Annotated in this window: 60 protein-coding genes and 1 tRNA gene (2 of these 61 only partly in view); 30 read left to right on the top strand and 31 right to left on the bottom strand. The window is 48.9% G+C overall.

Annotated elements, in window-relative coordinates:
• The 5 genes from I2I11_RS03600 to typA all read right to left on the bottom strand — a co-directional run.
• Positions 1–931: the 5' portion of an OmpA family protein gene (locus I2I11_RS03600; RefSeq protein ID WP_196266268.1), read on the bottom strand. Its footprint begins 185 nt before the window's first position; the window shows 931 of its 1,116 coding nt (coding positions 1–931); its start codon is at positions 929–931; its stop codon lies beyond the left edge, outside the window.
• 25 nt (positions 932–956) lie between these two features.
• Positions 957–1,196 carry a hypothetical protein gene (locus I2I11_RS03605; protein WP_196266269.1) on the bottom strand — a complete coding sequence of 80 codons (240 nt, stop codon included), beginning with the start codon at positions 1,194–1,196 and terminating at the stop codon, positions 957–959.
• Positions 1,197–1,314: 118 nt separating this feature from the next.
• Entirely contained in the window at positions 1,315–1,776 is a 462-nt protein-coding gene (locus I2I11_RS03610) for a hypothetical protein (protein WP_196266270.1), read from the bottom strand.
• A gap of 242 nt (positions 1,777–2,018) precedes the next feature.
• Positions 2,019–2,261 carry a hypothetical protein gene (locus I2I11_RS03615; RefSeq protein ID WP_196266271.1) on the bottom strand — a complete coding sequence of 81 codons (243 nt, stop codon included), beginning with the start codon at positions 2,259–2,261 and terminating at the stop codon, positions 2,019–2,021.
• 295 nt (positions 2,262–2,556) lie between these two features.
• A complete protein-coding gene (typA, locus tag I2I11_RS03620) occupies positions 2,557–4,362 on the bottom strand; it encodes a translational GTPase TypA (protein ID WP_196266272.1) in 1,806 nt (601 codons plus the stop codon).
• A 375-nt stretch (positions 4,363–4,737) separates the two neighbouring features.
• Between typA and I2I11_RS03625 the strand changes: the two genes are divergently transcribed.
• Together I2I11_RS03625 and I2I11_RS03630 are read left to right on the top strand one after the other, a co-directional pair.
• Positions 4,738–5,004: a hypothetical protein gene (locus I2I11_RS03625; protein ID WP_230679863.1), complete on the top strand. Its 267-nt coding sequence runs from the start codon at positions 4,738–4,740 to the stop codon at positions 5,002–5,004.
• Between the two features lie 246 nt (positions 5,005–5,250).
• Complete coding sequence (locus I2I11_RS03630; protein WP_196266273.1) at positions 5,251–5,583, top strand: hypothetical protein; 333 nt, start codon at positions 5,251–5,253, stop codon at positions 5,581–5,583.
• Between the two features lie 78 nt (positions 5,584–5,661).
• Here I2I11_RS03630 and I2I11_RS03635 read toward each other — a convergent pair whose 3' ends face one another.
• Entirely contained in the window at positions 5,662–5,886 is a 225-nt protein-coding gene (locus I2I11_RS03635) for a hypothetical protein (RefSeq protein ID WP_196266274.1), read from the bottom strand.
• Positions 5,887–6,114: 228 nt separating this feature from the next.
• Between I2I11_RS03635 and metG the strand changes: the two genes are divergently transcribed.
• Positions 6,115–8,154 (top strand): methionine--tRNA ligase, encoded by a 2,040-nt coding sequence (gene metG / locus I2I11_RS03640; RefSeq protein ID WP_196266275.1) that lies wholly within the window; start codon positions 6,115–6,117, stop codon positions 8,152–8,154.
• Positions 8,155–8,316: 162 nt separating this feature from the next.
• On the opposite strand, the gene I2I11_RS03645 is transcribed toward metG, so the two are convergent.
• From I2I11_RS03645 to purL, 6 genes are all read right to left on the bottom strand, one after another.
• The gene (locus tag I2I11_RS03645; protein ID WP_196266276.1) at positions 8,317–9,573 is read right to left on the bottom strand and encodes an MDR family MFS transporter; all 1,257 of its coding nucleotides are present in this window, start codon (positions 9,571–9,573) and stop codon (positions 8,317–8,319) included.
• An 84-nt stretch (positions 9,574–9,657) separates the two neighbouring features.
• Positions 9,658–10,221 (bottom strand): aminoacyl-tRNA hydrolase, encoded by a 564-nt coding sequence (gene pth / locus I2I11_RS03650; RefSeq protein WP_196266479.1) that lies wholly within the window; start codon positions 10,219–10,221, stop codon positions 9,658–9,660.
• A 219-nt stretch (positions 10,222–10,440) separates the two neighbouring features.
• On the bottom strand, positions 10,441–11,025 hold the full coding sequence (locus I2I11_RS03655) for a 50S ribosomal protein L25/general stress protein Ctc (protein ID WP_196266277.1): 585 nt from the start codon (positions 11,023–11,025) through the stop codon (positions 10,441–10,443).
• A 134-nt stretch (positions 11,026–11,159) separates the two neighbouring features.
• Positions 11,160–12,089: a ribose-phosphate pyrophosphokinase gene (locus I2I11_RS03660; RefSeq protein WP_196266278.1), complete on the bottom strand. Its 930-nt coding sequence runs from the start codon at positions 12,087–12,089 to the stop codon at positions 11,160–11,162.
• A gap of 167 nt (positions 12,090–12,256) precedes the next feature.
• Positions 12,257–12,329: transfer RNA gene (locus tag I2I11_RS03665), tRNA-Gln, on the bottom strand.
• Positions 12,330–12,439: 110 nt separating this feature from the next.
• Positions 12,440–14,683 (bottom strand): phosphoribosylformylglycinamidine synthase subunit PurL, encoded by a 2,244-nt coding sequence (gene purL / locus I2I11_RS03670; RefSeq protein ID WP_196266279.1) that lies wholly within the window; start codon positions 14,681–14,683, stop codon positions 12,440–12,442.
• 264 nt (positions 14,684–14,947) lie between these two features.
• Between purL and I2I11_RS03675 the strand changes: the two genes are divergently transcribed.
• The 4 genes from I2I11_RS03675 to atpC all read left to right on the top strand — a co-directional run bounded on the left by I2I11_RS03675 (position 14,948) and on the right by atpC (position 17,608).
• The gene (locus tag I2I11_RS03675) at positions 14,948–15,178 is read left to right on the top strand and encodes a hypothetical protein (protein WP_196266280.1); all 231 of its coding nucleotides are present in this window, start codon (positions 14,948–14,950) and stop codon (positions 15,176–15,178) included.
• A 68-nt stretch (positions 15,179–15,246) separates the two neighbouring features.
• Entirely contained in the window at positions 15,247–15,474 is a 228-nt protein-coding gene (locus I2I11_RS03680) for a hypothetical protein (protein ID WP_196266281.1), read from the top strand.
• A gap of 285 nt (positions 15,475–15,759) precedes the next feature.
• Positions 15,760–17,265 carry a F0F1 ATP synthase subunit beta gene (atpD, locus tag I2I11_RS03685; protein ID WP_196266282.1) on the top strand — a complete coding sequence of 502 codons (1,506 nt, stop codon included), beginning with the start codon at positions 15,760–15,762 and terminating at the stop codon, positions 17,263–17,265.
• Positions 17,266–17,362: 97 nt separating this feature from the next.
• Positions 17,363–17,608 (top strand): ATP synthase F1 subunit epsilon, encoded by a 246-nt coding sequence (gene atpC / locus I2I11_RS03690; protein ID WP_196266480.1) that lies wholly within the window; start codon positions 17,363–17,365, stop codon positions 17,606–17,608.
• A gap of 182 nt (positions 17,609–17,790) precedes the next feature.
• Here the strand turns inward: atpC and I2I11_RS03695 are convergent, their stop codons facing one another.
• From I2I11_RS03695 to I2I11_RS03705, 3 genes are all read right to left on the bottom strand, one after another.
• Entirely contained in the window at positions 17,791–18,108 is a 318-nt protein-coding gene (locus I2I11_RS03695; protein ID WP_196266283.1) for a nucleotidyltransferase domain-containing protein, read from the bottom strand.
• Positions 18,081–18,485: a HEPN domain-containing protein gene (locus tag I2I11_RS03700; protein WP_196266284.1), complete on the bottom strand. Its 405-nt coding sequence runs from the start codon at positions 18,483–18,485 to the stop codon at positions 18,081–18,083. Before I2I11_RS03700 ends, I2I11_RS03695 begins: the two co-directional genes overlap by 28 nt.
• Positions 18,486–18,618: 133 nt before the next feature.
• Positions 18,619–19,185, bottom strand: a complete 567-nt coding sequence (locus tag I2I11_RS03705) for a hypothetical protein (protein WP_196266285.1) — start codon at positions 19,183–19,185, stop codon at positions 18,619–18,621.
• 303 nt (positions 19,186–19,488) lie between these two features.
• On the opposite strand from I2I11_RS03705, the gene I2I11_RS03710 reads away from it, so the two are divergent.
• Entirely contained in the window at positions 19,489–20,619 is a 1,131-nt protein-coding gene (locus I2I11_RS03710) for a trans-sulfuration enzyme family protein (RefSeq protein ID WP_196266286.1), read from the top strand.
• A gap of 140 nt (positions 20,620–20,759) precedes the next feature.
• On the opposite strand, the gene I2I11_RS03715 is transcribed toward I2I11_RS03710, so the two are convergent.
• Genes I2I11_RS03715 through I2I11_RS03725 form a run of 3 tightly spaced genes read right to left on the bottom strand, consistent with a single transcriptional unit; the run spans position 20,760 to position 23,150 of the window.
• Positions 20,760–21,893 (bottom strand): DegT/DnrJ/EryC1/StrS family aminotransferase, encoded by a 1,134-nt coding sequence (locus I2I11_RS03715; protein WP_196266287.1) that lies wholly within the window; start codon positions 21,891–21,893, stop codon positions 20,760–20,762.
• Positions 21,883–22,539 carry an acetyltransferase gene (locus tag I2I11_RS03720; RefSeq protein ID WP_196266288.1) on the bottom strand — a complete coding sequence of 219 codons (657 nt, stop codon included), beginning with the start codon at positions 22,537–22,539 and terminating at the stop codon, positions 21,883–21,885. Before I2I11_RS03720 ends, I2I11_RS03715 begins: the two co-directional genes overlap by 11 nt.
• On the bottom strand, positions 22,536–23,150 hold the full coding sequence (locus I2I11_RS03725; RefSeq protein ID WP_196266481.1) for a sugar transferase: 615 nt from the start codon (positions 23,148–23,150) through the stop codon (positions 22,536–22,538). The genes I2I11_RS03720 and I2I11_RS03725 overlap by 4 nt, the downstream gene beginning before the upstream one ends.
• A gap of 275 nt (positions 23,151–23,425) precedes the next feature.
• Here I2I11_RS03725 and ispE point away from each other — a divergent pair, with 275 nt between their 5' ends.
• A complete protein-coding gene (ispE, locus tag I2I11_RS03730; protein ID WP_196266289.1) occupies positions 23,426–24,235 on the top strand; it encodes a 4-(cytidine 5'-diphospho)-2-C-methyl-D-erythritol kinase in 810 nt (269 codons plus the stop codon).
• Here the strand turns inward: ispE and I2I11_RS03735 are convergent.
• The 3 genes from I2I11_RS03735 to tgt all read right to left on the bottom strand — a co-directional run bounded on the left by I2I11_RS03735 (position 24,191) and on the right by tgt (position 27,463).
• Positions 24,191–25,132 (bottom strand): DMT family transporter, encoded by a 942-nt coding sequence (locus tag I2I11_RS03735; RefSeq protein ID WP_196266290.1) that lies wholly within the window; start codon positions 25,130–25,132, stop codon positions 24,191–24,193. The two genes, ispE and I2I11_RS03735, sit on opposite strands and share 45 nt — an antisense overlap.
• Before the next feature lie 3 nt (positions 25,133–25,135).
• A complete protein-coding gene (locus tag I2I11_RS03740; protein WP_196266291.1) occupies positions 25,136–26,209 on the bottom strand; it encodes an LptF/LptG family permease in 1,074 nt (357 codons plus the stop codon).
• 123 nt (positions 26,210–26,332) lie between these two features.
• Positions 26,333–27,463 carry a tRNA guanosine(34) transglycosylase Tgt gene (gene tgt / locus I2I11_RS03745; protein WP_196266292.1) on the bottom strand — a complete coding sequence of 377 codons (1,131 nt, stop codon included), beginning with the start codon at positions 27,461–27,463 and terminating at the stop codon, positions 26,333–26,335.
• Between the two features lie 399 nt (positions 27,464–27,862).
• Here tgt and I2I11_RS03750 point away from each other — a divergent pair, with 399 nt between their 5' ends.
• The 4 genes from I2I11_RS03750 (at position 27,863) to rsmG (ending at position 30,642) form a co-directional block, all read left to right on the top strand.
• On the top strand, positions 27,863–28,966 hold the full coding sequence (locus I2I11_RS03750) for a glycosyltransferase (protein ID WP_196266293.1): 1,104 nt from the start codon (positions 27,863–27,865) through the stop codon (positions 28,964–28,966).
• Positions 28,957–29,565 carry an RNA polymerase sigma factor gene (locus I2I11_RS03755; RefSeq protein WP_112303596.1) on the top strand — a complete coding sequence of 203 codons (609 nt, stop codon included), beginning with the start codon at positions 28,957–28,959 and terminating at the stop codon, positions 29,563–29,565. Before I2I11_RS03750 ends, I2I11_RS03755 begins: the two co-directional genes overlap by 10 nt.
• 194 nt (positions 29,566–29,759) lie before the next feature.
• The gene (locus I2I11_RS03760; RefSeq protein WP_230679864.1) at positions 29,760–29,969 is read left to right on the top strand and encodes a hypothetical protein; all 210 of its coding nucleotides are present in this window, start codon (positions 29,760–29,762) and stop codon (positions 29,967–29,969) included.
• A 43-nt stretch (positions 29,970–30,012) separates the two neighbouring features.
• Entirely contained in the window at positions 30,013–30,642 is a 630-nt protein-coding gene (gene rsmG, locus I2I11_RS03765; RefSeq protein ID WP_196266294.1) for a 16S rRNA (guanine(527)-N(7))-methyltransferase RsmG, read from the top strand.
• Between the two features lie 21 nt (positions 30,643–30,663).
• On the opposite strand, the gene I2I11_RS03770 is transcribed toward rsmG, so the two are convergent.
• Positions 30,664–31,620, bottom strand: a complete 957-nt coding sequence (locus tag I2I11_RS03770) for a YheT family hydrolase (protein WP_196266295.1) — start codon at positions 31,618–31,620, stop codon at positions 30,664–30,666.
• Between the two features lie 128 nt (positions 31,621–31,748).
• Here I2I11_RS03770 and I2I11_RS03775 point away from each other — a divergent pair, with 128 nt between their 5' ends.
• A complete protein-coding gene (locus tag I2I11_RS03775) occupies positions 31,749–32,168 on the top strand; it encodes a hypothetical protein (protein WP_196266296.1) in 420 nt (139 codons plus the stop codon).
• Between the two features lie 375 nt (positions 32,169–32,543).
• Complete coding sequence (gene rpsT, locus I2I11_RS03780; protein ID WP_196266297.1) at positions 32,544–32,807, top strand: 30S ribosomal protein S20; 264 nt, start codon at positions 32,544–32,546, stop codon at positions 32,805–32,807.
• A gap of 186 nt (positions 32,808–32,993) precedes the next feature.
• On the opposite strand, the gene pyk is transcribed toward rpsT, so the two are convergent.
• Entirely contained in the window at positions 32,994–34,424 is a 1,431-nt protein-coding gene (gene pyk, locus I2I11_RS03785) for a pyruvate kinase (RefSeq protein WP_196266298.1), read from the bottom strand.
• A gap of 443 nt (positions 34,425–34,867) precedes the next feature.
• On the opposite strand from pyk, the gene I2I11_RS03790 reads away from it, so the two are divergent.
• The 5 genes from I2I11_RS03790 to lgt all read left to right on the top strand — a co-directional run bounded on the left by I2I11_RS03790 (position 34,868) and on the right by lgt (position 40,221).
• Positions 34,868–35,104, top strand: coding sequence for an acyl carrier protein (locus I2I11_RS03790; RefSeq protein WP_196266299.1), 237 nt, complete (start codon positions 34,868–34,870; stop codon positions 35,102–35,104).
• A 66-nt stretch (positions 35,105–35,170) separates the two neighbouring features.
• Entirely contained in the window at positions 35,171–36,424 is a 1,254-nt protein-coding gene (gene fabF, locus I2I11_RS03795; RefSeq protein ID WP_196266300.1) for a beta-ketoacyl-ACP synthase II, read from the top strand.
• Positions 36,424–37,164 (top strand): ribonuclease III, encoded by a 741-nt coding sequence (gene rnc, locus I2I11_RS03800; protein ID WP_196266301.1) that lies wholly within the window; start codon positions 36,424–36,426, stop codon positions 37,162–37,164. Before fabF ends, rnc begins: the two co-directional genes overlap by 1 nt.
• A 177-nt stretch (positions 37,165–37,341) precedes the next feature.
• On the top strand, positions 37,342–39,228 hold the full coding sequence (nadE, locus tag I2I11_RS03805) for an NAD(+) synthase (RefSeq protein WP_196266302.1): 1,887 nt from the start codon (positions 37,342–37,344) through the stop codon (positions 39,226–39,228).
• A 129-nt stretch (positions 39,229–39,357) separates the two neighbouring features.
• Positions 39,358–40,221: a prolipoprotein diacylglyceryl transferase gene (gene lgt / locus I2I11_RS03810; RefSeq protein WP_196266303.1), complete on the top strand. Its 864-nt coding sequence runs from the start codon at positions 39,358–39,360 to the stop codon at positions 40,219–40,221.
• Between the two features lie 220 nt (positions 40,222–40,441).
• Here the strand turns inward: lgt and I2I11_RS03815 are convergent, their stop codons facing one another.
• Positions 40,442–41,305: a hypothetical protein gene (locus I2I11_RS03815; RefSeq protein ID WP_230679865.1), complete on the bottom strand. Its 864-nt coding sequence runs from the start codon at positions 41,303–41,305 to the stop codon at positions 40,442–40,444.
• Positions 41,306–41,449: 144 nt separating this feature from the next.
• On the opposite strand from I2I11_RS03815, the gene I2I11_RS03820 reads away from it, so the two are divergent.
• Complete coding sequence (locus tag I2I11_RS03820; protein ID WP_196266305.1) at positions 41,450–41,845, top strand: VOC family protein; 396 nt, start codon at positions 41,450–41,452, stop codon at positions 41,843–41,845.
• Between the two features lie 125 nt (positions 41,846–41,970).
• On the opposite strand, the gene I2I11_RS03825 is transcribed toward I2I11_RS03820, so the two are convergent.
• Both I2I11_RS03825 and cdd read right to left on the bottom strand, forming a co-directional pair.
• Positions 41,971–42,612, bottom strand: coding sequence for an alpha/beta hydrolase (locus I2I11_RS03825; protein ID WP_196266306.1), 642 nt, complete (start codon positions 42,610–42,612; stop codon positions 41,971–41,973).
• A gap of 136 nt (positions 42,613–42,748) precedes the next feature.
• Positions 42,749–43,231: a cytidine deaminase gene (gene cdd / locus I2I11_RS03830; RefSeq protein WP_196266307.1), complete on the bottom strand. Its 483-nt coding sequence runs from the start codon at positions 43,229–43,231 to the stop codon at positions 42,749–42,751.
• A gap of 128 nt (positions 43,232–43,359) precedes the next feature.
• Here cdd and I2I11_RS03835 point away from each other — a divergent pair, with 128 nt between their 5' ends.
• Positions 43,360–44,706 (top strand): saccharopine dehydrogenase family protein, encoded by a 1,347-nt coding sequence (locus I2I11_RS03835; RefSeq protein WP_196266308.1) that lies wholly within the window; start codon positions 43,360–43,362, stop codon positions 44,704–44,706.
• Between the two features lie 65 nt (positions 44,707–44,771).
• Here I2I11_RS03835 and I2I11_RS03840 read toward each other — a convergent pair whose 3' ends face one another.
• The 5 genes from I2I11_RS03840 to aroQ form a co-directional block, all read right to left on the bottom strand.
• The gene (locus tag I2I11_RS03840) at positions 44,772–45,488 is read right to left on the bottom strand and encodes a tRNA1(Val) (adenine(37)-N6)-methyltransferase (protein WP_196266309.1); all 717 of its coding nucleotides are present in this window, start codon (positions 45,486–45,488) and stop codon (positions 44,772–44,774) included.
• 135 nt (positions 45,489–45,623) lie between these two features.
• Positions 45,624–46,088: a ribonuclease HI gene (gene rnhA / locus I2I11_RS03845; protein ID WP_196266310.1), complete on the bottom strand. Its 465-nt coding sequence runs from the start codon at positions 46,086–46,088 to the stop codon at positions 45,624–45,626.
• Between the two features lie 117 nt (positions 46,089–46,205).
• Complete coding sequence (locus I2I11_RS03850) at positions 46,206–46,766, bottom strand: MarC family protein (RefSeq protein ID WP_196266311.1); 561 nt, start codon at positions 46,764–46,766, stop codon at positions 46,206–46,208.
• Between the two features lie 94 nt (positions 46,767–46,860).
• On the bottom strand, positions 46,861–47,922 hold the full coding sequence (locus tag I2I11_RS03855) for an aminotransferase class V-fold PLP-dependent enzyme (protein ID WP_196266312.1): 1,062 nt from the start codon (positions 47,920–47,922) through the stop codon (positions 46,861–46,863).
• A gap of 170 nt (positions 47,923–48,092) precedes the next feature.
• Positions 48,093–48,548, bottom strand: coding sequence for a type II 3-dehydroquinate dehydratase (aroQ, locus tag I2I11_RS03860; RefSeq protein ID WP_196266313.1), 456 nt, complete (start codon positions 48,546–48,548; stop codon positions 48,093–48,095).
• 175 nt (positions 48,549–48,723) lie between these two features.
• On the opposite strand from aroQ, the gene xerD reads away from it, so the two are divergent.
• The 8 genes from xerD to I2I11_RS03900 form a co-directional block, all read left to right on the top strand.
• Positions 48,724–49,623, top strand: a complete 900-nt coding sequence (gene xerD / locus I2I11_RS03865; protein ID WP_196266314.1) for a site-specific tyrosine recombinase XerD — start codon at positions 48,724–48,726, stop codon at positions 49,621–49,623.
• 158 nt (positions 49,624–49,781) lie between these two features.
• Complete coding sequence (locus tag I2I11_RS03870; RefSeq protein ID WP_196266315.1) at positions 49,782–50,642, top strand: CPBP family intramembrane glutamic endopeptidase; 861 nt, start codon at positions 49,782–49,784, stop codon at positions 50,640–50,642.
• A 78-nt stretch (positions 50,643–50,720) separates the two neighbouring features.
• The gene (locus I2I11_RS03875) at positions 50,721–51,239 is read left to right on the top strand and encodes a hypothetical protein (RefSeq protein ID WP_196266316.1); all 519 of its coding nucleotides are present in this window, start codon (positions 50,721–50,723) and stop codon (positions 51,237–51,239) included.
• Between the two features lie 144 nt (positions 51,240–51,383).
• Positions 51,384–51,548 carry a hypothetical protein gene (locus I2I11_RS03880; RefSeq protein WP_196266317.1) on the top strand — a complete coding sequence of 55 codons (165 nt, stop codon included), beginning with the start codon at positions 51,384–51,386 and terminating at the stop codon, positions 51,546–51,548.
• Between the two features lie 132 nt (positions 51,549–51,680).
• A complete protein-coding gene (locus I2I11_RS21530; protein ID WP_370582917.1) occupies positions 51,681–51,905 on the top strand; it encodes a PIN domain-containing protein in 225 nt (74 codons plus the stop codon).
• A 139-nt stretch (positions 51,906–52,044) separates the two neighbouring features.
• Positions 52,045–53,697, top strand: a complete 1,653-nt coding sequence (locus I2I11_RS03890; protein ID WP_196266318.1) for a beta-N-acetylhexosaminidase — start codon at positions 52,045–52,047, stop codon at positions 53,695–53,697.
• A gap of 395 nt (positions 53,698–54,092) precedes the next feature.
• A complete protein-coding gene (locus tag I2I11_RS03895; protein WP_196266319.1) occupies positions 54,093–55,124 on the top strand; it encodes a quinone-dependent dihydroorotate dehydrogenase in 1,032 nt (343 codons plus the stop codon).
• A 216-nt stretch (positions 55,125–55,340) separates the two neighbouring features.
• Positions 55,341–55,758, top strand: the beginning of a protein-coding gene (locus I2I11_RS03900; RefSeq protein ID WP_196266320.1) for an FtsK/SpoIIIE family DNA translocase. 2,189 nt of this gene lie beyond the right edge of the window; only the first 418 of its 2,607 coding nucleotides appear in the window; its start codon is at positions 55,341–55,343; its stop codon lies beyond the right edge, outside the window.

The raw sequence follows: 55,758 nt of genomic DNA on the forward strand, positions 1-55,758 counted from the left end.
CGCCGTTGCTGTCGGTGTGGCTCTCGATACTGAATTTCAGATTGGGTTGTTCCTGCATCAGCTTTACAATTGCGTTCAGGGTACCCATCGAGGCAGGAAGTACATTGGCATAGTTCGGGATAAACTTAATACCCTGGGTTACAACTTTACCCGATGTTGCGAGCTCATCATCCAGGTGGTTTCCGCCGCCGCTGGCTATAAATACCTGCTTCACCATTGTTTCGGCGTCAGTGCGGTTCTTTACCTGTATTTTCAGGCCGCTTGGTTTTCCTTTTACCTGCGGCATGTCGAGGAGGCAATACTGGTCGAGGTATACTTGCAGGTGACCTTTGTTAAGCGCAATGGCTAGGTGCCGCCACTTTTCTTTTACACCGGCAGCTGCCAGCTCTGCCGATTCGGTGCCTTCTTTTTTGAAATGAACACTGTTGGCTTGTATCACCAGGGGCTCCGAAAAGTCGCCGTTCACTGCCTTTTCATTCTTGCCTGCGTCATCTGTCAGGTAAATCTCGTAGGCCACTTTCGGGTTATCAGTCGCAAAGAACAAGTCCATCTCTATGGTAGACGTTTCGGGGAGCCAGTTTTCGGTGGCCATCATGGGGCTGATGCTTGTACCATTGTCCACCAGTTCCAGCACGTTTTCGCTTCCGTAGGGGGCTACTTCTACCGTTCCGCCGGCCGAGTGCCAGTGCGCCGGAAACTCGCCTTTGTCTTCGCCAATCAGGTTGTCTTCAAACAGCACGCTATCGCCGGGCACAAAATCATACCTGGCCCACGATGCATAAGGTCCCGGGTTGAAGGGGTAAGCCGGCGGCGTAATCGTCGTGCCTGCGGTTACAGGCCAGCCGGCTGCTTTTATGCCGTTGCCGGAATGTGCCTGCGCCGGAAGCACGGCCGATAAGAGCAGGGCAAGATAAATATGGGGTGTATGCATTTAAGAGTGTATGGATTTGGATAAATTACGAAAAGGCCGGTGCCCAAAGTATAAAAGGAAGCAAATAAGATACCAGTACAAGTATAAGCCCGCACAAGGCAGGCATTTCTTTTACCTGATTCAGGGGCAAGTATAAGGCTTTCGTTATCAAGGCTGCAGAAAAGAATCTATAGTTGGCGGCTCGCCGGTAATCAGCAGGCGTATACTTTGATTTCTGTTTAAGGGTTTCGGTTAATGTACAGACGCGCATTCGCTTGAGCATCATGGCCTATACCATCAGGTTATGTCCTGAACCCGCGAATTTATTGCTTTTCAGATATACTTATTTGTTTCGTCTAACGCGCTCATGTTTACCCTGTGCGAGGCTATCAGCCAAAGCTTTTCTATTTTACAAAGTACCTGAACTGTATCGGGTATATGTCCTCATGCAGCAATACCTCTCCTTTAAAAGTGTTCACTCCATGTTTAGGAGCTGATGCTCTATAAATGTATTTCACTCCATACTTCCCTTCTTCCCGCTCAATGACATACGACTTTTCGTTTTCAATACTCACAAAAGTACTCTCACCTTTAATTGGATTTAAATAAATTGTTGCCACGAAAGGAGCTGATAATGATGTCGTATCATTGCTAAAACTGATCGAAAAGTCCTCTTTCCTATAGGTATACTTGAAGACCTCCTTTTTCCTGAAAATTCCGTCCTTACCTTTAGCAAGCTTGTAAAAAATATCTCCATTTAATGGACTGTTCACCAATTTTATAGACTCGCTCACCGTGTCTCTTTTTGTAAATATCAGTTCTCCGTCTTCATCATATGCTTCAACAATAGAGGTGTCGGCAAGCATCTCTTGCCGCAATTCCTCAGATGAACCTTTATAGGATTCTACGTTCCTATGCGATCTAAAAAGATAAAACAAGAGCAGTGACAGTATAGCAACTACTGTAATAGCTATGATTCTTTTTTCATTAACTAATAATTTGGGCTATCGGTGTTGGTGTAGCCGAGGCTTGAAGCGCAGCAAAGGTTAGGGCGGCACTTTGTTGGCAGAAGTTGTTCTTCTTTTTATAAGATTTAATTTTAATGAATTTAAAAAGAACCTTCTATTCTTAATATTAACCACACAACTGCAAGCACGAAAGCCATTCCTATAATGTTGTTTCCTACACCATAAGCTATACTATCGGCAGTTATACCACAATACTTGTTTTTTATAGCCTTGAAACTTTTTGGTTCTCTTCCCTTGACAGTATCAATTACAAAAAGAGTTACCCATTGAACAGAAAGCCCAATGTATCCGAAGAAAATTCCTCCAAAAATTGCTTGAAACATATTTTTATGGGTTCCTATTGTTGCTAGACGCGAACATACAGTTATAGGCACTAAGTATGGATGTGAAGCTGCATATTTTTACCTGTTCTTCCCCTTTTACCATGCTTATACCCACCGTCTGCATAATATAATATTAAGCTAATATAACAGAAATTTACAAATTATGTAGCGGCCGCAGCGCTTTAGACAGAGCAGGCGCTACAAACCGGTTTTTTATACTCCCTGAAGTATGGACCACAAAAAAGCCTGCCACTTTACAGCAGCAGGCTTCCCGTTTATACTTTATACTTCAAACTTACGCTTCGGCTCTGGAGTTGCGGTTGCGCTCGTTCTCGTCGAGGTAGATTTTGCGCATGCGGATGCTCTTGGGTGTTACTTCCAGCAGTTCGTCCTTCTGGATGTATTCCATGGCTTCTTCCAGGGAGAAGTGTTTGGCCGGTGCGATTTTCACGTTGTTATCAGAACCGGAAGCGCGCATGTTGGTCAGCTTCTTGCCTTTCTGAATGTTCACCGTGATGTCGTTCTGGCGGCTGTGCTCCCCGATTACCTGGCCCATGTATACTTCCACGCCCGGATCAACGAAGAAGGCACCTCTGTCCTGCAGTTTGTCGATAGAGTAAGCAGTGCCAGGTCCTGTTTCCATCGAGATGATAGATCCGTTGATGCGGCCTGGTATCGTACCTTTGTATGGCTCGTAACGGCTAAAGCGGTGGTTCATGATGGCCTCACCGGCGGTGGCTGTCAGTACGTTGTTACGCAAACCAATCAGGCCGCGTGCCGGGATATTGAACTCCAGGTGTTGCAGGTCGCCTTTTGGCTCCATAATCGTCAGTTCGCCTTTGCGCTGCGTTACCAGCTCAATTACTTTACCAGCCGTTTCTTCGGGCACATCTACTACCATGTGCTCAATTGGCTCGCAACGAACACCATCAATTTCTTTATAAATTACCTGTGGCTGGCCTACCTGCAGCTCGTATCCTTCGCGGCGCATGGTTTCTATCAGCACCGACAAGTGCAGGATGCCACGGCCAAATACCAGGAACGTATCTTCACGGTCGGTTTCCTGCACACGCAGGGCCAGATTTTTCTCTGTTTCCTTGAACAGGCGATCACGCAGGTGTCGGGATGTCACGAACTTGCCCTCTTTACCGAAGAAAGGAGAGTTGTTGATCGTGAACAACATATTCATGGTTGGCTCGTCGATAGAGATGCGTGCCAGTGGCTCCGGATTCTCAGCATCAGCGATGGTATCGCCAATGTCAAAACCTTCGATACCGGTTACCGCGCAAATTTCGCCGGCTGATACTTCCAGAACGCTCTTTCTGCCAAGGCCTTCAAAAATCTGAAGTTCTGCTATTTTACCTTTTTTGATGGTGCCATCTGCTTTGCACAGGGCTATGGGCATGCCTTCTTTCAGGGTACCACGGTGCACACGGCCGATAGCGATACGACCTACGAAAGAAGAATAATCCAGCGACGTGATCTGCATCTGCGGCGTACCTTCACGGAACGGCGCAGCCGGTATCACATCAATAATAGCATCCAGTAAGGGCGTAATATTATCTGTTGGCTGTGTCCAGTCGGTGCTCATCCAGCCCTGCTTGCTGGAGCCGTACAGGGTTACGAAGTCAAGCTGATCTTCCGAAGCATCCAGGTTAAACATCAGGTCAAATACCTGCTCGTGTACCTCGTCGGGGCGGCAGTTTTCTTTGTCAACCTTGTTCACCACCACAATTGGTTTCAGGCCAAGCTGAATGGCTTTGCCCAGCACAAAACGGGTCTGTGGCATGGCGCCTTCAAAGGCATCCACGAGCAGCAGTACGCCGTCGGCCATTTTCAGTACACGCTCTACTTCACCGCCAAAGTCAGCGTGACCAGGGGTGTCGATGATGTTAATTTTAACGTCTTTGTAGCGCACCGATACGTTTTTGGAAACGATGGTGATACCACGCTCGCGCTCCAGATCGTTGCTGTCCAGAATCAGATCGTCAAAATGCTGGTGTTCTGCGAACAACTTTGAAGCATGGATAATTTTGTCCACGAGCGTCGTCTTGCCGTGGTCAACGTGTGCGATAATCGCAATATTTCGAATGTTTTGCATTGATTTCATTTATCGAGCCGCAAAATTACGAAAAAGGGTTTACATTTTCAGTAGTTCGCTCGAAATAAACAGGTTAGGATTGTAATAAATTTATGCCGCACCGGTAAAAACGAGCGATCAAGAAAAGAAACACCATTGCGCTACACTTTGTTTCATAAAGGGTTAAGTAAACGGATAAGCTATAAAACGGGATGTCCGGTGCTACCGCCTGAACAAAAGTTAGTCCATACCTGCTCGCGGACGTTGCCGGACCAATAGCCACCATTGGCAACTTTAAAGGTGTGTGCCGGGCTGCATCCGGTGATTCTGCCCGGCAGCATTAACAAACCAAACAGCCTGCCCGTATTTTATAGCTATACTTAAACAAATAATACTATGACAGAACTACATTCCGAGGCAGACAATATAGAAAACACCGCACAATGCATTATTGCGGCCTTTAAAGAAATGCAGGTACAGGAAGGCCAGACACTGCACTACCAGCAACTGTATCCATACCTGCAGGAGCGCTATCCCAAGTACAAGGATGTGCAGAAAGAAGCAGAGCATCACCTGGCGAAGGAAGGTTATATCAATCCGGCGCCGGATGGCCTGATGCTGACACAGACAGGCGCTGATTTTGTGTATGGCAAAAATGCCTGATATATCGGAGGCATAAATAAAAAGGGCAGTTGGCTAAATATGGTCAGCTGCCCTTTTTATTTTAGAATGGCTTTAAAAGGATAGTAAGCACCTGTGTGAGGCAAACCAACGTTGCGGTGAAGAAGGGACAGCGGGACGCTGCCGGCACGCGCCTGGCACTGATTTTTGTTTAAGTACACTTTTCTACCGTATACTTAAGTATAGGGCTGCCGGAATAAGGCAGTGAGAATTTAGCAAAGCAGCGACATGAAACCATATAGCAAGTTAAGTATAGCCGCCCTGTTTTTAGTGGGGGCCGTGGGGTGCACATCGCTCTCGGAAGGACAGGTGAGCACAACGGCGCCAAACATGAACCGCCGTGTGCCGTCGCGTGGTGCGGCAGGTATCGGCCTGCGCGAGGGCATGGATGGCAAAGCCAGTGAGATTAACCGGAAACGTAACATTGAGCAATTCGACAAAAACCTGCCCGCCATGACGCCTCCCGCAGTGCGCCCCCACAAACTGCCACATGCACCCGTTGATACTGTTAACCATAAAGTACAGCAGCCGCTCAATACCAAAGTGCCGCCCATAGATTAAGGCAACCGCCGTGCTGCCCGTTTTATGTAGCAGCACGGCGGTTATACTTATTAGAGTGCTTGTCGTCGCGGAAGCGGTTTATTTACTTTCTTCATCAGGTGCGCCTACATCCAGCGGCTCCTCTTCCTTATGCAACTCGTCAGGCTCCAGGTTTACGTATACTTCATGGTCGGGCGGTGTATTTTCTGATTCATGATCCACTTCTTCCGGCGCGGGGTTCCTGGTCACTTTTTCCATGCTGTTGCGCTCGCCCAGGTCGTCGCCATCATCCCGTCTCGTTCTGAAATTATCTTTCTGCCTCATACTTTTAAGTGGTTTTGCCTGGTTTTAGCAAGCAAGGTTTATACTTGTGTTGATTTATACTTGAAAAGTCTTATGTCCTGATACGTACGTCGTGATACGTAATAACCTGTATCGTCTTTCAGGAGATGTTATACTTACGCAAAAGCCCGGCAGGAGTAAACGGCTATTCTGAATTTTGCGGCGGTGCAATCCGTTGGCTATTCGTATATTTGTATTTTAATCTGAGACATGACAACAAATCCTAAACGCTATACTGTTACAGCCGCTTTGCCTTATGCCAACGGGCCCGTGCACATCGGGCACCTGGCGGGTGTATACCTGCCGGCTGATATCTACGTGCGCTACCTGCGCCTGCAGAACCGCGACGTGAAATTTATCTGTGGTTCTGATGAGCATGGCGTGCCCATCACAATCCGCGCCAAAAGAGAGGGCATTACGCCGCAGCAGGCCGTGGACAAGTACCACGAGCTGATAAAGCAGTCTTTCGGTGAGTTTAATATTTCTTTTGATGTGTATGATCGCACTTCCTCTGCCATACACCGCGAAACAGCTTCTGATTTCTTCCTGAAACTCTACAACGACGGCAAGTTTATCGAGCAGACCACGCAGCAATATTATGATGAGGAGGCGCAGCAGTTTCTGGCCGACCGCTACATTACAGGTACCTGCCCCCGGTGCGGCAACGAGAACGCTTACGGCGACCAGTGCGAGAACTGCGGCTCCTCGCTGAACGCCACAGACCTCATCAACCCGAAAAGCACCTTAAGCGGACTGAAGCCGGTACTGCGAGAAACCAAACACTGGTACCTGCCCCTGAACGAGTATGAGCCCTGGCTGCGCGCCTGGATTGTGGAAGGCCACAAAAACGACTGGAAGCCCAACGTGTACGGCCAGTGCAAAAGCTGGATAGACCAGGGCCTGCAGCCGCGCGCCGTTACCCGCGACCTGGACTGGGGCGTACCTGTGCCGCTGCCTAGTGCCGAAGGAAAAGTGCTCTATGTGTGGTTTGATGCGCCCATCGGCTATATCTCGGCTACCAAAGCGCTGACAGACGATTGGGAGAAGTACTGGAAAGACCCGGAAACGAAGCTGGTGCACTTTATCGGCAAAGACAATATTGTGTTCCACTGCATCATCTTCCCAAGTATGCTCAAGGCGCACGGCGATTTTATACTTCCGGAGAATGTACCGGCCAACGAGTTCCTGAACCTGGAGGGCGATAAAATTTCTACATCCCGCAACTGGGCCGTGTGGCTGCACGAATACCTGCAGGATTTTCCGGGCAAAGCAGATGTGCTGCGCTACGCGCTGGCCGCCAACATGCCCGAAACCAAAGACAACGACTTCACCTGGAAGGACTACCAGGCCCGCAACAACAATGAGCTGCTGGCCATACTTGGTAACTTTATCAACCGCGCTGTGGTGCTTACAGAGAAATATTACGAAGGCGAAGTGCCCGCCCGTGGCGAACTGACCGATTACGACAAGGAGGTATTGGGTGTGCTGGAAGGCATGCCGCTGGTGATTGCCGCGCATATTGAGCGCTTTAAGTTTAGAGATGCACTGGGGGAACTGATGAACCTGGCCCGCCTCGGCAACAAGTACCTGGCCGACACTGAGCCCTGGAAATTAATCAAGACGGATGCTGCGCGTGTAAAAACTATCCTGAACATCGCGCTGCAGATTTCCGGTAGCCTGGCTATTCTGATGGAGCCCTTTTTGCCACAATCGGCTGCAAAGCTGCGCGGAATGCTAAGTATGAATCCGGCCATGTGGGCCGATGCCGGTTCCGCTGAACTGCTGCCAGCCGGCCACATTATCGGTAAGCCGGAACTGCTCTTCGGGAAAGTGGAAGACGCCGCCGTAGACGCGCAGGTACAAAAACTGCTCGACACCAAAAAAGCGAACACCATAGCCAGTGCCACGGTAGCGCCCGCCAAAGCTGATATTACCTTTGATGATTTCAGCAAAATGGATATTCGCATCGGAACGATTCTGGAAGCTGAGAAAGTAGCTAAAACCAAAAAGCTCCTCAAACTGAAAATCGACACGGGCCTCGATCAGCGCACGGTAGTGAGCGGCATTGCGGAATTCTTCAGCCCGGAGGAAATTATCGGGCAGCAGGTAAGTATACTCGTGAATTTAGCCCCCCGCGACATCAAAGGCATCACCAGCCAGGGAATGATTCTGATGGCAGAAAACGCCGATGGCTCCCTGGCTTTTGTGCAGCCGGGCAAACCAGTTGCAAATGGGGGAGGAGTGAGTTAAAATTGATGAACCATCTTTGAGATAGTTAAAAGAGACGCAAAATATGGCGTCTCTTTTTTTACCCATGCATAACGCTCACCGGCAGGAACCCGGTTCCTGCCGGTGAGCGTTATGCAGCATTCAAGTCCAATCGATACAAGGAAGGCTGTCTTTTGATAAAATTTATACTTGCACAGGCGCTATACTTTGTTTCTGATGGGCCTCACGCTTTTCCTGTTCTAATTTACCGATTACCCACCTGAAGCCTGCCGCCGTTACCACAGCCATGGCGCCCATCGCCCACCAGAGCGTGGCAAAGCCATAGGCCGCAATGATGGTGGTGCCCAGAAACGGCGCTACCACGTGTGCCGCCGAGTAGGAAATAGTATAAAGGCCCATGTAAGCGCCGCGGTTGCCGGCATCGGAACGTTCTACTGTGAGCGTGGCCATAAACGGCATTGCCAGAATCTCTGCTATACTTAACAGCAGCATCGAAATATAAAGCACGCTCAGGTGGTGCACCAGGTTTAGCAGCATATAAGAGACACCAAGCGTCAGCAGGCCGGCTGCTATCAGTATAGATTTTTTAGCCCGCTCACCAAGCAGGTATACGGTCAGCATTTCTACCAGAAAAACAATCAATCCGTTCAGCGCCATCAGGGTACCGATGCGGCTCTCGGGCAGCAGGTACACCTGCCTGTAGTATAGCGGCAGCGTGGAAAAAAGCTGGAAAAAGATGGTGGCAAAACAGCTGCACAGCACGACAAACAGTATAAAATAGCCGTCGCGGTAAGGAGACCGAAGAGTTATGGCTGACGTGGCAGCATCGGGCTTTTGCCGTATTGGCTGGTGGCCCTGCTGGTTGCGGAAGTATACAAAGAAGAAAATGCCGGCAGCAATGCAGGTAGCGCCATCTGCCACAAAAAGCCAGTGATAAGAGAATGCCGCCAGCACGCCACCAATGGCCGGGCCAACCGAAAACCCGAGGTTTATCGCCATGCGGTTAAGCGAAAAAGCGCGCGTCATGTTCTCGGGTTTGGCATAGTGGGCAATAGAAGCTGAGTTGGCCGGGCGCAGCATGTCGTTTACCAGGCTAAGTATAAATACCCCCGCTGCCAGGTAAGCAAACTGCTCCAAGTTAAGCAGCACAAAGTATAAGCAGCCACCCAGCACCAGGCTCACAAACTGCACCCTGAAATGCCCGATTTTATCGGTAAGCCAGCCACCCAGAAAGGAGCCGCACACAGAACCCATACCATAAATGCTAAGTATAATTCCGGCCTCCCGCAAAGTATAACCCAGCATATCGGTTACATAAATGCTCAGGAAAGGGGTAACCATAGCGCCGCTGCGGTTAATGAGCATCACTACCGACATCATCCAGGCAGGTTTGGAAAGGCCCCCGAAGGCGTTGCGGTAGAGGAGGAATACCTTTTTCATAGCTTCAGCAGAGACGCAGTATTTTGCATCTTATTGTTTATTGGTGCACAAATGTTACGTCTCTGCAGGTTTATACCTTGTTTATTATTTGGTATTAAACTGGTTCATGGTCCGCTCCAGGCCAATGGTGCCGAAAGCAAGCGCCGCTTCAGCTGCTTTTTCGATGAGCGTCTGCAGTTCTATCTGCTCGTCAGGCGTAAACTTGCTGAGTACGTAATCCACCTGCTTGCCTTTGTGAAAGTCGTCGCCAACGCCGAAGCGCAGGCGCGGGTAGTTGTTGTGGCCCAGCGTCTGTTCGATGTGTTTCAGGCCGTTGTGGCCGCCGGCGCTGCCTTTAGACCGGATGCGGATCTTGCCAAACGGAAGTGCCAGGTCGTCGGTAATAACCAGCATTTGCTCGGGCGGCAGCTTTAGGGTATTCAGGTAATGACCAGCTGCTTTGCCGCTCAGGTTCATGTAGGTGGTGGGTTTTACCAGCACATAAGTACGGCCTTTGCTCTTGATTTCCGTTACAAACGCATGGCGGCTTACCTCAAAGTTGCTCTCATACTTGCGGGCCAGGTAGTCCAGCACCATAAAGCCGATGTTGTGGCGGGTATCCGCATATTCGGGACCGATGTTGCCGAGCCCCATAATCAGGTATTTCATACTTGTATCTTCCAGGACCGGAGGCGCTGCAGAAAGCCCCAGCCACTGTTTTATAGTTTTCAGCATTAGTTAAGACTTTAGACGCTAGACGTTAGATTTTTTGATCAGACCAGAAACTACAATCTAGCATCTAATATCTAAAGTATAATGTCTAAAAGTAAAAAATCCTGCCCTGCATGGTGGCAGGACAGGATTTGATAAGTAAAGCAGTGCTTCAGCTTATTTTTTGCCACGGGCTTCTTCCGTTTGTGCGCTCTTAAGGGCACGCGGAATGGTAACAGTTGCTACCGGAGCCAGCGGGTTTGTCAGGATCTCGTAGTTGCCGGGTTTGATTTTGCCAACTTTGATTGACTTACCAAGCTCCAGATCCGAGATATTTACTTCTACATAATCCGGCAGGTTAGCAGGCAAAGCTTTTACTTTCAGCTTGCGCAGCTTTGTAACCAGCTTGCCACCGGCTATTACGCCCGGAGAGTTGCCCACCATTTTTACCGGAATATCCAGTTTCACTTCTTTGCCTTCCTGCAGTTCCAGAAAGTCTACGTGCAGCAGCATTTCGTTTACCGGATGAAATTGTGCATCCTGCAGTACTGCACGGTAATGCGTACCCTCTACGTTCAGGTCTACTTCGTATACTTCCGGCGAATAAATCAGGTCTCTGAACAGGATAGCCGGCGCATAGAAATGCACTTGATGACCGGCGCCATACAATACACCTGGCACAAAAGACTCATTGCGCAGCTCTTTGGACTGCTGTTTACCGAGATTTGCTCTTTTAAACCCTATAATCTCTAAAGTTTTCATAAAATGAATTTGTTAAAATATATCGCTACTAAAGTATAGCCGTTTTTGGTTGATCGTTATTCGTTGCTCGTTTATAGTATTTCGTTTTTCGTTTTAGTGTGTCGTATCCAGCATTCGAAAAACGAGCAACGATATTAAATAAACAGCGAGCTGATCGACTCGTGGGTAACCACGTTGTTGATGGCCCTTGCAAACAGGTCGGCAAAAGACAGCACCTTTATTTTCGGGCTGTCCTGCCTTAGCGGAACTGTGTCTGACACAACAAGTTCTTTCAGCACAGAGTTCTCTATGCGCTCGTAAGCCGGCCCCGACAGCACGGGGTGCGTGGCAATGGCCCGCACCGATTTTGCGCCTTTCTCTGTTAATAGCTCAGCTGCTTTGGTGATAGTACCTGCCGTATCTACCATGTCATCTACCAGCACCACGTCCATGCCTTCCACATCGCCGATTACCTGCATAGAGGCAATTTCGTTGGCGCGCTTGCGGTGCTTGTCGCAAACCACCATTTCAGCGCCGAAGTTCTTGGCAAAAGCCCTTGTCCTGACCACACCGCCTACGTCCGGCGAAGCGAAAATAAGGTCACTGCCCAGGTTAAGGCTGCGCAGATAGGGCACAAAAATAGCTGAGCCATCCAGGTGATCTACCGGAATATCAAAAAAGCCCTGTATCTGGCCGGCGTGCAAATCGCAGGTCATCAGGCGATCGGTGCCTACCGACTGAATGGCATTGGCCACCACTTTAGCGCCTATTGATACGCGCGGCTTGTCTTTCCTATCCTGGCGGGCATAGCCATAGTAAGGCATTACCACAATTACTTTGTGTGCCGAGGCACGCTTGGCGGCATCCACCAGCAGCAGCAACTCCATCAGGTTGTCGGCCGGCGGAAAGGTAGACAGCACAATAAAAACTTCTGCCCCGCGCACCGATTCGTTATAGTGTACGCCAATTTCGCCGTCGCTGAAACGAGAGATGGTCAGGTCGCCCAGCTTGGTGCCATAGGCGGCAGCTATTTTTTCAGCTAAGTACTGCGATTCGGAACCAGAGAATATTTTTACCTGTGGCATAAGGATGCTAAAAGCTAACGGTTGAGGTTTGGATTTAGGTTGCTATGCCTGCAAAGCTACCAAAAAATCGTGTACCCGGCACCACATATTTCTGATTTTAAATCAGTTAGATTGTCTTATATAAACAAAAAAGAACAACCTGCGGATGGCAAGCTGTTCTTTTCAAGTTGTCCGACCAGGGCTCGAACCTGGACTCTTCTGAACCAAAATCAGACGTGTTGCCAGTTACACCATCGGACAAGTTACCTACTAAACTACTGGGTGGAAGCCCCTTCGTTTTTCGGTGATGCAAAGATAGAGAGACGTTTTTAAACTGCAAACAATTGAATAAAATATTTTTGTAACATTAGTTATTCCAAAATCTGCTCCAGCGCCGTGTCATAGTGCTTTTTGGCTACTGAAATACCATGGAAAAGCACTCCGTCGATGTGGCAGTCGTGGCGGGTTACGACACCTAATTTTTTGAAAGTCACCTGTTTATTTTGCAGCGCTTTTTCAAAGGCTTCCTGCTTTCCGGGAGCAACCGAAACGACGATGCGGCTCTGACTCTCGCCAAACAAATACGCATCCTTCCTGTAGTTTTTGTCAGTTTCCACGTCAAAACCCAGCTCGTTCGGCATCGCAGATTCCAGCAGCGTGATGTATAGACCACCATCGGCCACATCGTGGGCCGACTGGATGAGCTTATCTGCAATCAGTTCTTTTACTGCCGCCTGCACATTCAGTTCCGACTCCATGTTAAAGTATGGGGCAGGGGAGAGCTTTACGTTGTGATAAGAATAAAGATACTCTGAAGAGGCGATGTCGTTCTGCGCTTCTCCTAACATATAAATCGCGTCGCCAGCCTGCTGAAAAGCAAGAGTCATCTTGTTGTCTTTTTTCTCCATGATGCCCAGCATACCGATAGTTGGCGTCGGGAACACAGGGCCCTCATCCGAAGACTGGTTGTAGAAGCTCACATTTCCGCCTGTTACGGGTGTTCCCAGGGCTTCGCAGGCCTTTTTCATACCTTTAATAGCGCCCACAAACTGCCAGTATACTTCCGGTACGTAAGGGTTGCCGAAATTGAGGCAGTTGGTGATGGCTACAGGTTCACCGCCGGCGCACACAATGTTGCGGGCAGCCTCGGCTACGGCAATAGCGCAGCCCTGCTCGGGGTCGGCGTGCACGTAGCGGCTGTTGCAATCCACGGTAACAACGATGGATTTGTCGGTGCCTTTTACTTTTACAACAGCGGCATCGGCTGGTGCGTTGGTGCTCATGGTGGCCGTACCTACCATCGAGTCGTACTGGCGGTATACCCAGCGTTTGGAGGCGATGTTGGGGTGCGTGGCCAGAAACTCCGCTACAGCCTGTAAATCTTCAGGCTCCTCTACCTCGTCGATATTAAATTTTTTAGCCTCGGAAAAGTAAGCCGGTTCGCGGTACTCGCGGTGATACACCGGTGCGCCGCCGCCCAGCACCAGGTCATTGGCAGGCACCTCGGCCACCAGTTCGCCATTCTGGTAATAGCGCAGCTGGCCGCCTTCCGTTACCACGCCTATCTGCTCGCAGTATAAATCCCACTTGTCGCAGATATCTTTTATGGTTTGTTCCGCGCCTTTTTTCATCACGATCAGCATGCGCTCCTGGCTCTCTGAAAGCAGGATTTCGAAGGGCACCATGTTGGCCTGGCGCATCGGTACTTTGTCAAGCCAGATGTCCATGCCGTGTTCGCCTTTGGCGCTCATTTCGGAAGTAGAGCACGTAATACCGGCAGCGCCCATGTCCTGGATGCCTATCAAATCGCCGGACTGTATGATTTCCAGTGAAGCCTCTAACAGCAGTTTCTCCTGAAAAGGATCGCCTACCTGCACCGATGGCAAATCGTTTACAGAATCTTCGGTGATGTCTTTAGACGCAAATGCAGCGCCATGTATACCATCCTTGCCTGTAGCAGAACCTACAATAAACACCGGGTTGCCGGCGCCGTAAGAAGTCGCGCTGGCTGTTTGCCCCACTTTTACAATACCTGCCGAAAAAGCATTTACCAGCGGGTTGATATTGTAGCACTCATCAAAGAAAAGCTCGCCACCTACCGTAGGTATACCGAAAGCATTGCCATAGTCGCCGATGCCTTTTACTACGCCTCTTAACAAACGCTGTGTTTTTTCAGAGTGTATATTGCCGAAGCGGAGCGAATTGAGCTGCGCAATGGGGCGGGCGCCCATCGTAAAAATATCGCGGTTTATGCCGCCCACGCCGGTGGCAGCGCCCTGGTAAGGCTCGATGGCTGACGGGTGGTTGTGTGATTCTATCTTAAAGCTGCAGGCATAGCCATCGCCGATATCGACCAAACCGGCATTTTCTTCACCGGCCTCAGCCAAAATACGCGGCGAGGACTTGGGCAGGGTTTTCAGCCAGACGATTGAATTTTTATAGGAGCAGTGCTCTGACCACATCACCGAAAAGATACTAAGTTCGGTGAAGTTAGGTGTGCGCCCCAGAATTTGTTTGATACGCTCGAATTCCTCTTCCAGAAGACCGAGCTTCCGGGCTGTTTCTACGGTAGTATGTTGTTCCACGTTTGTCTGGCTTTTGTAATGGATGAACAAAAGTAAGAATTTATACTTTAAGGTACAGCCGGCGGTGCTGATTTTAGCAAAAGCAGGTATAAGTGGATTTGAATAATTGAAGATGTATAAATTTGAAGATAAGGGACTGCTGTTTCTGTCTTTACTAAAAGGAAAATCGCCGTTTTAATTTATCTTCCTGCTTAATATGGGCATGTTCTGAGAACTTTGCTTCTTTTTATACCTGAAGCCTGACACCTGCCGGCTGTTTATGCGTAAAGAAGTGGCAACACTTTTCTTTTTGCCATGCCAGTAACAACAGTTAACCCCAATGTAGTAACCACCACCTGTGGCCGCCAGTTAGATTTAAGTACCACCACATTGGTGATGGAACGTTCCAACAGCCTGTTCAGCTACAACATTCATAAGTTAGAAACGGGGGAGTACGTAATAGTGGAGAAGTTTTACGCCAATCCCTTTAACAACAGGTATATTCTGCTGAATGATGAGCAGATTGAATTACTCAAGAACTTATAACCCCTAAAGAACAACACTTCGCGTATTCTCTGAAGTATAAATAAGTAAACACCGTAGAGACAGTAGTAATGCGATCTGGTGCGCCCATCCGCAATGTGGAGGATTTGCAATTGACCGGCAAGAGCTGGAATACCACTTCAGCGGAAAACTATATAGGTTTTGATAATATATCTGTTCCATTCAAAGGAATGGTGTGTTTTAAAGCCGCCAATAAAATGAACACGGCGGTGTATGACAGGGAAGTGTGGTTTGTGGTGGATGAGCCCGGCAAATGGACGCTCAGAATTGATATATAAAGTAAGGATATCCGGTGCTTACAAGTATAATGCACGCCTGCGCATCATATAAGTATAGGATAGTAAATGCTGCCGCATAAGGAGTGCGGCTTCACAGGTATAAACGCTTGCTTACCAGATACTCCTGTTGCACCTATAACCAACCAGGTATAATTTTTTCCATTCCGCGCCTCAGATCCGTTAAGGTTAAAAGTTTTTGCAGTGCCGCAAGGTTTTAACGGATTTATACATTAGTTTTGCACCCTGAAATAACTCCGTTACAATAAGATACTATATAAAAAGCAAATGGCGAATATTGGCAGCATTACCCAGGTTATTGGTCCGGTGGTGGACGTTAGCTTTGTGGGTGAGAACTCGAAACTACCAAATATTTTGGATGCCCTGGAAGTAACCAAAGACAATGGCCAGAAAATTATACTGGAGTGTCAGCAGCACCTGGGCGAAGACCGTGTACGTACCATCGCAATGGATTCTACCGAAGGTCTTACCCGCGGCGCTAAAGTACTTGACCTGGGTTCTCCCATCACCATGCCGACAGGCGAAGGCATCAAAGGCCGTTTATTTAACGTGATTGGCGAAGCCATAGATGGTATTCCACAGCCTTTGAGTGCCGGTGGTCTGTCTATTCACCGTGCTGCTCCCCGTTTCGAAGATCTGGCTACTTCCTCTGAAGTGCTTTATACAGGTATAAAAGTAATTGACCTCCTGGAGCCTTATGTAAAGGGTGGTAAAATTGGTCTTTTCGGTGGTGCCGGTGTAGGCAAAACCGTTTTGATCATGGAGCTCATCAACAACATCGCCAAAGCTTACGCAGGCCTTTCAGTCTTTGCCGGCGTGGGCGAGCGCACACGCGAAGGAAACGACCTGCTGCGCGAGATGATTGAATCCGGCGTTATCAAGTATGGCGATGCCTTTAAACATTCTATGGAAGCAGGCGGCTGGGATCTCAACGCTGTGGACATGGACGAACTGGCTAAATCCCAGGCAACGCTGGTGTTTGGCCAGATGAACGAGCCGCCTGGGGCACGTGCGCGTGTAGCCCTGGCAGGTCTTACTGTAGCCGAAAACTTCCGTGACGGCGACGGTTCCGGTGCCGGCCGCGACATTCTGTTCTTTATCGATAACATTTTCCGCTTCACGCAGGCAGGTTCTGAGGTGTCGGCCCTTTTGGGTCGTATGCCATCGGCGGTAGGTTACCAGCCAACGCTGGCTACCGAAATGGGTGCCATGCAGGAGCGTATCACCTCTACCAAGCGCGGTTCCATCACTTCCGTACAGGCGGTTTACGTACCTGCGGATGACTTGACTGACCCGGCGCCGGCCACAACGTTTGCTCACCTGGATGCCACGACTGTACTTTCCCGTAAAATCTCCGAGTTGGGTATTTATCCGGCCGTAGACCCGCTGGACTCTACTTCGCGCATTCTGTCTGCCGATGTTTTGGGCGACGAGCATTACAACACTGCCCAGCGCGTGAAAGAAATTCTGCAGCGCTACAAAGAGCTTCAGGACATCATCGCCATCCTGGGTATGGACGAACTTTCTGACGAAGACAAGCAGGTGGTACACCGCGCACGCCGTGTGCAGCGTTTCCTGTCGCAGCCGTTCCACGTGGCCGAGCAGTTTACGGGCCTGAAAGGGGTGCTGGTTGATATCAAAGATACCATTCGCAGCTTCAACGAAATTATGGATGGCAAGTATGATTACCTGCCCGAGTCTGCCTTTAACCTGGTGGGCACCATTGAAGATGCCGTAGCCAAAGGCGAGAAAATGCTGGCGGAAGCAAAATAGTTTGAATTAGTTCCGAGTTAAGAATTCCGGGTTCCGAGTTGGTTTTATCCTTACTACAAACCCGGAACCCGGAACCCGGAACTCATAACTCATGAAGATGTATTTAGAGATAATCACTCCTGATAAAAAGGTTTTTGCCGGAGAAGTGGAGGCTGCACAGTTTCCCGGAACCAATGGTTCTTTTGAAGTGCTGAACAGCCACGCGCCCCTGATTAGCACCATGGAGCGAGGCAGCATCCGTCTTACAACCAGCAACGGGCAAGAATTTTTTACCGTTGACGGTGGCGTGGTAGAAGTGCTGAACAATAAGATTATTGTACTGGCCGAGTCTGTGCTGGCGTAACAACCCTTTTTAAAGTATAAACAGCAGCGCCTTCTGTTCCTTGTGAGCAGAAGGCGCTGCTGTTCTTGCGGGAAAGGTTTTATGTTTGTGGTTGGCGAGGGTTTTATTAGATAGCTCGTTATGGCTGATATCGCAAAATGCTGATTAGAAGCCAGGGGCAAAACCAGGCGGATGAAGATATATTAGGCTGCGTTAATATTAATATCTATGCCATACTTAAGAATTTCATTTACCACAGGATTTGTCCTGTTAAAATCATGAGAGTCGAAGGGATGTGGTTCAATTCTTAAATCAATCTGGCGCCTGAGTTTCATTAACTCAATCTGTGTATCAATTATGTCGTTTACGTGTCTTAGTATTATCGCAACATCTATATCACTGTCATCATGATTTGTACCCTTTGCATAACTGCCGAATAATATAGCACGCTGTATATCAAATTTGTTCTTAAGAGAATCAACATATTTTCTTGTTATTTCAATTGCCTGTCCTTTATCCATGAACGTAGATTTAGAATTTTATCAATCCATTCTTTAGTATATTCTGGTGTACACTTTTTGTAAAAGGCTTGTTTGTAACTGTCATACCTTGCATTAATATTGAAAGCTGTAATTGTATCAAGCCAATCCAACTGTTCATCTGAAAATTCTAAGTCCGAAAGGCTAGCCAATTTAGTCAAACCATGAGTAAAAGGTGCATGATCACTTCTTGCTTTTACTATTGAGGCTTTAATTAACTTCTCTATTACAATATGCCCAATAAACAATGACCAGTTATAATCTTTGGATTCATACATGTGCATCATTGTTTCACAGTCTTTATCAGAACTATCGATCCAGTGTCTAAATATTTTGTCTATATCAATATTATCAGCCATGCGAGTATCTACAATTACAAAGATAAGCTATTTATAGATCGGTTAAAGTCTGCAAAGTGCTTCATAGGGTTGCCTAACGTCTAATATAAAAAGCGGCGAGGCCGTCGGCCGAAGCTGATTTTTATATTAGACGTTAGGCATTGAAATTTTTATTTTTAAATTTCAACTTTTTAAGAATCTCTATATCCTCTTTTAATTCAGGCAACTCTTGAATCAGTTTAGTTAAGTGCTCAACAATTGAGTAAGCTTCATTATAAATTTTATTTAATTCTTCATTTGAAATTATTTTAGAATCCTTATCCGGATTTGACTCCTTAGGGATTGCTCCAGAAAGTTTAGTGCCAAAAATTTCTGTATCGGTTTGCCTTGTCCAGCAGTAATGAGCAAATGCGTTTCTTAGAACCCTAATTTGAGTGATTCTTTGAATGGCTTTTTTAATATCATCCACTTGAGCGGAAGAGATTATTTTGAAATCATAGCGACGGCGGTGAATATCAAGTGCATTTATAATTACATCCTGTAAGGCTGAAGCACTTAATTTGTCTGTGTAAGACCTGCCAAGGAATTCAGGAGTTATTAAAAGTCGGCTTGCGACAACTCCTAATAAAAATTCCATATTTGAGAACTCAACTACTATTTTTCCAATTATCAAAAATTGTTCATCCGTCAATTCGGCATACTTGGAGGAGTGGTTCAGCATTTTTATTATTATGACTAACTAACTTATTGCTTAACGTGAACATACGCTTACCAGCATTATGCTCGCATGTAAAACTGCATGTTTAACCTTCCCCTTCCCATACTTATATCCGCAGCCTGCATAGTATACTTCATTGCTAATATAACGCATTTCTGAAGATTATCGGCGGGCTGGTACTTTTCTTTGAAGTGTTTGAAGCTGCCGAACCATAAATTTTATAGCAAAACCACCGGATAAAAGTGCGCACAGGCTTCGGGATAACGAAAAGCTGCTTAACTTGAAGGCGCAATTATACTTTCTGTTATGTCGCACATACATCCCAAAACCACGCCCATTTACCAGACCTCTGTTTTTACCTTCGAAGACCTGGACGCACTGGAGCAATATTTCGACGAGCCGGGACAAAGTTACATGTATACCCGCTACCAGAACCCCAACACCGACGAGCTGGCGCAGGAAATAAGCGAGCTGGAGCAGGGCGCGGGTGCAATGGTCACCTCGTCAGGCACATCAGCTTTACTGGCGGCTGTGCTGACCCTTTGCAAAGCCGGCGATCATGTGCTGTATGCCGAGGAGATTTATGGCGGTTCTTCATCGCTGCTGGTGCAGGAACTGTCGCGGATGGGGCTGGAGGTAAGCGCCGTGCCTACAGTTGATACCTATACTTTAGATAAATATGTGCAGCCCAACACGCGGTTGCTGCTGGCTGAAACTATGAGCAACCCGCTGTTGCAGGTGCTGGATACGCAACGCCTGGCCGCGGAAACGAAGCGGCACAATATCAGGCTGGTAATTGACAACACTTTTGCCACTCCTATACTTACCAAACCCCTTGTGCTGGGCGCCGATATCGTGATTCACAGCATAACCAAATACCTCTCCGGCCACAGCGACGTAACGGCAGGCGTGGTAGTATGCGGGCAGGCAGACGACCTGGAGCGGGTGCGTAAAGTGGTGAAAATCTACGGCCTGAACCTGAGCCCGTTTGAAGGCTGGCTGGCTGCCAGGGGCCTTAAAACCCTGCGCCTGCGCATGAAGCAGCACAGCAGCAACGCACTGATCCTGGCCAAATACCTGCAGGATCATCCCAAAGTAGAGCGGGTATGGTATCCCGGCCTCGCCGATCATCCGCAGCACGAGCTGGCAAAACGGCAGGGACAGGGTATGTTCGGCGGTATGATGAGTTTCAGGATTAAGGACGAGGTAGCAGCTGTGAACAGGTTTATGCAGGCGCTGGAGCACATCCCGTTTGCGCCGTCGCTGGCAGGCGTAACAACATCCGTCTCGCACCCGCTGGGTACTTCCCACCGCTCCCTAAGTGCTGAAGAGCAGCAGAAGCTGGGGATAACTGTTGGTGTGATTCGCTTGTCGGTAGGCATTGAAGAGCCGGAGGAACTGATTGCCGACCTGGAGCAGGCATTGGAGCAGGTATAAGTATACTTGAATTTGGAGACGTGTAAATTTGAAGATGAACAACCGGCATTCAGGATGGTGCTGAATAAAAGAACGTCGGCTTAATTTGTCTTCCTGCTTAAGTATAAATATAAAATAGTGTGGCCGCCAAGCTGGATACTTTACATCTGTTGAAATTGCTGCAAAAGTACTTTTACCACCTTGCCAAGTTCTTCTTCGGTTAAGTTGCTGCTGCTGGGCAGGCAAAGTCCGCGGGAAAAAAGCTGCTCGCTGAGGTTGTTGCCATAGTATGGGGCATCCTTAAAGAGTGGCTGCAGGTGCAGCGGTTTCCAGAGCGGGCGGACTTCAATATTTTCTTCCTCCAGCGCCAGCCGTATACTTTCGGGTGTATGGTTATCGGGCAGCAGCACGGTGGTAAGCCAGCGGTTAGAAAAACTGCCTTTGGGTTCGGGCAGAAATTCCAATCCTTCTATTTCCTTTAAGCGATCTTTATAGTATACATACACCTCGCGGCGCTGTTTTACACGCTTCTCGAGCACCTCCATCTGTCCACGCCCGATACCCGCGCTCACGTTGCTGAGGCGGTAGTTGTAACCCAACTGCGAATGCTGGTAATAAGGAGCAGGGTCTTTGGCCTGCGCAGCCAGGAAACGCGCCTGGTTGGCCAACTGCTCGTTGGCTGTTATCAGGGCTCCGCCACCAGACGTGGTGACAATTTTATTGCCGTTAAACGAGAAGATGCCGATGCTTCCCAGCGTGCCTACTTGGTGCCCGCCATAACGGGAGCCAAGCGCTTCAGCGGCATCTTCCACTACCGGGATTTTAAATTCTTCTGCTACTGTCATGATCTCCTTTAACCTGGCCGGCATGCCATACAAATGCACCACCAGAATACAACCGGGCTTTCTGCCTGCCATAATACGATCGACAATAGCCTGTCGCAATGCATCGGGGCACATGTTCCAGGTTTCGGCCTCGCTTTCTACAAAAACAGGTGTAGCGCCCACGTACAGGATAGGGTTGGCCGAGGCCACGAACGTAAAGGTGGGGCAGAAAACGTCATCACCGGGGCCTATACCCAGCACGCGCAGCGCCAGGTGTATGGCAGCGGTGCCCGAACTGAGGGCTACCGCGTGCCGTGCGTTGGTATGCTGGCAGATGTCGTGCTCAAATCCGGGCAGGTTGGGGCCGGTGGTAGTTACCCAATTATCTTCCAGTGCTTTCAGTACATAATTCTTCTCGTGGCCGCCCATGTGGGGCACCGACAGGAAAATACGTCCGGGTTTATAGTTCATGTTGTCTGATGATTTTTGCCGGCACGCCTGCTGCCGTACATTTTGCCGGAATGGATGTGGTAACTACGGCGCCAGCACCTATCTGGCTGTCATCCCCGATGTGCAGCCCTGGTAAAACAACTGCGTTTGTTCCAATATAAGTACCTGCGCCCAAAAATGTTTCGCCGGAGAGGTGCACGCCCGGCATTATGGAAGCATAATCCCCAACAACAGTGCCATGCCCGATGGTACAATTTAAATTAATGAGCACATGATGGCCAATGCGAATATTGGTGGTAAGAACGACACCCTGCGTAAGTATAACGCCATTTCCTGTTGTAATGTATTGATAAGGTTTTATCTGTACGGAAGGATGGAGGAGTGTAGGGAAAGAAATACTTTTATTTACCTGTAGCGCTGCTATTATCTGCTTTTTTACCTGCGGGTTGCCAATGCCGATGACTAGGTGCAAGGGAGAGTCCGTTGCAGCCAGATCGGCTATAGTACCTAACCAGGGGAGCCCGTTAATGAAGCTGCCGCGTAATGTGCTGTTATCATCATAAAAGCCGGTGATATTCCAGATTGCATGCACTTCGTTTATCTGGTGGAGCAATACCAGCACTTCGCGGCCAAGCCCTCCGGCACCGGCAATTGCAATATTTTTCATATTTCTGTTCTGGAACCCGTAAACTCAGGTGCTGTTGCGTATCCGGGTGTGTGTATGCCGTTACCGCGCCATACTATTTTCAGCGTCTTGAGCAGGATGCGCAGGTCTGTTTTAAAAGAAACATTATCTGTGTACCACAGATCGTAGCCAAATTTCTGTTCCCAGCTAAGATTGTTGCGGCCCTGCACCTGCGCCCATCCGGTAATGCCCGGTTGTACGCGATGACGCCGGGCTTGTTCGGGCGAGTATAACGGCAGGTATTGAGGCAGCAGCGGGCGCGGGCCTACCAGGCTCAGATCACCGCGCAGCACATTGTATAACTGGGGCAGTTCGTCTATGGATAAGCGGCGCAGCCACCTGCCCAGGCGAGTGAGGCGTTGCGCATCTGGCAGGGGCCAGCCTGTTGCTGTGCAGGCAGTTGTCATGGTTTGGAGTTTGTACAGGTAAAAGAGCCTGCCATGCAGCCCCGGCCGCTGCTGCCTGAAAAACACGCCGCCATCGTTTACAACATATAGCAGCGGAACAAGGGCCAGCAGCAGCGGGGCGCTCAGGAGCAGTCCGCTGCCGGCCACCGTTATGTCTAATAAGCGCTTGCCATACTTGCTGTACATGTTAATCAAGCTTACTTTAATAAGTTTTTCTGCTGAGCTATTTTAAAATGCTTCTCAGAAGTTTATGCCCGGTTTGCTGCTTACTTCGGCTTTACCCGTAAGAATAGCACGGCTTTGTTATTTTGCCATTCATAAAACAGGGCTTATACTTCCCTGATATACCGGTACGCTGTTATACGAAAGTAGCAGTTGCGCTTATAACGGGCAAGTCTTAAATCAGCATAGCGGCCTTTTCCATTCCTTTTTATAGATTGCGGGCAAAAGCGCTATACTTCATGCTCGATTTTCCAAACGCTAAAATCAATCTGGGGCTGAACATCATCAGCAAACGCCCGGACGGTTATCATAATTTACAGTCGTGCTTTTATCCGGTAAAATGGAGCGATGCACTGGAAATATTGCCCGCTGAAGTGCAGCAGTTCGGCACCACAGGACTGCCTGTGCCCGGCGCTCCCGGGGCTAACCTGTGTCTAAAAGCCTATCAACTGCTGAAACAGAAGTATGAATTGCCGCCCGTACACCTGCACCTGCACAAAGTGCTGCCCATGGGCGCCGGACTGGGCGGCGGCTCGGCTGATGCGGCTTATACTTTACGCATCCTGAACAAACTATTCGGGCTGAACTTATCTGTAGAAACCCTGGAAAACTACGCCCGCCAGCTGGGCAGCGACTGCGCCTTTTTTGTGCAGAACAAGCCGGTAATCGCCACGGAAAGAGGGGATATATTTACGCCTGCTGCCTTGGATTTGAGCGGCTATACTTGCGTAATCGTATACCCGGGCATCCACATCACCACTGCCGAGGCTTATGGCAGCATTACGCCCAAAGCGCCTGACTATGATTTAGAGGATTTGCTAAAGCAGCCTGTGGAAGTATGGAAAGGCAAACTGCAGAACGATTTTGAAGCTTCACTGTTTCCAAAATACCCTGTGCTGCCACAGATAAAAGAGCAGCTATACGCTGCCGGTGCTGCCTATGCTTCCATGACAGGTTCGGGCTCCGCGATGTATGGCTTGTTTAAAGGTGATGTGCCTGCCAACTTACTCTTTCCCGATCACTACCTCATCTGGAAAGGCCTGCTTTAGTTTTCTGCGGCGCACGGCATAGGCGTCCAGCACTGGATAGATGAACACGCTGAGCAGGATGATGGATGCCCCGATATAAAAATCGCCGGAAACCTGCTTATTTTCCCTGAAGATGAGGAAGGCCAGGATGATGCCGTATACCGGCTCCAGGTTCACGGTCAGGTTCATGGTAAAAGCCGAAATACGCTGCATCAGCCGCACCGACGCGGTATAAGCATACACGGTGCAGGCCAGCGACAATACCAGCACCCACAGCCAGTCTGAAGCGGTAAGGCTGAAGTTTAACTGCCCGCCTTCGGCAAAGTATACTTTGTAAAATGGAAAGAACAGCACTGTTGCCAGAAAAGCGCCGCCCATCTCGTAGCAGGTAATGGTGGTGGAAGGCATCTTTTTCGCCAGCCGGGAGTTGATGATGGTGAAAATGGACGCCAGCAGCGCCGAGCACACGGCCATTGTGATGCCCAGAATGTTCTTTAAATCTGTTTCATCTTTAAAGATGATGTACAGGCCGAAAATGATGAGCAGAGCCAGCAATATCTCGTGCGGCTTGATTCTGGTTTTCGTAAACAGCGGCTCCAGAAAAGAAGTCCAGAGGCTGCAGGTAGCCATGCCTACCAGGCAGATAGAAACCGACGAGATGCGCGCAGAGGCGAAGAACAGGATCCAGTGGGCTGCAATCAGAAAGCCGACGCCCGTAACCTGCAGGGCTGTTTTGCGGCCGGTCCAGAACGGCGTACCGCGCCTGTAAATAATTACGCCGAGCGCCAGCGAGGCAATCAGCGTGCGTATCGAAACCAGTTCTACAGCCGGAATGCTGATGAGCTTGCCAAGTATGGCCGTAAAGCCCCACAGGAAAATGATAAAGTGGAGTTCCAGAAAGTCTTTTAAGCGTGGCATACTTTAGCGCGGAACATACCGGTACAACAAAGCCCCGATACCCGTAAAAATTATAGATGGTATCCAGGCGGCAATTTTCGGATCGATGTCGCCCACCTGGGCCAGGCTGCGGCTCGTTATCACAAAAATGATGAAGACAAAGGCCAGGAGAAATCCCAGTGCTATCTGAAAGCCAACACCGCCACGCGCTTTGCGGGCACTCAGAATTACCCCGATAACAGTTAAAATAATAATGGCGAACGGGTAACTGAAGCGCTCATACTTCTCGATCAGGTAAATCTCAATATCGTCAGCGCCGCGTGCGCGCTTCTCCTGAATGTAGCGGCTCAACTCTGGCAGTGTCATGGTTTGTTCCAGCTTGTAAGTACTTTCAAAATCTTTGGGCAGCAGGTTAAGGGTAGTATCGAGCGCGGTTCCTTTGTACAATGTTTCTTTCTCGCCATTAAAGGTGCGCAGGGTATAGCTGTCGGCGTGCCATTTTTTTAGTTCAGAGTTCCACGAAATGTTGCTGGAGGTAAGCTTGCTCTTAAGCTTGGTGCCATCAATCTTTTCCAGCGCGAAGTTATACCCGATGTTAGCCGTATTGTTGTAACTCTCCATGTATACATAGGTTTCCGGCGCTACTTTGATGTGGATGTTACGGCTATCGTACGTAAACGGGCTCTTGACATACTTTATCTGGAAAGCCACTGTTTTTTTGTTGGCATTGGGAATCACCCAGCCGATGAGCCCGAAGATAACAACGGCAATAATGCTGGAGCCCATCAGGTAAGGCACCAGCAGACGCCTGAAGCTGATACCGCTGCTCAGCATGGCTATAATCTCGGTATGCGATGCCAGGTTGGCTGTAACAAACACGGTGGCGATAAACACCGTAATCGGGCTCAGCATGTTGGCCCAGTAGGGGAACAGGTTCAGGTAGTAGACAAGTATTTCCGAAACTGCCACGCTGTGCTCGATAAAGTCGTCGTTTTTCTCCGTGAAATCTATCACGCAGATAACGGCAACCAGTATCAGCACCACAAACACGTAGGTGGACAGGAACTTCTTCAGTATGTATTTATCGAGGAGCTTCAATTTGAGTTAGAAATTTAAGGGGTTAGAAAATTAGAGAGTTCTTTAGTAAAAAATTTACAGGGTATAGGAGTTAATTGTTCCACGCATAAATTTTAACTTTCTAAATCTCCAGCTTTCTAACTTCTAGAGCCGTGTCATCAGTTTTTTTACCATCACATCTTTCCAGTCCCGGAAAGTTCCATTCAGTATTTGCTGCCGCGCCTGTTTTACCAGCCACAGGTAAAACGTAAGGTTGTGCACACTCGATATCTGGGCACCCAGCATTTCGCCGGCGTGCACCAGGTGGCGCAGGTAGGCTTTGCTGTAAAACGTACTGGCGTAGCCGCCCAGTTCCGCATCAATCGGGCTGTGGTCGTTAGCCCAGCGCACATTGCGTATGTTGATGATGCCCTGTGTGGTAAACAACATGCCGTTGCGGGCATTGCGCGTGGGCAATACGCAATCGAACATGTCTACACCCAGGGCAATGTTCTCCAGGATGTTGGCGGGTGTGCCCACGCCCATCAGGTAACGCGGTTTGTCTTTTGGCAGTATGTCGCACACCAGTTCCGTCATCTCATACATCATTTCGGCAGGCTCGCCAACGGATAAGCCACCAATGGCATTGCCTTCGCGGCCGAAGCCCGCAATTGTTTCTGCCGACTGCACTCGCAAATCTTTATAGGTGCTGCCCTGCACAATCGGGAAAAGCGTCTGGCTGTAGCCATACTTCGGTTCGGTGCTGTCGAAACGGTTTACACAGCGCTGCAGCCAGCGGTGCGTGCGCTCCATTGAGTTTTTAGCATAGGTATAGTCGCAGGGATAGGGCGTGCACTCGTCAAAAGCCATCACAATGTCGGCGCCGATAATGCGTTGCGTATCCATCACGTTTTCCGGCGTAAAATCAAGTGCCGCCCCGTCGATGTGTGATCGGAACTTAACGCCTTCTTCCTTTATCTTGCGCGTGCCGGCCAGCGAAAAAACCTGGTACCCGCCGCTGTCGGTAAGTATGGGCCGGTCCCAGCCGTTAAATTTGTGCAGGCCGCCTGCCTGTTCCAGCACTTCCAGGCCGGGCCGCAGGTACAAATGGTAAGTATTGCCAAGTATAATCTGTGCCTTTACGTCTTCTTTGAGCTCGCGCTGGTGTACGGCTTTTACGGTGCCGGCCGTGCCAACCGGCATAAAAATAGGCGTTTCGATAGCGCCGTGGTCGGTTTGCACCACGCCGGCGCGTGCTTTGGACTGGGTATCTGTTGCTGCTAAGGAAAACTGCATGGTTGTGTTGTATCCGGCTTCCGGGGTAATAAAAGTGGCCGGCGCCGCAGACGGTCTTTAAAAGGCGCAGATTTTTCGGCTCCTGTAATTTTAAATAAACGGCAAAGATACAAACAAGCCGGCCACAATGCACAAACAATTATAAATTGAGGAGAGACTTCGGAAATGGCTATACTTTGCCTAATTTTGAATGGTTGAATGATTGGTTTTTCTCAGCAACGGGTGTTAAGCGGATCGGATATAGGTTTTTACATGCTTCAGGCTGAGAACTTAAAGCAGGTGTACTTTACAGAAGTACAAGTATAAATCCAGGTCCAGGATTTTAAAGAATTTCAACCATTCAGCAATTAAACCATTTAACCATTTAGCCATCCAACAATTTAGTATCAAAACAATAAATTGATTATATTTATACTTCTGGGGCTGCTTGGCTTGTGTGTGCTGGTGCAGCTATACTTTGCGTTCTGTTTTTTTCTGCCGCTGGCCAGGTACAAAAGCCCGGAATCTGGCCGTCAGCACCCGGTGTCGGTGGTGGTGGCGGCGCATAACGAACTGCAGAACCTGGTAGAACTGCTGCCCCTGTTGCTGGATCAGGAGTATCCTGAGTTTGAAGTGTTGCTGGTAAATGACCGTTCTGACGATGACACGGAGTTTTATACTTACGAACTGGAAAAGCAGTTTCCAAATTTCAGGGTATCAACCATAAAGAAAACGCCGGAATACCTGAACCCTAAAAAGTATGCCTTGTCGCTGGGCATCAGGGCAGCCAGGTACGAACATCTGCTTTTTACCGATGCCGACTGCCGCCCGTGCAGCAAAAACTGGATTGCAGCAATGCAGCAGGGTTTTGCAGGTGGCGCCGACATGGTGCTGGGATATTCACCTTATGTAAAAATGAAAGGATTTCTGAATCATCTGATTCGATATGAAACCTTGCTTACCGGAATTCAGTATTTGTCTCATGCAAACAAGGGCCACGCGTACATGGGCGTGGGCCGAAACTTATCTTATACCAAAGCATGTTTCTTTAAAAACAAAGGGTTTGCATCGCATATAAAAACCATAGGAGGCGACGATGACCTTTTTGTGCGCGACGCAGCCAACAATAGTACCATAAGCATTGTTATTGACAAGGAGGCGCAAACCGCCAGCATTCCTAAAAAGACGTTTCGGGAGTGGGTAACACAGAAAAGAAGGCACCTGTCTGTTGGCAGCAAGTATAAACCGGCAGACAAAAGAAGAATTGGAACATTTGCATTGGCGAACATACTTTTTTATATACTTTCCATAACACTTCTTGCCCTGCACAGCCATCTGGCAGTAGTGGGGCTGCTTGTCGGCCTGCGGTATATAGCCGTGTTTCGGGTGTATGTGCTTGCTGCACGCAGGCTCAACGACACTGTTGCTGTGCCGCTGTTGCCTGTGCTCGACGCCGTCTATTTTTTCAACTACCTGTTTCTTGGGGTATCTGTACTAATGTATAAAAAAATCAGATGGAAGTAAATAAACAATTCTCTGCTAAAGCAAAACACGACTTCAAACTCATTCAGGCCGCCGTAGAGGATAATGACGAGAAAGCGTATGCCGAGCTGATGAGCATCTATAAAAAACCGGTATACCACGTCGTGCTGAAAATGGTGCGCAACGCCGACGATGCCGAGGACCTGACGATAGAGGCTTTTGCCAAAGCATTTCGCAACCTGCATAAGTTTAACCCCGAATATGCCTTCAGTACCTGGCTGTTCCGCATCGCTACCAACAACTGCATCGACTTTATCCGCAAAAACCGGATCAAAACCATGTCCATCGACTCAGCCATTAAAATTGACAATGGCGACGAGATTACCATCGACTTTAAGGACAAGAACCTGAACCCGCAGGAAGAAGCCATCAAAAATCAGAAAATCGAGATCATGCAGTACGTGGTGGCCAAACTGCCGGACAAATACCAGCGCCTGGTTACGTTGCGCTACTTCAACGAGCTGAGCTACGAGGAAATCGCGACGGAACTGAACGCGCCGCTCGGCACTGTAAAAGCCCAGTTGCACCGCGCCCGCGAGTTGCTTTATGACATGGTGAAAAACAAAAAGCACCTCATTTAATTGATTGGTTGTTGCTTTTAAGTTTATAGAAATTAATTTTATTGGATTAAGGTTGATTGATTACGTTTAAAGCCCTTGCCGCCCTCGTGCGGCAAGGGCTTTGTCGTTTTGCACTACATCCGTACTAATTTTATACTTTTGCAGCGGGCCCTGTGCCGGGCATATTGATTCTATACTTGATAAGGGCGTTTCTGTTGAACGAACGTATACTTTCTTTTTTAGGCAGGTTATACCTGCAGCTGTGTTTTCGGGATGAAAATAAACTTCACCAAGAACTCCGGCGCAAGTACAATGGCGCTTATCGCAATGCCGGCTTGGTGCTGCTGTTTGATATGCTGATGGCGCTGGCCACGGTTGCTGCTGTTGCACTCGTTGCGGCTGTTTTATACTTTGTAATTGCTTAAGTGCTTATTCGTAATTATTAATTCATAATTTGTAATTAAAAAGATGCCTGCTATCCGCACCCTGCTTTCCGGCTACTTCCCGGACCTGACCGAAGACCAACTGCAGAAGTATGAACAGTTGGGAGAACTGCTGCAGGACTGGAATCAGAAGATAAACATTATCTCGCGCAAGGATATGGAAGAGTTGGGCGTGCATCATATCCTGCATTCGCTCGGCATTGCCAAAGTAGTGACTTTTCCGGCGCATACATCGGTGCTGGATGTGGGCACCGGCGGCGGTTTGCCGGGCCTGCCGCTGGCGGTCATGTTCCCGGAGGTGAAGTTCCACCTGGTGGATTCTATCGGCAAAAAGATACATGTGGTGCAGGAAATTGCCCATGCGCTGCACCTGCACAATGTTACAGCCGCCCAGACGCGGGCCGAGCAGGTGCGCGAGAAGTATGATTTTGTGGTGAGCCGCGCTGTTACGCGCCTGGCAAATTTTTATCCCTGGGTAGCCAACAGCTTTAAAAAGCAGGATGTGGCCGGCAAAGGTTTGTATTACCTCAAAGGTGGCGATTTAACCGAAGAGATAGCTGAATCTGGCCTTATCACGCAGATATACGACCTGAAAAACTACTTCGATGAAGAATTTTTTGAAACGAAGAAGGTGGTTTATGTGCCGCTGAAGTAAGTATGAGCTTCTATCAAAGGTTCAGACATCTTCCTCCAGCAGGAAGCGAAGCGCGCGCGCCTCGGAGTAGTATAAATCCTTGCTGAAGCTTTCTGTAAAACCCACATGGCCGCCTTCGTCGGGCATCTCCAGGTAAAGGCACGGATTTTCCTGCGCCTCCTGCACCGGGTAACAGGCCTCCGATAAAAACGGATCATTTTTCGCATTTACCAGCAGCGTCGGAATCCGGATATTTTTCAGAAACTGCCTGGAACTGGCGCGGGCATAGTAATCTTCGGCATTCTTAAAGCCATGCATCGGCGCCGTATACCTGTCGTCAAACTCCGGGAAAGAGCGCAGCAGGTTATAGTTGTGCATGTCTACCTGGTCGGGGTACATGCGGTGCTTTTGCTCCATTTTCCGGCCCAGGCTTTTCAGGAAGCGCTGCGTGTATACTTTAGGAATTTTTTGTGCAGAACTTTTTAAGTCTACGGGTACCGAAAATACAGCGGCCCGCTTTATCTGTGCGGGCACTTCTGCCGGATTTTCGCCCAGGTACTTTAACGTGATGTTGCCGCCGGCGCTGAAACCAACCAGGTATACGGTATGATAGCAGCCGCTCTGCAGGGCGTGGCGCACTACAAAGTCCAGATCGTCGGAAGCACCCAGGTGATAGGAGCGGAGCAGTTGGTTGGGCTCGCCGCTGCAGCTGCGGTAGTTCCAGGCCAGCGCATCTACACCCTGCCGGTTAAAGGCTTTCACCATGCCCTGTATGTAGGGCCGTTGCGAGTCGCCCTCCAGCCCGTGAGAGAGCACCAGCAGTTTGCTGCCGCCTACCCGCGACCAGTCCACATCCAGAAAATCATTGTCGGGCGTGCGCAGGCGCTCCCGCTCATACTGTACCCCCGCCACCTGCCTGAACAGGCTTGGAATAATGGTTTGCAGGTGACTGTTGAACAGGTAAAAAGGCGGCTTGTATTGTGCGGGTACTAAGGGCATACAGGTTAAAGTATAAAGCTGTGCTTATGTTACGGATAGCGGCAATGTTCATCCATCAGAAGCAGGTTATATATCAATATACTCCTTTTCACGTAACATTGAACAGAAACCAATAAAAATACAGAACTATGAAATTGACATCAAAATTCAAAACAGCAGGATTAGGAATAGCATTGGGGTTTATGGCAGTGGCATGTAACCCGGAAACGCGGCAGGAAGCTAACGAGGAAGTGAACGAAGCACAGGCGGAGGTAACAGATGCCACTGTTGCGGCAGATAACGAGTACGATGATTTTTCTGCCTGGGTGAGAACCAACACCGACAAGGCAGAAACTGCTACAGCCGATGAATGGAACGAGATAGATACAGAATACAGCCGCCGCGAGGCAGAACTGGATGCTAAGAGCGATACCTGGGACGACCAGACAAAACAGGAGTGGCAGGAACTGAAAAATGACTGGAAAGAAACACGCGCCAAAGCCAAGCAACGCCTGGGAAATGTGGATGACGTGGACGTAGACATTGATGCGGATGTAGATACGAATTAACAATTTACCAGAGATTTACAAAGAGGCGGGGCACTGTAATTATATCACAGCGCCCCGCCTCTTTGTAGTTTATGTCCGGTAGCTTTTATACTTAGGCAGCCATACCAAATCCGGTTTTAGCTGCAGGTAGTGCTGCGGTTATACTTTTTTGCGGTATCTACTTTCTTATGCCATACTTTGATGGGTTTATTTGCCTGATTACCGGCCGGTATCGCAGGCGGCGTGCGTGCGTTCTATTCAATAGGGGCGATGCCAATTCCAGAATATTTCTATACATTTTATCAGAACCATACTTTGGAAATTAGGCAGAAAGCCTTTATCTTTGCAACCTCATTCAGGAAAAGAATCAAAGGTTTATCATTATTATAGAATAACATGGCTAACCATAAGTCGGCATTAAAGAGAATCAGAGCGAATAACGCTAAACGTCTTCGTAACAGATATCAGGCGAAAACGACTCGTACGTTTATCAAGAAACTGAAAGCCACCACTGATCAGGCGGAGGCGCAAGAACTTTACAAGACAGTTTCTTCGATGCTTGACCGCCTGGCTAAGAAAAACATCATCCACAAAAACAACGCTGCCAACAACAAATCCAAGTTGGCCAAGTTTGTGAACGGCCTCGCTGTAGCAGCTTAGTTTTTTGCCGGAATCACCTTTGAAGCCTTGTACAGTGGTACAAGGCTTTTTGTGTTTGTAGCCATTTATGAGATGGTAACGCGCACAGGTGCTGCTTACATAATTTAAAGTAACATAGCCACAAAAAAGCATCGCCGAAGTATAAACTTATACTTCGGCGATGCTTTTTATACTTTATCTGGTCTACTATGCGATGCTCAGCTTGATCATGTTGGTGCGCTTCTGCTCATTCATCGGCATACTGGCAGTGTTGATAAACACATCGCCTTTGCTGATGAAGTTTGCCTCCAGCAGTGTTTCCTTGATGTCGGTGATGGTAGCATCCGTGGACTCAAACTTGTTGTAGAAGAAACCGCGCACGCCCCACACCAGGTTTAAGGTTGTGAGCAGCCGCTCGTTTTCTGTGAAGATGAAGATATCCGATTTCGGGCGGTGCTTGGCCAGTTGGAAGGCAGTATAACCAGATTTAGTCATCCCGATGATGGCACGGGCATTGGTGTCGCGGGCAAGGTAGCAGGCATTGGCTACCAGGCTGTCGCTGAAGAAGGTATCCGAATGCGGGTTCAGCACAAACGACTTGTTAAAGATATCGGGCGCGTGTGTCTCTACCGTTTTGATGGTAAGGCTCATGCTGCGGATCGTCTCAACCGGGTAAGCACCTACAGCTGTTTCAGCGCTCAGCATCAGCGCATCAGCGCCGTCTATTACAGCGTTGGCAACGTCGTTGGTTTCGGCACGGGTCGGGCGCGGATTCACAATCATACTCTCCATCATCTGGGTAGCAACAATTACAGGTTTGGCTGCTTTGTTGCTCTTCTCCACCAGCATCTTCTGTATCATCGGCACCTGTTCCATTCCTACTTCCACGCCTAGGTCGCCACGGGCCACCATCAAAGCATCCGAAGCCTCAATAATCTCATCGATGTTAAGAATGGCTTCCGGCTTTTCTATTTTGGCAATGACGCGGGTGTCTTTGCCACGCTCGGCAATAATGCGCTTAATTTCGTGTATGTCTTCTACACGGCGTACAAACGAGAGCGCCACCCATTCTACATTGTTGTCGAGGCCGAAGTGCAGATCGCTGATGTCTTTTTCCGTTAAGGAAGGCGCCGATACTTTGGAGTCCGGCAGGTTAATACCTTTGCGCGGCTTCACGATGCCACCGTAAACCACCTCCGCTTCTACGGTAAGGTCTTTGTCGGTATGTATTACTTTTAATTCAATTTTACCATCGTCTATAAGTATGGTATTGCCGGGGTTCACATCTTTGGCCAGCTCTGTATAAATAGTAGAGAGCCTGTCCTGCGTGCTCACGGAACCGTCGCACACCAGTTGGATGCGCTGGCCGGCTTTAATCTCCACGCCGCCGCCCACTACGTCGCCCAGTCTGATTTTAGGGCCCTGCAGGTCCTGCACCAGGCAGATGCTGGTGTGGTGCTTGCGGTTTATTTCGCGCACGTATTCAATTACCTGCAGGTGCTCTGCATACTCGCCGTGCGAGAAGTTAAGACGAAATGCATCAACGCCTTCTTTTACAAGTGCTTTCAGGCGCTCGTAAGAATTACTGGCGGGGCCAACGGTGGCCAGAATCTTGGTTCTGTTAAAAGATATGTCCATGTTTAGAATATCAGGTTCACTTTAAATTTAATGTGCGGAGATAAAAATATTTTATATTCAATGCGCAGGCCGCAAACGGTGCAGCCTGCATAATAACTGCCGGGGTAAAGGTATAGGCCCTTGCGCTTCAGGGGGTTTATACTTTGTTGTTGCCATAGTTTCAAAAATAAACGGGTGCAGGGTGGCTGCGTTGTTAACTGGTTCAGCATACTTTTTTAACCATCAATCATCAACCAACATCCGCCAGCCTCGTAATTGTACTCTATATCCAGGCTCCTTGTTTTCACAGGTTTCCGTTCAGGATTCCAAAAGTAAGAAGCTATGGACGTAAAACAGCAGGCAAAGTATAAAAAATTTACAAATAGACGAATAGCGTAATTTTTTTTGATATTGTCTGCCGAAATATATTTCTTTGCACAGTGTTTTAATAAACTAAAAGAAAAATGTCAGAAATCGCAGAAAAAGTAAGAGCTATCATCATTGATAAGCTTGGTGTTGAAGAGGCAGAGGTTACCCCGGAGGCAAGCTTCACAAACGACCTTGGCGCTGATTCGCTGGATACCGTTGAGCTTATCATGGAGTTTGAAAAGGAGTTCAATGTGTCTATTCCGGATGATCAGGCTGAAAATATCTCTACCGTGGGTCAGGCGGTAAGCTACCTGGAAGAGCACGCGAAATAATTTCCCTCCTTTAATTCAATTATTAAAGATTAGAATTTCTACTATCTATCCCTCTACTAACAGCTTATGGAGCTTAAGAGAGTCGTGGTTACTGGGCTTGGCGCACTCACGCCGGTTGGAAATACTGTTCCGGAATACTGGAATGGTCTCATCAATGGCGTGAGTGGCGCTGCACCTATAACACGCTTTGATGCGGGTAAATTTAAAACCCAGTTTGCCTGCGAAGTAAAAGGATATGAGGCAGAAAATTATTTTGACCGCAAAGAGGCCCGCAAAATGGACCTTTTTACGCAGTTTGCCATGGTGGTGGCCGATGAGGCCGTAAAAGACGCCAGGCTGCTGGAAGATAACCTGGACCCGGACCGCATCGGCGTAATCTGGGGATCCGGTATCGGCGGGCTGCGTACTTTTCAGGAAGAGTGCGTGAACTTTGCCAACGGCGATGGCACACCGCGCTTCAATCCGTTCTTCATTCCGAAGATGATTGCCGACATCAGCGCTGGTCAAATCTCTATCAAGTATGGCTTCCGCGGACCTAACTTCGTTACGGTTTCTGCCTGCGCATCTGCCACCAATGCCCTGATCGATTCTTTTAATTATATCCGGCTTGGATTTGCTGATGTAATTGTATCAGGCGGATCAGAAGCTGCTGTAACAGAAGCAGGTATCGGCGGCTTTAACGCGCTCAAAGCCCTTTCGGAGCGTAATGATTCTCCGGAAACTGCTTCGCGCCCTTTTGATGCCGACCGTGATGGCTTTGTGCTGGGCGAAGGTGCCGGCGCATTGGTTCTGGAAGAGTATGAACACGCCAAAGCACGCGGCGCTAAAATTTATGCCGAAATTATTGGTGGCGGTATGTCTGCCGATGCTTACCACATCACGGCGCCTCACCCGGAAGGCCTGGGCGCGCTGAACGTAATGCGCAATGTACTGCGTGATGCCAACATCAGGCCCGAGGAAGTAGATTATATCAACGTACACGGCACTTCCACACCGCTCGGAGATATCAGCGAAACAAAAGCCATTCAGACGGTATTCGGTGAGCATGCCTATGACCTGAACATTAGTTCTACCAAATCCATGACGGGCCACCTGCTGGGTGCGGCGGGTGCTATCGAGGCTATCGCTTCTATCCTGGCCATCCGGAACAAGGTAGTGCCGCCCACCATCAACCACTTTACCGATGATGAACGCTTTGATCCGCGGCTAAATTTCACCTTTAACAAGGCACAGGAGCGGGAAGTGAACATAGCTCTGAGCAATACGTTCGGATTTGGCGGCCACAATACCTCTGTTTTATTCCGTCAACTGAACGATTAGTGTTTGGTCCTTTAAAACCGGTTCGGCGCCTTTACCGCAGAATATTTCAACAGGATAAAGAGTTTGTGCGCGCTATTGCCGGTATCACTGGCAGCGCGCCCGACAACCTCCGCCTGTACAAACTGGCCCTTACCCATACCTCGTTTGTGCGGCTCACAGCAGCCAGCAAACACGAAACAAACGAGCGCCTGGAGTTTCTGGGTGATGCCATACTTGGGGCCGTGGTAGCGGAGTACCTTTTCAAGAAGTTTCCTTACGAAGATGAAGGATTTCTGACGGAAATCCGCTCGCGTATTGTTAACCGCGAATCGCTGAACCACATTGCCCTTAAAATTGGTCTCAACCTGCTGGTACGTATCGATACCAGCAACCAAAGCCAGCGCCACAAATCTGTAAACGGCAATGCCCTGGAGGCTCTGGTAGGCGCCATATACCTGGATAAAGGCTACGATACCACCCGCCGGTTTATACTTAACAAGCTCGTAAAACCCTATGTGGACCTGCACCAACTGGTAAACACTGTTTCTAATTTTAAGAGCAAACTCATCGAATGGGCGCAAAGCCAGAACCTCGATATCCGCTTTGAAATTGTAAAACGTAAGCAGCAGGGCAATACCACCGAGTTCACTTCCGAAGTATACATCGGCGACAAGCCTGTGGCCGTGGGTAAAGGCCTCTCCAAGAAAAAAGCGGATCAGGCCGCTGCCGAGAAAAGCCTGGAAGTTCTGAAAATCAGCTGAGTTTTAATTTTGAATAATTGAATAACTGGATAATTGAATTCTGAACGTTTGGATTTGACTGCACAGATTCCTTGATACGTGCATCAATTCATATCTTATTCAGTTATTCAAAATCCAATTATTCAAAATTAGATTCACACGCTTAACCTGCCCGCCCTAGCTGCGTTAAATACCTTCATGGAAGAAACCAGACTCATCTTAGCCGGTGCCGCCCTGAACCAGACCCCCATCGACTGGGACGGCAACCTTCAGAATATAAAAGACGCCATTACAGAAGCCATTGCCAGCAAGGTAGATATTTTGCTGTTGCCGGAGCTGTGCATTACAGGGTACGGCTGCGAAGATTTATTCCTGAGCCCGTGGCTTTCGGAGGAGGCTTTTCAGAAATTGCTGCAGGTAAAGGAATGGTGCGATAACATTACGGTAGCGGTAGGTTTGCCCGTAATTGTGGATGGCATGGTATACAACACCGCCTGCGTTATCAAAAACAAAGAAATACGTGGTTTTACTGCAAAGCAGTTTCTGGCCAACGACGGCCTGCACTACGAAACGCGCTGGTTTAAGCCCTGGCCGGCTAACCAGATAACCGAGTTCCTGATGATGGGGCAAACGTACCGCATCGGCGATATTGTTTATGAGGAACAGGGTGTAAAGTATGCCTTTGAGATATGCGAAGATGCCTGGCGGCCCAGCCGGCCAGCCGAACGGCACATGCCCAAAGGCGTGCAGTTGATACTCAACCCCAGCGCCAGCCACTTTGCCCTCAGCAAAACCGATGTGCGCTACAGGCTGGTGGTAGATGCCTCCAAAAAGTACCAGTGCGCTTATTTGTATGCCAACCTGCTGGGCAACGAGGCAGGCCGCGTGATTTACGACGGCGAAGTGCTGATTGCGCAGAACGGCAAACTTATCCGGCGAAATGATCTGCTTTGTTTTAAGAATGTGGATATGGAAGTGGCCGAAGTATGTTTCTCCGACAATCCGGAGATAACGGAGGTTATCGAATACCTGCCGCCGATTGACGAAAACAAGGAGCTTATTGCCGCCCTGAGTCTGGGCCTGTTTGATTACATGCGCAAGAGCCACAGCCGTGGGTTCGTGTTGTCGCTGAGTGGCGGCGCAGACTCCTCGCTTTGCGCTGTGGCGGTTGCCGAAATGGTGCGCCGCGGTGTGGAAAGCCTGGGCGTGCTGAATTTTGTGGCCAAAGCCAGTATGTTCGGGCTGAAAGATGCCGCTCATTTCGAAGATCTCCCGAAAGAGCAGGCCCAAAAGGAGCTGGTAAGCCGCCTGCTCACCTGCGCCTACCAGGGCACCATCAACTCTTCTGACGATACCTATAACTCAGCTAAAGAACTGGCCGATTCTATTGGGGCGGTGTTTTATAGCTGGACGATTGACAGCGAGGTGCATGGATATGTTTCGAAAATAGAAGATGTGCTGGAACGCCCGCTGACGTGGGAATACGACGACATCACGCTGCAGAACATACAGGCCCGTGTGCGTGCGCCCGGTATCTGGATGCTGGCCAATATCAACCATGCGCTGCTGCTGGCTACTTCTAACCGCAGCGAGTCGGCGGTGGGTTATGCCACCATGGACGGCGACACCGCCGGTAGTATATCGCCTATTGCCGGCATCGACAAGGCATTTGTGCGCCAGTTTCTGATATGGATGCAGCAGCAGTTGGGCTACGAGGGATTGCAGTACGTGAACAATTTGCAGCCGAGCGCAGAACTGCGGCCGGCAAAGGAGGCACAAACAGACGAGAAAGACCTGATGCCATACGAGGTGCTGAACCAGATTGAGCGCATGGCCTTTTACGACCGCCTCTCGCCGCAACAGGTATACGAGCAGCTACTGGCGCAGGCCGTTGCTGCGCCCGGCGTGCTGCAGGCCTGGGTAACCAAATTTTATACGTTGTGGGCCCGCAACCAGTGGAAGCGCGAGCGCTATGCCCCCTCTTTTCACCTGGATGACTATAACCTGGACCCACGCAGCTGGCTGCGTTTCCCGATACTGAGCGGCGGCTTCCGGGAGGAGCTATCGGAGTTGAAGGAGGAATAGAGCGATACAGGCAGGAGGCGGATAGGGAGTATACGCGGAGTTAACGGCAACGGCAGGCGGCCAGATTATGAGCTAACGTTTTTTCGGTAGCCTATTTATCGTAACTTTGGCGGGACTAGCATCACCTTTATGAACAGCATCCTCAATTACATTACCTGGAACGTCGATCCCGAGATTTTTCATATAGGCCCGCTCAGCATACGCTGGTACGGGCTGTTGTTTGCCCTGGGCTTTGTGATAGGCCAGCGCATCCTGACAAAAATTTATGTAGCCGAGGGCCGCACCGAAGGCGACGTAGACGTGATTACCCTGTACATGATCATCGGAACAGTGGTAGGTGCACGCTTGGGCCATACTTTGTTTTATGCGCCTGATTATTACCTGAGCCACCCGCTGGATATCTTAAAGATTTGGGAAGGCGGCCTGGCCAGCCACGGCGCCACCATTGGTATCCTGCTGTCGCTCTGGCTATTCAGCCGCAAGTATAAATTTGATTATGTATGGGTGCTGGACCGGATTGTGATTGTAGTAGCCCTTGGCGGCGCTTTAATCCGCCTGGGCAACCTGATGAACTCCGAGATTTTCGGACATCCTACTGATTTGCCCTGGGGCTTTATATTTGAACGCAGCCGCGAGTTCTCGCATGTGCCGCGCCATCCTACACAGCTGTACGAGTCCTTGAGCGTTTTTCTGCTGTTTGTGCTGCTTTACTGGCTCTGGACAAAGTATAAAAGTGCGCTCCCGCGTGGCCTGCTGTTCGGTATTTTTGTTACAACTCTGTTTACGTTCCGTTTCCTGGTGGAGTTTCTGAAAGAAAACCAGGAAGCTTTTGAGGATAATTTGGCGCTGAACATGGGCCAGATTCTGAGTATTCCGCTGGTGCTGGTAGGCGTGGCAATACTTATCAAAGTATGGCTGAATCCAAGGCCGGCGCTGCCCGGCGGCCGCCTGCCCGATGATGCGACAACGCCCAAAAAGAAAAGCAAAGTATAGCAGTATAAAAGAGAAGGCCTGAAGCTTAATTGTTTCAGGCCTTCTCTTTTATACTACCTGTTTCAGGTAAGACGGTACAAAGCACAAAGCCTGTACAGTTAAAGCAGGTTAGGGAGCGATGTTCCGGATAAGCACGCCACTAAGTATAAACACGCATCAGATTAAAGCGTCTGATTGTATATGCCTGAAATGCTGTTCTTTTTGCCGGCCGGTTTATACTTTACTCGATAGTATACTTATACAGGTTGGCGCCTTCGCTGGTAATAATAAGCGTATTTTCATCTATAAAGTCTACGCCTTCTGTTTGTCCTCCTCCCGGCAAGTCAATTTCCTGGTGTCTGCCTTTATAAAAGGATACAGGATTGTGCACGTTGCGGAACAGGTATAACTTGCCGTCGGCCAGCAGTGCCACCATATCGGCTTTGGGGCTAATGGCTGCACCGGTAATTTTACTGTCTACTGCAGCGTTGCCCAGATGACTGGCCGTATACTGGCCCGGTTGATCAGGCAGGCGGTATACTTTCGCCATAGTTTTATCATCTATATCTTTTGTTACCACATACAAATTGCCATCATACCAGAAAATAGCCTCTGCATCAAAGGTAGAGTTATCATTGATGGCAAATCGCTTCTGGTCTTCGTAGGTAAAGTTAATCTGCTGGATTTTGTCCGGCGCATCCTCCCGCAGTTTATAAATAGTCAGTAGCTTTCGTTTATAGTTGTTGTTGCCCGTATCAGCAATATAAATATTGCCTTGCGTGTCGCGCGTCATATCTTCCCAGTCTTCGTTCGGCACTTTAAGGGCAATGGTTTTGACAATATCTCCCTTCTCATCTATCTGGTACAGATCGGGCTTGTTTCCCGCATCATTCAGGGTGAGGTATTGCCCTGCCTGCGGAAGCGCAACTATAGCCGAGCTTTCTTTTACCTCTTTAGGAAGAGAGGTGAGCTTTTCAAATTTCCCGGTGGCACTCCCGGAAGTTGCTGCACGACCTTCGGCTGTATTGTCCGGGCCGGGCTTGTTGCGCGTAATGTAAAACAGCAGCCCGATGGCTGCCAGAAAGATGATTGCTATTTTTATCATAAGCTTCATAACAGAGAGGTGCCCGCGTCAGAATTTCTCAAGCATAACTTTATATCTAACGGGAACTGTGTGCTGACGTTTACGCAAAAAGGAGAAAGTATAGAAACAGCAGAAAAGAAGTCAGGATATCAGTAATATAGACGCATGGAATTTACAAGAATAAAAGAAACCTGCCTGTATGTGAGCGATTTAGGGCAGACGAAAGCATTTTATCAGGGCAGGCTGGGCCTGGAGGTAATTGGCGAAGTAGCGGGCCGGCATGTGTTTTTCCGGGCGGGAGCGTCGGTGCTGCTGTGCTTTATGGCGGAGGCCGCAAAACAAGCTGCTAAGTTGCCGCCACACTACGGTTCGGGGCACCTGCACCTGGCTTTTGAAGTGGAAAAAGAAGTCTACCAACAGCGCAAAGAAGAAATACAGCAACAGGGGATTGTGTTGGAGCAGGAGTTTGACTGGGGTGGCGGTTTCCTGTCATTCTACTTCCGCGATCCCGATCAGCACCTGCTGGAAGTCGTGATGACAGGCATGTGGGAGAGAAAGTAATTTTGAATGACTGAATTCTGAATAACTGAATTAATGATTTGAAAATTTGGAGATGTGAAGATGATAAATGCGTATAAAAGTTGCTGAAATCTTATTATTCAAAATTAATTCGCTCCTTCACTCATTCACTCATTCAAAATTATCAACGTTTCCGGATCAATCGTGTGGCCGCCATCAAAAGTATAAACTTGCGGCGTGATGCCCAGTTGGGCCATCAGCTGTTGTTTGCGTGCTAACGCTTCAGGCGTGATAAATGCATCCTTGGTGCCATATACCATGGCAATGGGCAGGTGCTGAAAGGCCGCTTTACCTGCTTCAAAGCTGATATCTTCGGGAAAGGAGGCGGCCCAAAGTATAAGCTTGTGTACCTGCGGCTGTCCCGTTGCCAGCCAGCGGCAAACAGTAGCCCCGCCCTGCGAAAAGCCCAGCACCGTAACCCGTACATTTTCCGGCAACTGCCTGAGTTGCTCCTGCAGCAACAAATCCAGGTAAGCGGCCTGATCTTCAATTTCTGACAACCGGTCTTCCTTTGTCATCCAGGTGGCACCCACTCTCCCCGAAAAGCCATCCAGGTAAAAGCGTGACAAGGCCTCAGGTGCTACAACCATTGTTTTTCCATCATCCAGCACACGAAAATGGCGAAGAAAGTAACGCGCCAGCTGGCCATAACCGTGACATACTATCCACAGGTTTTTAATCAGGCCGGATGGTGTGCCCAAAGTATAGTAACGGGCCGTACGCGCCACAGTAAGGCTGTGTTCAATCATCTAAAATGGAATTCAACAAGTAAATGTGCTAAAATGCTATAAATCAGATGAAGATGCACCGATGGCAGTTATTTATTTTCGTGCAGCTGCTTATAATCCAGGACTCAGAACGCGTAACTTTTAACTCGGAACTCCTTTAGAGGTGGTCTTTGGTAAACTGGAAAGGCAGTAGATCAGCCACCGATTTAAAACGGTAAAATTTCCCATCCGGTGCTTGCAGCAGCACCTGTATCGGCGCCTGCTGTTTGTATTCGTATTCGGCCATCACCTGGCGGCAGGCTCCGCAGGGCATAGCCGGGAGAAAGGTGTCTTTGTGGCGGCGGCGTGCCGTTACAGCCAGCATTTTTATAGTCTGATTGGGATGATTGGCGCTCAATCCGAACAAGGCCGTACGTTCGGCGCACAGGCCTGACGGGTAAGCAGCATTTTCCTGATTGCTGCCTTTAAACAGGCTGCCGTTTTCCAGCAGGAGGGCGGCGCCTACCAGAAAGTTGGAATAGGGCGCATACGCATCAGCGGCGGCTTCCTGTGCCAGCTCTATTGCTTGCCGCTCCTGCGTGTTCAGTTCTTCCGGCGCCAGCACATCCAGACATATCGTTATTTGCAGCTCACTTGCCATTTAGCATGGAATAAGTATAAAGATTAGAAAAGGGCTATAAATTTAATTAATATTCTGATAAAACCGCAGCTATAGTTTGCCTTGCGGGCCCTTATGTTTAAATTAAAGCCGGACCCATACCCCAAACTATGAAATCTATCCTGTTGCTGGGCGCCGGGCGCTCTGCCTCTTCACTGATAAAATACCTGCTCGACTACGCCCCCGCGGAAGGCTGGCACATCACGATTGGCGATATCATGGTAGCGCACCTGCAGCCGCTGGTGGCGCCGCTGTCTTTTGCCAAAGCCATACTTTTTGACGTGCACAACGAGGCACAGCGGGCTGCGGAGGTAAGTCAGGCGGATCTGGTGATTTCGTTATTGCCTGCGGTTTTCCATATCGAAGTGGCGCGGGAGTGTTTAAAGCAGGGGAAGGACCTGATTACGGCAAGTTATGTAACCCCGGCTTTCCTGGCATTACACCAGGAGGCGCAGCAAAAAAACCTGACGATATTGATGGAGTGCGGCCTCGATCCCGGTATCGATCACATGTCGGCCATGGCGGTGATTCGCCGAATCAGGCAGGCAGGCGGCCAGCTTACTTCCTTTAAATCTTATACCGGCGGACTGGTGGCACCCGAATATGATACCAATCCCTGGCGCTATAAGTTTACCTGGAACCCGCGCAACGTGGTGCTGGCCGGGCAGGGTACAGCCAGGTATATCAGAAACGGAGAATACAAGTATATCCCCTATCAGCAGTTATTCCGGCGCACCGACGAACTGTATGTGGAGGGTTATGGTCCGTTTGAAGGGTATGCTAACCGCGATTCGCTCAGCTATCGCGAGCCCTACGGCCTGCTCAATATCCCGACAATGCTGCGCGGCACGCTGCGCCGGCAAGGCTACTGCGAAGCATGGGATGTATTTGTACAACTGGGCCTGACAGACGACAGCTATACTTTGGAAGACTCGGAGATGATGACTTACAGCAGTTTTGTGGCAGCTTTTCTGCCACCTGCCACAACCGAAACACAAAGTATAGCCGGGCGCCTCAGTTTATACTTAGGCATACCGCAGGATGGCGAGGTGATGCAGAAGCTGGCCTGGCTGGATTTGTTCTCAGAGAAATCCGTAGCACTGGCAGGCGCCACGCCTGCCCAGGTGCTGGAGAAAATTCTGAAAGAGAAATGGACACTGGCCCCCGGCGACAAAGACATGATTGTGATGCAGCACCTGTTTGCCTATGAACTGGCGGGCGAAACACGCGAAGTAACGTCTACCTTGGTAGCAATGGGTGATGACGAGGTGCACACGGCCATGGCCAAAACGGTAGGCCTGCCCGTAGCCATACTTGCCAAACTGCTGCTGCAGGGCAAAATTACGCAACGCGGCGTTGTCATCCCGATATACCCGGAACTGTATGAGCCGGTTTTGAAAGAACTGAAGGAGTACGGAATTGATTTTATAGAGAAAGAAACGGTAAAGACGGAATAGTACGTGCCGGATTGTTTTCACCTGGCAGGATATGCCAGAAGTATGAGGTGAAGCCTGTAACCCCGCTACAAAGCCAGGTAATACGGCTGCAGCAATGCCACAAATTCCGGCGTGTAGGTTACTGCATCAGCCGCCCGGATATATAACTGCTTGACTATCGAAGTTTTATGCGAGACGAAAGTATAGGTCTGGATATGACGAATGCACTTGCCACCGGTGCGCGTGTATACTTCCAGCATATCAGTTAAGTATAAGTTGTGTGCCTGCGCCAGCACAGCAAAATGGGCAGCTTCGGCAGGTGGCAGCAGCAAGTATAACTTGCCTGCCAGTGCCAGGTGCTTTTGGGCAAAAGCAAGTATGTCTTCAAATAAAAGGTCGCCGGTATGTTTGGCCGTATTTTTTGCCGTGTCAGCAGATTTGAGCGAAGACAGGAAAAAAGGCGGATTGCTAAGTATAACATCATAAGCCTGGCGGTTGTTCGTGGCAAATTCCTGTAAACTGGCCGGGTAGAGGTGCAGCCTGTCAGCCCAGGGACTGGCAGCAAAGTTCTCCTGCGCCTGCTGCTGTGCTGCCGCGTCTATCTCCACGGCATCTATACTTGCCTTACTGCGCTGCGCCACCATCAGCGACAGCAAACCGGTGCCCGCACCGATGTCCAGTATGTGTTGTGCCTGTGCCACGTCAGCATAAGCGCCAAACAGGCAGGAGTCGGTACATACTTTCATGGCGCATCTGTCCTGCTCTACCCGAAACTGCTTGAACTGGAAGTAGGAGTTGGACATGTCTTAATCTTAAATGACTGACTTTTGAATAACCGAATGATTGAATAATTTGAAAATCTGGAGATTTGAAAATGATAAGTCCAAGAAGAACTTGCTTCCAGACCATTCAATTATTCAAAATCCAATCATTCACAATTATTTATTACTAAATGCGCCTGATTCGAAGCCTTCGTCGATGAGCAGGTTGGGGGAGAGGGCGCTGGCTACTGCGAGTTCGTCGCAACGCTCGTTCTCAGGGTGGCCGGCGTGGCCGCGTATCCATACGAACTTCACGTTGTGCTTGGCATAAACACGCAGGAAGCGCTGCCACAAATCGGCATTGGCTTTGCCCGCAAAGCCTTTTTTCTGCCAGCCAAACACCCAGCGTTTCTCCACGGCATCGACCACATACTTCGAATCAGAGTAAATGGTAACTGGTATGCCGGGCTTGGTCACGGCTTCCAGGCCCACAATCACGGCCAGCAGTTCCATGCGGTTGTTGGTGGTTTTACGGAAGCCCTGGCTTATCTCCTTTACATGCTGTTTCCAGCGCAGTATCACGCCATAGCCGCCCGGCCCGGGATTCCCACGCGAAGATCCGTCTGTAAATAGCTCTATCATAATTGAATTTTGAATGACTGAATTTTGAATAACAGAATGGTGGGTATGGGAATTGGCTTCGTTAGAAATTTCTACTTTTGAATCATACATTCGTTTAATCACTCATTCAAAATTGGATCAAAGATTCGTCTTGAATAATTTAATGGCGATGGCCAGCAGGATAACGCCAAATACTTTACGCAGCACGTCGGCACCGCCCTGGCCCAATTTACGCTCCAGCCAGCTCGACGCTTTTAACACGATGTATACAAAAACCAGGTTCAGCACGATGCCCACCAGCACGTTGGGCAGCGAATAGGCGGCGCGCAGGGAGAGCAGGGTGGTCATGGTGCCCGCGCCTACTATGAGCGGAAATGCCAGCGGAACGATGGAGCCTGTCTTACTTTCGGGGTCAGAATGGAAAAATGTTGTGCCCAGAATCATTTCAAGGCCAATCAGGAAAATGATGATAGCGCCGGCCATGGCAAACGACTGGAAATCGAGGCCGAAAAGCTTCAGGATAGATTGTCCCAAAAACAGGAAGGCCACCATCAGTACCCCCGATACAATAGTGGCTTTTTCTGATTCTATTTTGCCTTCGCGCTTGCGGAGGTCGATGATGATAGGAATGGAGCCGATGATATCGATAACGGCAAAAAGAATAAGCGTAACTGAGGCTATCTCTTTGAGACTGAACATGAGAGGTTTAATTACGAATTCAGAATTACGAATTATAGGTATGTTGAATAGAGGAATGGATATGTCGCTCGCACATCGTTACCGATAAGCAGGCTTAACCGAAATAATGCAGGAAAAAGCGCTTCAACTCTTCGTATTCTTCGTTTTGGATAGCCGGGAAGTTGGCGATGCGGAAAGTGGTGCGCGCCCACTGGCCATAGCCGTTGCCCAGCCGGATATTATGGTGAGCCGCCCGTTTCTTGATGTCATCTACCAACCGTTCGCTTGCCTGCACGGCCAGCACCGTTCTGGAGCGCACCTCCTCATTTTCTACCAGCAGGTTAAAATCAGTAAACTGCTCAAAGAAAGTATACAGTTCCTGTGCCCTATCCGTCAGCGCCTCCTCAATGGTTTTAATGAAAGGCCTGTCTTCGAGCACGCGCTTGAGCAGGTAAATGCTTAGTTCGTTGGGCGTGTGCGTGGTCTGGTAGTTCAGCATTTTTTCATACATGGGCACCAGGCTGTTGTAATGCCCGCGCTCTGCCATTTGTTTGGCCCTGAAAATAGCGCGCGGCGAACATACCAGAATGCCCAGGCCCGGCGGCAGGCCGAAGCACTTTTGCACCGAGGCGAACCAGATATCGGCTTTAATCATTTTCAGGTTAAGTCCGGCCATCGACGAAGTAGCATCCACGGCAATAAGTGTGTCGCGGAAGCGGTTGTGCAGGTTTAAGATGGTGGTAGGCGATACCTGTGTGCCGTTGGATGTTTCGTTTTGGGTGAAACAGATAAGCTCCGTGTCAGCGCTGATAGCCAACTGATCCAGCGGCATTGGCTCGTTTATTTCGAACAGAAAACCCTCAGCCCTTGGGCGGAGCTTTTTAGCATACTCGTACCATTTGTCGCCAAAGGAGCCATTAAAAATATGGGAGCTTCTGTGACTCGTAAGGCTCTGGATGAGAATTTCCCAGCATTCGGTAGCTGAAGAGGTAAAAAAGATGTGATAGTCCTGCGGAATATTGAGCCTGCGCTTGAGCAAACCAACCACATCCCGCGAGAGTTGCACAAATTGCTCGCCCCGGTGCGGCGTGTTTAAAATACCCTCATCAAACGCATCTGTCAGGTAGTTGCGCACTTCAGGGTATACTTTCGACGGACCGGGATAAAAGTTAAGCATAAGGTAAGTAAATGTGCTGATTTATTAATGTGCTACTGTGTTAATTAGCAGATAACCACCTATCAGGTACACCCATTTAATTGTGTTCAGGTGCTTATTACCGCCTTAATATACTCTATTTTATATATAAAGGTAGTAAACTTTAGTTGACGTAGTATAAACGGCAGATGTTACGTGTTTTTTACGCCAAACCCAATTTGTTTCGGTTTCAGGCGCTCAAAGTACTGCAAAGCAAGGCGGTAACTCTCCAGCCCGAAACCCGCGATGCTGCCGGTACAGTAGGCGGCAATCATACTTTTATGCCGGAAAGCCTCCCGCGCGTATATATTGGAAATATGCACCTCCACTACCGGCGTATCGATGGCTTTGATGGCGTCCGAAATAGCCACCGACGTATGGGTATAAGCGCCGCCATTAAACACAATGCCTTTGTAGCTGAAGCCTACTTCGTGTAGTTTGTCGATCAGCACGCCTTCCGTATTCGACTGAAAGTAGGACAGCTCCAGCCCGGGGAAATCTTTTTGCAGCTCCTCGTAATAATCTTCAAAAGAGCGGCTGCCGTATACCGATTTCTCGCGTGTGCCCAGCAGGTTCAGGTTCGGCCCATTCAGGATGAGTATTTTCATAGTATAGCGCTATAGTGTGTTTTGCAAATTTCCGAGCAGGCAAAGGTAAGGATTAACTATCTTTGCTTTATTTCCTGACAAAAGAAAGTTTGACAAAAGATAAAAGACTTTCAGATGAAGGTGTCTAAACTTGTTCTTTTGTCCTTTGTCTAACTGTCCTTTATCGTAATTCTCCATGAACTGGCCCATCTGCATCAGGCAATTCGAACAATACCTGCGGCTCGAAAAGTCGCTGTCCGGTAATTCGGTGGAGGCATACCTGCGCGATATCGGCAAGTTGCATGATTTCTTAAGTATGAAACACCTGCAGGTAGCGCCCGAGCAGATGACGCCAGCTATACTTCGGGAGTTCCTGGAATGGATAAATGAGCTGGGAATGACGCCGCACTCGCAGGCCCGCACGCTTTCTGGCATCCGCGCCTTTTACAAGTTCCTGATCATGGAAGACATGATGCAGGCCGATCCTACCGACACCATCGAAGCGCCCAAACTGAACCGCAAGCTGCCCGACACGCTCCACTTCCACGAGATAGAGCAACTGCTGGCCGCCATCGATATGTCTACGCCCGAGGGCACGCGCAACCGCGCCATGCTGGAAACGCTCTACAGTTCGGGCCTGCGCGTATCCGAGCTGCTGGATCTGAAGCTGAGCAACCTTTATGAAGATGCCGGTTTCCTGAAAGTGGCCGGAAAAGGCGACAAAGAGCGCCTGGTACCCATCGGCCGCGACGCGCTCAAGCACATCAGCCTCTACAAAGAAGGCGTGCGTTGTCACCTCACCATCAAAAAAGGTAACGAAGATATTGTTTTCCTTAACCGCCGTGGCACAAAAATGTCGCGCGTGATGGTGTTTATGATTATCAAAGATTTGGTAGCGAAAGCCGGTATTCAGAAAACGGTGAGCCCTCATACTTTCCGCCATTCCTTTGCCACCCACTTAATAGAAGGCGGCGCCGACCTGCGCGCCGTACAGGAAATGCTGGGCCACGAATCTATCACCACCACCGAAATTTATACCCACTTAGACAGAGATTACCTCAAGCAGGTGATTAAAGATTATCATCCGCGCAGCTGACCATGATCTGTGGTTTTCAGGCTAGATAGATTATCAAATAATTTGAATATTCCGGATAATTTATATATTTGTGAAGATAACTTATACTTGCCCGGGCTTGATTTTGCCTTTACTGCGGCATGCGCTTCTGATTTTCACATGTAAGCAAACCTCATCTTATGGAATCAATTTCTACAGCTAATCCCTCGCCTGTTGTCCCTTCTTCTGAGTCAGCATTAAGTTTCCGGTTAGCCAAGGCCTGGGGCTATTTGGGCATACTTTTTCTGTGCATGGTCGTTTCAGCCATTGTCGTGATCCTACTCGCCATCCCTTTTCAGCATGGTAGCTTCAATACAAAGAGTCCGGTTATGAAGCTGCTGCTCTACGTGGTGCCGTTCCTGCTGTTCGCACTCTATCTGAAAAAGAAGCAGAAACTGGGGGCAATGCTGCAGCCGGAAGCAGGTATAAAGCGTGTGCCCGGCGTTTTATACCTGCTGATATTGCTGTTTATACCTGCCATTCATATTGCCCTGGACCCGCTCGTGAGCCTTATCCCGATGCCGGACGTTGTCCGGGACATGTTTGTAAATATGAGCGGCAAAGATATTTTTACCTTTATCACCATCGTAGTGGCGGCGCCGGTGCTGGAAGAGTTTCTGATGCGGGGCCTGTTGCTGCGTGGTCTGCTGAAAAACTACAGTCCTGCCACAGCCATCATCTGGACGAGCGTAATGTTTGCCGTGCTGCACCTGAATCCCTGGCAGGGCATCGGCGCTTTTGTGCTTGGCCTGGTGCTGGGCTGGATATACTACAAAACCCGCTCTATCTGGACCTGCATTTTCCTGCATTTTGCCAACAACTTAATGGGTGCCTTAATGATGCTGATCTTGCCGGAAGAACTGGCTATTAGCAGCCTGTATGATATGGTAGGAAACCCGCTGTGGTTTGGCCTTCTGTATGGCGTGGCGCTGGTTGTGCTTGCCTTTTGTATCTTCTCTTCGAAGCGGCAGTTAAGCAGTCTTCCGCTGAAGTATGAATAGAGGTGTTTTGAGAGTTTCGTCTATGTGCAGATAAGCGTAGGTTTAAGTTAAGCAACAAGTTAGCGGTAACTTTAAATTATGAAGAAGGTTCTCAAACGATTTCATGAGTCATTCACAGCAGAGATAAAGCATCCTCAAACCAGAGTGATTGAATTTATAGTAACTGAGAAGAGTAAGAAAAGAGGCTTATTTGATTTCCTTAGTAGCAATCCAATTGACTTTAGAGAAATTACTCTTTCTAATGACAGTCTGATTATTGATGTCAAGCCTAAGGTGCTTAATCCATTCAGGGGAATGGGTAAAATATCTATGCATTTAGATAAAGGCGAAAATTCATCTTGGACAAAAGTAGAAGGAGAAATAGTGCCTTATAATAATAGGTATATTCTTACTGTCTGCTTGTTCTTAAGCTTCTTAACCGTTTGGACAGCTTTTGCCTTTATCATAGATACAAGCATCAATACTTATATTGTCGTAGCGCTTGGGTGGACAATATTCACGTTAATCCTATACATGCTTCCCTTCTGGTACAGAAGCAGGCTAAGAGAGTATAAAGACTATTTCTTACTGATATTGAATAGCAAAAGCATAAAATAGAAAAGATACCGCTAACAAAGCACATGAGCAAAGCTTCGGCTACGCCTTGCTCACCTCATATACGAGGCCGTTTTACAGAAAAAAACACACATCCAAAGACCAGAATCTTAAAAAAGATGTTATCTTGAATAAAGAACTTAAGGTATGGTAACTGTGATAAAAAAGGGAACTGATAAAAAAGAGATAGAAAAAGCGCTTTCTAATCTAAAAAGCACCAAAAGATTTGATGCTTATAAATATTGCGGAACAGTTAAACTAAAAGAATACCCCTTAGCAATTCAGAAAAAAATGAGAGATGAGTGGGAATAGTATCTTTCTTGACACGAATATTTTACTCAACTTGTTATCAGGGGATGAGACAATTGCCGGTTTACGAAACGATAAAACCATTTTTATTTCCTTTGTTACCGAACTTGAATTTTTAGGATACAAAAAATTAGTCTGGAAGAATTAGAAAGGATTGAGAATTTATTGTCTGCTACAACCATTGTTGATATAAATTCAGAAATAAAGAAGATAGTTATAAGGTTGAGAAAATCATATAAGATTAAATTACCTGACGCAATAATCGCTGCATCTTCGTATTATTTGCAGTTGCCTCTTCTGACATCAGATAAAGACTTATCTAAATTAACAGAGTTGAATCTTCTTCTGTACGAGAAATAATATGCACTAAAATCACATACTTCAGCTAAAAGCCCACTGCCTGCACGAAACCACTGAGTTACATCCAGTAAAGACGCAAAGTATGGCGCCTTTACAGTTGTTTTAGGATGGACAGAATTATACCCCTTAAAATTAACGAATGACACCAAAGCACTTGTTTATACTTGCCATACTTCTGGTTTTTACTTCCTGCCACACGCCTGCAACTGCACAGTCGGTGGCAGATAACATTATACCGAAGCCAGTGGAGGTGGTGAAAACAGGAAAACAGCCCGTTGTAGTTACTGGGAAAACACAAATTGTAGCGGATACGCGCTTTGCAGACCAGGCGGCTTATCTGCAGGATTTGATTGTCGCACAAACAGGTATGCTGCTGCCCGTACAAAGCAGCGGCCAAGGCAAAAGCGGCAGGTATAGCCATATCCGGCTTGTAGCTGATTCTGCAGCCGTAAACAGGGCCGAAATGTATATTCTGACGGCAGCTGGCAGGGATGTTACCATCAAGGCGAGAGATACGCGCGGCATGGTGTACGGCATCCAGACACTTTTGCAGCTGCTTCCGCTGCAAAAGACGGAAACGGCAAGTATACCTTCGGTTGCTATCAAAGATTATCCGCGCTTTGCCTACCGCGGTATGCACCTGGATGTGGTGCGCCACATGTTCCCGGTGTCGTTCATCAAGAAATACATCGATTACCTGGCCTTCCACAAATTTAACACCTTTCACTGGCACCTGACCGACGACCAGGGCTGGCGCATCGAGATAGATTCTTACCCGAAACTGAATACGGTTGGCTCCTGGCGGGACTCCACGCTGATAGGGCATTTCAACGACGTGCCGGCCAGGTACGATGCGACGCGCTACGGCGGCTTTTATACCAAAGACGAAGTGCGTGACGTGATACGCTATGCGGCCATCAGGGGCATCGATATTATCCCTGAAATAGACATCCCCGGGCACAGCCGGGCGACCATCGCCGCCTACCCCGAGTTCAGCACCAAACCCGATACTACCTGGAATGTGGCGACGACCTGGGGCATGTATAACCGGCAGAACAACGTGCTGGCGCCAAATCCTGCTACGTTTAAGTTTCTCGAAACGGTGTTCCACGAAGTGGCAGACCTGTTTCCTTCGCCATATTTTCATCTTGGCGGGGATGAGTGCAGCACCATGTGGTGGAAAGCAGATCCGGGCTCTCAGAAATTTATCCAGGAGCATCACCTAAAAGATGAAAAGGGGCTGCAGACATACTTTATAGAGCAGGTGGCCGGTTACCTGGCCGATAAAGGAAAAACCGTGATTGGCTGGCACGAAATTCTGCAGGGAGACCTGGATACGTCTGCTATTGTGATGGACTGGGCAGGCGACAAGGAAGCCGTTGCCGCTGCCACACGTCACCACCGCGTGATTATGACGCCGGGCAAGCCGCTATACTTCGACAATTACCAGTCCAAGGACCCGAATGACAGCCTGGCCATCCACGGTTACAACCCGCTGGATGCGGTATACAAGTATGAGCCCGTGCCTGCCGCCCTGCAAAACACGGCGCTGGAAAAGTATATCCTCGGCGCACAGGGCAATGTGTGGACAGAATATATGGGCAACCCCGCCAAAGTGGAATACATGGTTTTTCCGAGAATGACGGCGCTGAGCGAAGTGCTCTGGACGCCAGCAAATAAAAAGGATTACGAAGATTTCAAGCGGAGACTGAAGACGGCCATCATTCCAAGGTATAACTACTGGCACACCAGCTACTTCAAAGATTTTGAGAAATGGACGTCAGATAAGTAAGTATTTGCAGCTGCAGTGCGGAGTGAATAAAAAGTATACAACCGGCTAATTTCCGCTGGTGCGAGCTTGCAGCTCGTATTTATTTTGCAGATGAAGGTACGAGCTGCAAGCTCGCACCAGCAAAGCCAGCAAAGAGGTTCGGGCATACTTATACTTCGGCCACAGAGATATTCACAGGTGTAGAAGGTACTGTGGGTTCCGCGTTGGTTTATACTTGCATAGTTGTAAAAGCGACGATGCACGTTTTACTTCTATGATACTGCAAATAACCATGCTGCCAAAGCCCTAAATCGTCCTGTGAGTTGTGTATAAATCCTGTTCATCCAAAAAACCGGTAAATCCTGATTCAGAAATTTTATCTTTGCCGGCAGCAAGTATAACCAACCGCCTTTGCCGTGTATAAAAGCCTCCTGCGTCCGCTGCTCTTCCAACTCGACCCTGAACAAGTACATTACCTCACTACCGATGCCTTGAAGGCCACTTACAGGCTGCCCTTCGCCGGGAACATCAGCCAGAAGATGTTTAAAGTAGCGGATGTGCGGCTGGAGCGAGAGCTGTTCGGCCTTAAATTCCCAAATCCTGTGGGGCTGGCAGCGGGCTTCGACAAAGACGCCAAACTGATAGATGAGTTTGCCAATCTGGGCTTCGGCTTTGTTGAGATTGGCACGCTTACGCCAAAACCGCAGCCCGGCAACGACAAGCCGCGACTGTTCCGGTTGCCGCAGGATCAGGCCATCATCAACCGCATGGGCTTTAACAACGAAGGCGTGGATGCGGCTGTAAAACGCCTGGAGAAGCGTAAAAGCAACATCATCGTAGGCGGCAACATCGGCAAAAACAAAGTTACTCCCAACGAGGAAGCGCTCCGCGATTATCTCTACTGCTTTAAAGCCCTGTTCGACGTAGTGGATTATTTCGTGGTCAATGTCAGCTCGCCGAACACGCCGGACTTGCGGGCGCTGCAGGACAAAGAGCCATTGCAACAACTGCTGCTGGCTTTGCAGGAGGAGAACAGCAAACACAGCAAGCCCAAGCCACTGTTGCTCAAAATTGCGCCGGATTTAAACTTAGAACAACTCAATGACATCATCGAAATAGCCCGGGAAGTAAGGCTGAGCGGCCTGATTGCGACCAATACCACCATCAGCCGCCAGGGTTTGCATGCACCGGCGCAGCGCATCAGCGACATAGGGGCGGGCGGGCTGAGCGGCAAACCGCTAACACAGCATGCCACACAAATTATCCGCCACCTGCGCACTTATCTGCCCGAAGAGATTCGCCTCATTGGCGTGGGCGGCATTATGACACCCGAAGACGCCGTGGAGAAAATGCAGGCAGGCGCCGATTTGGTGCAACTCTACACCGGCTTTATCTACGAAGGCCCCGGACTTATCAGCCGCATCAATAAAAAGCTTTTGGCGGGATAGATAAAAATCAGAAAGCAGAAATATAATAGTTGAACAAAGCGGGAGGTCTCCTGCCTCCTGATAGTGTACTCTCGCCACAGGCAAAGGAAGGCAGTAAGAAACCAGAAGTCAGCAATTTAACTATCCGCCTATTTAACCGTCAAACAATTTAACCGGCAGCTCCCGCTAATCTTATCCAAAAAAATGTAAATTTGGATTCTTAAATCAGTTGAGGGTATGGCGAAGAACACTTACAGAAACGAGACGCTGCAGGCAGGACGGAAGAACGAAGTGCGGGGCAAAAATGAGCCGCGAAGTGCAAATGTACCGGCAGGGGAGAAGCAGAAGAAGGCGAAGAAAAGATGGTCGTTTAAACTCCCAAGGCCTCATGTAAATATCGGTTTTCTGAAAGACAAACGCTTTAAGCTATTCGTTGGCTTTACGTTACTGCTGCTGTCCTTTTTCCTGACCATTGCCTTTGTATCTTACCTGTTCACGGGCCATGCCGACCAGAGCGTAGTAGAATCAGTTAGCGGCACCGGCCTGAAAGAATCGGGCCGGGAGGCGGAGAACTGGCTGGGCCTGTTTGGGGCCTGGGTATCGCACCTGTTTATTTATGACTGGCTGGGCATGGGCGCATTCTTCGTTATTCCAG

The sequence above is a fragment of the Pontibacter rufus genome (assembly GCF_015694705.1).
Taxonomy (GTDB): Bacteria; Bacteroidota; Bacteroidia; order Cytophagales; family Hymenobacteraceae; genus Pontibacter; species Pontibacter rufus.

What these genes read in the sequence shown, in the direction of transcription:
- I2I11_RS03605 (WP_196266269.1), bottom strand. Translation starts at nt 1,196, where the DNA reads ATGATGCTCAAGCGAATGCGCGTCTGTACATTAACCGAAACCCTTAAA.
- I2I11_RS03610 (WP_196266270.1), bottom strand. Translation starts at nt 1,776, where the DNA reads ATGCTTGCCGACACCTCTATTGTTGAAGCATATGATGAAGACGGAGAA.
- I2I11_RS03615 (WP_196266271.1), bottom strand. Translation starts at nt 2,261, where the DNA reads ATGTTTCAAGCAATTTTTGGAGGAATTTTCTTCGGATACATTGGGCTT.
- typA (WP_196266272.1), bottom strand. Translation starts at nt 4,362, where the DNA reads ATGCAAAACATTCGAAATATTGCGATTATCGCACACGTTGACCACGGC.
- I2I11_RS03625 (WP_230679863.1), top strand. Translation starts at nt 4,738, where the DNA reads ATGACAGAACTACATTCCGAGGCAGACAATATAGAAAACACCGCACAA.
- I2I11_RS03630 (WP_196266273.1), top strand. Translation starts at nt 5,251, where the DNA reads ATGAAACCATATAGCAAGTTAAGTATAGCCGCCCTGTTTTTAGTGGGG.
- I2I11_RS03635 (WP_196266274.1), bottom strand. Translation starts at nt 5,886, where the DNA reads ATGAGGCAGAAAGATAATTTCAGAACGAGACGGGATGATGGCGACGAC.
- metG (WP_196266275.1), top strand. Translation starts at nt 6,115, where the DNA reads ATGACAACAAATCCTAAACGCTATACTGTTACAGCCGCTTTGCCTTAT.
- I2I11_RS03645 (WP_196266276.1), bottom strand. Translation starts at nt 9,573, where the DNA reads ATGAAAAAGGTATTCCTCCTCTACCGCAACGCCTTCGGGGGCCTTTCC.
- pth (WP_196266479.1), bottom strand. Translation starts at nt 10,221, where the DNA reads ATGAAATACCTGATTATGGGGCTCGGCAACATCGGTCCCGAATATGCG.
- I2I11_RS03655 (WP_196266277.1), bottom strand. Translation starts at nt 11,025, where the DNA reads ATGAAAACTTTAGAGATTATAGGGTTTAAAAGAGCAAATCTCGGTAAA.
- I2I11_RS03660 (WP_196266278.1), bottom strand. Translation starts at nt 12,089, where the DNA reads ATGCCACAGGTAAAAATATTCTCTGGTTCCGAATCGCAGTACTTAGCT.
- I2I11_RS03675 (WP_196266280.1), top strand. Translation starts at nt 14,948, where the DNA reads ATGCCAGTAACAACAGTTAACCCCAATGTAGTAACCACCACCTGTGGC.
- I2I11_RS03680 (WP_196266281.1), top strand. Translation starts at nt 15,247, where the DNA reads ATGCGATCTGGTGCGCCCATCCGCAATGTGGAGGATTTGCAATTGACC.
- atpD (WP_196266282.1), top strand. Translation starts at nt 15,760, where the DNA reads ATGGCGAATATTGGCAGCATTACCCAGGTTATTGGTCCGGTGGTGGAC.
- atpC (WP_196266480.1), top strand. Translation starts at nt 17,363, where the DNA reads ATGTATTTAGAGATAATCACTCCTGATAAAAAGGTTTTTGCCGGAGAA.
- I2I11_RS03695 (WP_196266283.1), bottom strand. Translation starts at nt 18,108, where the DNA reads ATGGATAAAGGACAGGCAATTGAAATAACAAGAAAATATGTTGATTCT.
- I2I11_RS03700 (WP_196266284.1), bottom strand. Translation starts at nt 18,485, where the DNA reads ATGGCTGATAATATTGATATAGACAAAATATTTAGACACTGGATCGAT.
- I2I11_RS03705 (WP_196266285.1), bottom strand. Translation starts at nt 19,185, where the DNA reads ATGCTGAACCACTCCTCCAAGTATGCCGAATTGACGGATGAACAATTT.
- I2I11_RS03710 (WP_196266286.1), top strand. Translation starts at nt 19,489, where the DNA reads ATGTCGCACATACATCCCAAAACCACGCCCATTTACCAGACCTCTGTT.
- I2I11_RS03715 (WP_196266287.1), bottom strand. Translation starts at nt 21,893, where the DNA reads ATGAACTATAAACCCGGACGTATTTTCCTGTCGGTGCCCCACATGGGC.
- I2I11_RS03720 (WP_196266288.1), bottom strand. Translation starts at nt 22,539, where the DNA reads ATGAAAAATATTGCAATTGCCGGTGCCGGAGGGCTTGGCCGCGAAGTG.
- I2I11_RS03725 (WP_196266481.1), bottom strand. Translation starts at nt 23,150, where the DNA reads ATGTACAGCAAGTATGGCAAGCGCTTATTAGACATAACGGTGGCCGGC.
- ispE (WP_196266289.1), top strand. Translation starts at nt 23,426, where the DNA reads ATGCTCGATTTTCCAAACGCTAAAATCAATCTGGGGCTGAACATCATC.
- I2I11_RS03735 (WP_196266290.1), bottom strand. Translation starts at nt 25,132, where the DNA reads ATGCCACGCTTAAAAGACTTTCTGGAACTCCACTTTATCATTTTCCTG.
- tgt (WP_196266292.1), bottom strand. Translation starts at nt 27,463, where the DNA reads ATGCAGTTTTCCTTAGCAGCAACAGATACCCAGTCCAAAGCACGCGCC.
- I2I11_RS03755 (WP_112303596.1), top strand. Translation starts at nt 28,957, where the DNA reads ATGGAAGTAAATAAACAATTCTCTGCTAAAGCAAAACACGACTTCAAA.
- rsmG (WP_196266294.1), top strand. Translation starts at nt 30,013, where the DNA reads ATGCCTGCTATCCGCACCCTGCTTTCCGGCTACTTCCCGGACCTGACC.
- I2I11_RS03770 (WP_196266295.1), bottom strand. Translation starts at nt 31,620, where the DNA reads ATGCCCTTAGTACCCGCACAATACAAGCCGCCTTTTTACCTGTTCAAC.
- I2I11_RS03775 (WP_196266296.1), top strand. Translation starts at nt 31,749, where the DNA reads ATGAAATTGACATCAAAATTCAAAACAGCAGGATTAGGAATAGCATTG.
- rpsT (WP_196266297.1), top strand. Translation starts at nt 32,544, where the DNA reads ATGGCTAACCATAAGTCGGCATTAAAGAGAATCAGAGCGAATAACGCT.
- pyk (WP_196266298.1), bottom strand. Translation starts at nt 34,424, where the DNA reads ATGGACATATCTTTTAACAGAACCAAGATTCTGGCCACCGTTGGCCCC.
- I2I11_RS03790 (WP_196266299.1), top strand. Translation starts at nt 34,868, where the DNA reads ATGTCAGAAATCGCAGAAAAAGTAAGAGCTATCATCATTGATAAGCTT.
- fabF (WP_196266300.1), top strand. Translation starts at nt 35,171, where the DNA reads ATGGAGCTTAAGAGAGTCGTGGTTACTGGGCTTGGCGCACTCACGCCG.
- nadE (WP_196266302.1), top strand. Translation starts at nt 37,342, where the DNA reads ATGGAAGAAACCAGACTCATCTTAGCCGGTGCCGCCCTGAACCAGACC.
- lgt (WP_196266303.1), top strand. Translation starts at nt 39,358, where the DNA reads ATGAACAGCATCCTCAATTACATTACCTGGAACGTCGATCCCGAGATT.
- I2I11_RS03815 (WP_230679865.1), bottom strand. Translation starts at nt 41,305, where the DNA reads ATGATAAAAATAGCAATCATCTTTCTGGCAGCCATCGGGCTGCTGTTT.
- I2I11_RS03820 (WP_196266305.1), top strand. Translation starts at nt 41,450, where the DNA reads ATGGAATTTACAAGAATAAAAGAAACCTGCCTGTATGTGAGCGATTTA.
- I2I11_RS03825 (WP_196266306.1), bottom strand. Translation starts at nt 42,612, where the DNA reads ATGATTGAACACAGCCTTACTGTGGCGCGTACGGCCCGTTACTATACT.
- cdd (WP_196266307.1), bottom strand. Translation starts at nt 43,231, where the DNA reads ATGGCAAGTGAGCTGCAAATAACGATATGTCTGGATGTGCTGGCGCCG.
- I2I11_RS03835 (WP_196266308.1), top strand. Translation starts at nt 43,360, where the DNA reads ATGAAATCTATCCTGTTGCTGGGCGCCGGGCGCTCTGCCTCTTCACTG.
- I2I11_RS03840 (WP_196266309.1), bottom strand. Translation starts at nt 45,488, where the DNA reads ATGTCCAACTCCTACTTCCAGTTCAAGCAGTTTCGGGTAGAGCAGGAC.
- rnhA (WP_196266310.1), bottom strand. Translation starts at nt 46,088, where the DNA reads ATGATAGAGCTATTTACAGACGGATCTTCGCGTGGGAATCCCGGGCCG.
- I2I11_RS03850 (WP_196266311.1), bottom strand. Translation starts at nt 46,766, where the DNA reads ATGTTCAGTCTCAAAGAGATAGCCTCAGTTACGCTTATTCTTTTTGCC.
- I2I11_RS03855 (WP_196266312.1), bottom strand. Translation starts at nt 47,922, where the DNA reads ATGCTTAACTTTTATCCCGGTCCGTCGAAAGTATACCCTGAAGTGCGC.
- aroQ (WP_196266313.1), bottom strand. Translation starts at nt 48,548, where the DNA reads ATGAAAATACTCATCCTGAATGGGCCGAACCTGAACCTGCTGGGCACA.
- xerD (WP_196266314.1), top strand. Translation starts at nt 48,724, where the DNA reads ATGAACTGGCCCATCTGCATCAGGCAATTCGAACAATACCTGCGGCTC.
- I2I11_RS03870 (WP_196266315.1), top strand. Translation starts at nt 49,782, where the DNA reads ATGGAATCAATTTCTACAGCTAATCCCTCGCCTGTTGTCCCTTCTTCT.
- I2I11_RS03875 (WP_196266316.1), top strand. Translation starts at nt 50,721, where the DNA reads ATGAAGAAGGTTCTCAAACGATTTCATGAGTCATTCACAGCAGAGATA.
- I2I11_RS03880 (WP_196266317.1), top strand. Translation starts at nt 51,384, where the DNA reads ATGGTAACTGTGATAAAAAAGGGAACTGATAAAAAAGAGATAGAAAAA.
- I2I11_RS03890 (WP_196266318.1), top strand. Translation starts at nt 52,045, where the DNA reads ATGACACCAAAGCACTTGTTTATACTTGCCATACTTCTGGTTTTTACT.